General features: G+C 66.9%; 53 protein-coding genes and 3 pseudogenes (1 of these 56 cut by a window edge). 25 read left to right on the top strand and 31 right to left on the bottom strand.

Annotated features, from left to right (window positions below):
* Position 1: 1 nt before the first annotated feature.
* A complete protein-coding gene (locus BLV31_RS06830) occupies positions 2-1,531 on the bottom strand; it encodes a sugar transferase (protein WP_064060355.1) in 1,530 nt (509 codons plus the stop codon).
* 514 nt (positions 1,532-2,045) lie between these two features.
* Between BLV31_RS06830 and BLV31_RS06825 the strand changes: the two genes are divergently transcribed.
* The 3 genes from BLV31_RS06825 to BLV31_RS06815 all read left to right on the top strand — a co-directional run bounded on the left by BLV31_RS06825 (position 2,046) and on the right by BLV31_RS06815 (position 6,662).
* Complete coding sequence (locus BLV31_RS06825; protein ID WP_006553075.1) at positions 2,046-2,726, top strand: IclR family transcriptional regulator; 681 nt, start codon at positions 2,046-2,048, stop codon at positions 2,724-2,726.
* A 174-nt stretch (positions 2,727-2,900) separates the two neighbouring features.
* Positions 2,901-5,261: a cytochrome P450/oxidoreductase gene (locus BLV31_RS06820; RefSeq protein ID WP_064060375.1), complete on the top strand. Its 2,361-nt coding sequence runs from the start codon at positions 2,901-2,903 to the stop codon at positions 5,259-5,261.
* Between the two features lie 36 nt (positions 5,262-5,297).
* On the top strand, positions 5,298-6,662 hold the full coding sequence (locus BLV31_RS06815) for an MFS transporter (RefSeq protein ID WP_174556309.1): 1,365 nt from the start codon (positions 5,298-5,300) through the stop codon (positions 6,660-6,662).
* Between the two features lie 78 nt (positions 6,663-6,740).
* Here the strand turns inward: BLV31_RS06815 and BLV31_RS06810 are convergent, their stop codons facing one another.
* A complete protein-coding gene (locus BLV31_RS06810) occupies positions 6,741-7,283 on the bottom strand; it encodes a nuclear transport factor 2 family protein (protein ID WP_064060373.1) in 543 nt (180 codons plus the stop codon).
* A 347-nt stretch (positions 7,284-7,630) separates the two neighbouring features.
* Here BLV31_RS06810 and BLV31_RS06805 point away from each other — a divergent pair, with 347 nt between their 5' ends.
* The 4 genes from BLV31_RS06805 (at position 7,631) to BLV31_RS06790 (ending at position 11,419) form a co-directional block, all read left to right on the top strand.
* Positions 7,631-8,803 (top strand): acyl-CoA dehydrogenase family protein, encoded by a 1,173-nt coding sequence (locus BLV31_RS06805; protein WP_064060354.1) that lies wholly within the window; start codon positions 7,631-7,633, stop codon positions 8,801-8,803.
* 27 nt (positions 8,804-8,830) lie between these two features.
* On the top strand, positions 8,831-9,742 hold the full coding sequence (gene bphC, locus BLV31_RS06800) for a biphenyl-2,3-diol 1,2-dioxygenase (protein ID WP_064060353.1): 912 nt from the start codon (positions 8,831-8,833) through the stop codon (positions 9,740-9,742).
* Positions 9,743-9,900: 158 nt separating this feature from the next.
* Positions 9,901-10,566 (top strand): IclR family transcriptional regulator, encoded by a 666-nt coding sequence (locus BLV31_RS06795; protein ID WP_248846183.1) that lies wholly within the window; start codon positions 9,901-9,903, stop codon positions 10,564-10,566.
* A gap of 70 nt (positions 10,567-10,636) precedes the next feature.
* Positions 10,637-11,419 (top strand): IclR family transcriptional regulator, encoded by a 783-nt coding sequence (locus tag BLV31_RS06790; RefSeq protein ID WP_064060352.1) that lies wholly within the window; start codon positions 10,637-10,639, stop codon positions 11,417-11,419.
* On the opposite strand, the gene BLV31_RS06785 is transcribed toward BLV31_RS06790, so the two are convergent.
* Positions 11,401-12,153 (bottom strand): SDR family NAD(P)-dependent oxidoreductase, encoded by a 753-nt coding sequence (locus BLV31_RS06785; RefSeq protein ID WP_064060371.1) that lies wholly within the window; start codon positions 12,151-12,153, stop codon positions 11,401-11,403. The genes BLV31_RS06790 and BLV31_RS06785 overlap by 19 nt on opposite strands.
* Before the next feature lie 144 nt (positions 12,154-12,297).
* Between BLV31_RS06785 and BLV31_RS06780 the strand changes: the two genes are divergently transcribed.
* Positions 12,298-12,885 (top strand): TetR/AcrR family transcriptional regulator, encoded by a 588-nt coding sequence (locus tag BLV31_RS06780; protein ID WP_064060351.1) that lies wholly within the window; start codon positions 12,298-12,300, stop codon positions 12,883-12,885.
* Between the two features lie 36 nt (positions 12,886-12,921).
* On the opposite strand, the gene BLV31_RS06775 is transcribed toward BLV31_RS06780, so the two are convergent.
* From BLV31_RS06775 to BLV31_RS06760, 3 genes are all read right to left on the bottom strand, one after another.
* Entirely contained in the window at positions 12,922-14,058 is a 1,137-nt protein-coding gene (locus BLV31_RS06775) for a 3-ketosteroid-9-alpha-monooxygenase, oxygenase component (RefSeq protein WP_064060350.1), read from the bottom strand.
* Positions 14,059-14,563: 505 nt separating this feature from the next.
* Positions 14,564-15,970: a sensor histidine kinase gene (locus BLV31_RS06765; protein WP_064060349.1), complete on the bottom strand. Its 1,407-nt coding sequence runs from the start codon at positions 15,968-15,970 to the stop codon at positions 14,564-14,566.
* Positions 15,967-16,674: a response regulator transcription factor gene (locus tag BLV31_RS06760; RefSeq protein ID WP_024101966.1), complete on the bottom strand. Its 708-nt coding sequence runs from the start codon at positions 16,672-16,674 to the stop codon at positions 15,967-15,969. The genes BLV31_RS06765 and BLV31_RS06760 overlap by 4 nt, the downstream gene beginning before the upstream one ends.
* A gap of 133 nt (positions 16,675-16,807) precedes the next feature.
* On the opposite strand from BLV31_RS06760, the gene BLV31_RS06755 reads away from it, so the two are divergent.
* The 4 genes from BLV31_RS06755 to BLV31_RS06740 are packed head-to-tail and all read left to right on the top strand — an operon-like array spanning position 16,808 to position 20,664.
* The gene (locus BLV31_RS06755) at positions 16,808-17,650 is read left to right on the top strand and encodes a polyphosphate polymerase domain-containing protein (RefSeq protein WP_139192939.1); all 843 of its coding nucleotides are present in this window, start codon (positions 16,808-16,810) and stop codon (positions 17,648-17,650) included.
* 28 nt (positions 17,651-17,678) lie between these two features.
* Entirely contained in the window at positions 17,679-18,356 is a 678-nt protein-coding gene (locus BLV31_RS06750; RefSeq protein ID WP_006553093.1) for a DUF4956 domain-containing protein, read from the top strand.
* Positions 18,356-19,825 (top strand): CotH kinase family protein, encoded by a 1,470-nt coding sequence (locus tag BLV31_RS06745; RefSeq protein WP_081263370.1) that lies wholly within the window; start codon positions 18,356-18,358, stop codon positions 19,823-19,825. The genes BLV31_RS06750 and BLV31_RS06745 overlap by 1 nt, the downstream gene beginning before the upstream one ends.
* A gap of 41 nt (positions 19,826-19,866) precedes the next feature.
* Positions 19,867-20,664, top strand: a complete 798-nt coding sequence (locus BLV31_RS06740) for an enoyl-CoA hydratase (protein WP_064060347.1) — start codon at positions 19,867-19,869, stop codon at positions 20,662-20,664.
* Positions 20,665-21,114: 450 nt separating this feature from the next.
* Here the strand turns inward: BLV31_RS06740 and BLV31_RS24955 are convergent.
* Positions 21,115-21,276 (bottom strand): annotated as a pseudogene (locus BLV31_RS24955) (PaaI family thioesterase); the annotation flags it as partial.
* A 584-nt stretch (positions 21,277-21,860) separates the two neighbouring features.
* On the opposite strand from BLV31_RS24955, the gene BLV31_RS06725 reads away from it, so the two are divergent.
* Entirely contained in the window at positions 21,861-22,733 is an 873-nt protein-coding gene (locus BLV31_RS06725) for an alpha/beta fold hydrolase (RefSeq protein ID WP_064062126.1), read from the top strand.
* A gap of 218 nt (positions 22,734-22,951) precedes the next feature.
* Here the strand turns inward: BLV31_RS06725 and BLV31_RS06720 are convergent, their stop codons facing one another.
* Positions 22,952-23,431 (bottom strand): DUF6194 family protein, encoded by a 480-nt coding sequence (locus BLV31_RS06720; protein ID WP_064062125.1) that lies wholly within the window; start codon positions 23,429-23,431, stop codon positions 22,952-22,954.
* A 54-nt stretch (positions 23,432-23,485) separates the two neighbouring features.
* Here BLV31_RS06720 and BLV31_RS06715 point away from each other — a divergent pair, with 54 nt between their 5' ends.
* Entirely contained in the window at positions 23,486-24,271 is a 786-nt protein-coding gene (locus tag BLV31_RS06715) for a MerR family transcriptional regulator (protein WP_064062129.1), read from the top strand.
* Here BLV31_RS06715 and BLV31_RS06710 read toward each other — a convergent pair.
* Positions 24,192-26,138, bottom strand: coding sequence for an APC family permease (locus BLV31_RS06710; RefSeq protein ID WP_081263551.1), 1,947 nt, complete (start codon positions 26,136-26,138; stop codon positions 24,192-24,194). The two genes, BLV31_RS06715 and BLV31_RS06710, sit on opposite strands and share 80 nt — an antisense overlap.
* 384 nt (positions 26,139-26,522) lie before the next feature.
* A complete protein-coding gene (locus BLV31_RS25795; RefSeq protein ID WP_307718233.1) occupies positions 26,523-26,873 on the bottom strand; it encodes a hypothetical protein in 351 nt (116 codons plus the stop codon).
* Between the two features lie 70 nt (positions 26,874-26,943).
* Between BLV31_RS25795 and BLV31_RS25790 the strand changes: the two genes are divergently transcribed.
* Together BLV31_RS25790 and BLV31_RS06700 are read left to right on the top strand one after the other, a co-directional pair.
* Complete coding sequence (locus tag BLV31_RS25790) at positions 26,944-27,237, top strand: PaaI family thioesterase (RefSeq protein ID WP_307718232.1); 294 nt, start codon at positions 26,944-26,946, stop codon at positions 27,235-27,237.
* Between the two features lie 223 nt (positions 27,238-27,460).
* A complete protein-coding gene (locus tag BLV31_RS06700) occupies positions 27,461-27,850 on the top strand; it encodes a hypothetical protein (RefSeq protein ID WP_064062124.1) in 390 nt (129 codons plus the stop codon).
* Between the two features lie 427 nt (positions 27,851-28,277).
* Here the strand turns inward: BLV31_RS06700 and BLV31_RS24950 are convergent, their stop codons facing one another.
* Both BLV31_RS24950 and BLV31_RS06690 read right to left on the bottom strand, forming a co-directional pair.
* Positions 28,278-28,427 (bottom strand): hypothetical protein, encoded by a 150-nt coding sequence (locus BLV31_RS24950; protein WP_006553103.1) that lies wholly within the window; start codon positions 28,425-28,427, stop codon positions 28,278-28,280.
* Between the two features lie 105 nt (positions 28,428-28,532).
* The gene (locus BLV31_RS06690; RefSeq protein WP_039584965.1) at positions 28,533-30,068 is read right to left on the bottom strand and encodes an amino acid permease; all 1,536 of its coding nucleotides are present in this window, start codon (positions 30,066-30,068) and stop codon (positions 28,533-28,535) included.
* Positions 30,069-30,287: 219 nt separating this feature from the next.
* Between BLV31_RS06690 and BLV31_RS06685 the strand changes: the two genes are divergently transcribed.
* Complete coding sequence (locus BLV31_RS06685; protein WP_039584966.1) at positions 30,288-30,794, top strand: Lrp/AsnC family transcriptional regulator; 507 nt, start codon at positions 30,288-30,290, stop codon at positions 30,792-30,794.
* Between the two features lie 90 nt (positions 30,795-30,884).
* Here BLV31_RS06685 and BLV31_RS06680 read toward each other — a convergent pair whose 3' ends face one another.
* The 7 genes and pseudogenes from BLV31_RS06680 to BLV31_RS06650 form a co-directional block, all read right to left on the bottom strand.
* Entirely contained in the window at positions 30,885-31,970 is a 1,086-nt protein-coding gene (locus BLV31_RS06680) for a Glu/Leu/Phe/Val family dehydrogenase (RefSeq protein ID WP_039584967.1), read from the bottom strand.
* 35 nt (positions 31,971-32,005) lie between these two features.
* A complete protein-coding gene (locus BLV31_RS06675; protein ID WP_064062127.1) occupies positions 32,006-35,464 on the bottom strand; it encodes an indolepyruvate ferredoxin oxidoreductase family protein in 3,459 nt (1,152 codons plus the stop codon).
* 217 nt (positions 35,465-35,681) lie between these two features.
* Positions 35,682-35,852, bottom strand: a pseudogene (locus tag BLV31_RS25355) (ANTAR domain-containing protein); the annotation flags it as partial.
* 327 nt (positions 35,853-36,179) lie between these two features.
* Entirely contained in the window at positions 36,180-36,593 is a 414-nt protein-coding gene (locus tag BLV31_RS06665) for an SPW repeat protein (protein WP_024101985.1), read from the bottom strand.
* 172 nt (positions 36,594-36,765) lie between these two features.
* The gene (locus BLV31_RS06660; RefSeq protein WP_039584970.1) at positions 36,766-37,764 is read right to left on the bottom strand and encodes a zinc-binding alcohol dehydrogenase family protein; all 999 of its coding nucleotides are present in this window, start codon (positions 37,762-37,764) and stop codon (positions 36,766-36,768) included.
* Positions 37,765-37,768: 4 nt separating this feature from the next.
* Entirely contained in the window at positions 37,769-37,996 is a 228-nt protein-coding gene (locus BLV31_RS06655) for a hypothetical protein (protein WP_019290945.1), read from the bottom strand.
* A 50-nt stretch (positions 37,997-38,046) separates the two neighbouring features.
* Complete coding sequence (locus BLV31_RS06650) at positions 38,047-38,244, bottom strand: hypothetical protein (protein WP_006552608.1); 198 nt, start codon at positions 38,242-38,244, stop codon at positions 38,047-38,049.
* A 148-nt stretch (positions 38,245-38,392) separates the two neighbouring features.
* Here BLV31_RS06650 and BLV31_RS24945 point away from each other — a divergent pair, with 148 nt between their 5' ends.
* Both BLV31_RS24945 and BLV31_RS06645 read left to right on the top strand, forming a co-directional pair.
* Positions 38,393-38,545, top strand: a complete 153-nt coding sequence (locus BLV31_RS24945) for a hypothetical protein (RefSeq protein ID WP_019290944.1) — start codon at positions 38,393-38,395, stop codon at positions 38,543-38,545.
* Between the two features lie 19 nt (positions 38,546-38,564).
* Positions 38,565-38,957 carry a hemerythrin domain-containing protein gene (locus BLV31_RS06645; protein WP_139192938.1) on the top strand — a complete coding sequence of 131 codons (393 nt, stop codon included), beginning with the start codon at positions 38,565-38,567 and terminating at the stop codon, positions 38,955-38,957.
* 24 nt (positions 38,958-38,981) lie between these two features.
* Here the strand turns inward: BLV31_RS06645 and BLV31_RS06640 are convergent.
* From BLV31_RS06640 to BLV31_RS25350, 4 genes and pseudogenes are all read right to left on the bottom strand, one after another.
* Positions 38,982-39,167, bottom strand: a pseudogene (locus BLV31_RS06640) (YetF domain-containing protein); the annotation flags it as partial.
* Positions 39,149-39,505 (bottom strand): DUF6098 family protein, encoded by a 357-nt coding sequence (locus BLV31_RS06635; RefSeq protein ID WP_437438432.1) that lies wholly within the window; start codon positions 39,503-39,505, stop codon positions 39,149-39,151. The gene BLV31_RS06635 and the pseudogene BLV31_RS06640, both read right to left, overlap by 19 nt.
* A gap of 93 nt (positions 39,506-39,598) precedes the next feature.
* Positions 39,599-41,119: a sugar transferase gene (locus BLV31_RS06630; RefSeq protein ID WP_039584973.1), complete on the bottom strand. Its 1,521-nt coding sequence runs from the start codon at positions 41,117-41,119 to the stop codon at positions 39,599-39,601.
* Positions 41,120-41,476: 357 nt separating this feature from the next.
* A complete protein-coding gene (locus BLV31_RS25350) occupies positions 41,477-41,947 on the bottom strand; it encodes a glycosyltransferase (protein ID WP_248846320.1) in 471 nt (156 codons plus the stop codon).
* 823 nt (positions 41,948-42,770) lie between these two features.
* Between BLV31_RS25350 and BLV31_RS06620 the strand changes: the two genes are divergently transcribed.
* From BLV31_RS06620 to BLV31_RS06600, 5 genes are read left to right on the top strand one after another with little or no spacing between them, the layout of a single operon-like run.
* The gene (locus BLV31_RS06620) at positions 42,771-44,552 is read left to right on the top strand and encodes an alpha/beta fold hydrolase (protein WP_039584975.1); all 1,782 of its coding nucleotides are present in this window, start codon (positions 42,771-42,773) and stop codon (positions 44,550-44,552) included.
* The gene (locus tag BLV31_RS06615) at positions 44,549-45,946 is read left to right on the top strand and encodes an O-antigen ligase family protein (RefSeq protein ID WP_139192937.1); all 1,398 of its coding nucleotides are present in this window, start codon (positions 44,549-44,551) and stop codon (positions 45,944-45,946) included. The genes BLV31_RS06620 and BLV31_RS06615 overlap by 4 nt, the downstream gene beginning before the upstream one ends.
* Positions 45,829-46,911 (top strand): glycosyltransferase family 4 protein, encoded by a 1,083-nt coding sequence (locus tag BLV31_RS06610; RefSeq protein ID WP_064062011.1) that lies wholly within the window; start codon positions 45,829-45,831, stop codon positions 46,909-46,911. The genes BLV31_RS06615 and BLV31_RS06610 overlap by 118 nt, the downstream gene beginning before the upstream one ends.
* Before the next feature lie 12 nt (positions 46,912-46,923).
* Positions 46,924-48,471 carry a flippase gene (locus BLV31_RS06605; RefSeq protein ID WP_230826372.1) on the top strand — a complete coding sequence of 516 codons (1,548 nt, stop codon included), beginning with the start codon at positions 46,924-46,926 and terminating at the stop codon, positions 48,469-48,471.
* Positions 48,472-48,478: 7 nt separating this feature from the next.
* Positions 48,479-49,588 carry a GH39 family glycosyl hydrolase gene (locus BLV31_RS06600; protein WP_235367072.1) on the top strand — a complete coding sequence of 370 codons (1,110 nt, stop codon included), beginning with the start codon at positions 48,479-48,481 and terminating at the stop codon, positions 49,586-49,588.
* Here BLV31_RS06600 and BLV31_RS06595 read toward each other — a convergent pair whose 3' ends face one another.
* Complete coding sequence (locus BLV31_RS06595) at positions 49,589-50,671, bottom strand: GNAT family N-acetyltransferase (protein WP_039584978.1); 1,083 nt, start codon at positions 50,669-50,671, stop codon at positions 49,589-49,591.
* 165 nt (positions 50,672-50,836) lie between these two features.
* Here BLV31_RS06595 and BLV31_RS06590 point away from each other — a divergent pair, with 165 nt between their 5' ends.
* Positions 50,837-51,958, top strand: a complete 1,122-nt coding sequence (locus BLV31_RS06590) for a GH39 family glycosyl hydrolase (RefSeq protein WP_039584979.1) — start codon at positions 50,837-50,839, stop codon at positions 51,956-51,958.
* A gap of 16 nt (positions 51,959-51,974) precedes the next feature.
* Here BLV31_RS06590 and BLV31_RS06585 read toward each other — a convergent pair whose 3' ends face one another.
* The 7 genes from BLV31_RS06585 to BLV31_RS06560 form a co-directional block, all read right to left on the bottom strand.
* The gene (locus tag BLV31_RS06585) at positions 51,975-53,174 is read right to left on the bottom strand and encodes a MalY/PatB family protein (protein ID WP_039584981.1); all 1,200 of its coding nucleotides are present in this window, start codon (positions 53,172-53,174) and stop codon (positions 51,975-51,977) included.
* A 42-nt stretch (positions 53,175-53,216) separates the two neighbouring features.
* Positions 53,217-53,864 (bottom strand): phosphate signaling complex PhoU family protein, encoded by a 648-nt coding sequence (locus BLV31_RS06580; RefSeq protein WP_006552625.1) that lies wholly within the window; start codon positions 53,862-53,864, stop codon positions 53,217-53,219.
* Between the two features lie 73 nt (positions 53,865-53,937).
* On the bottom strand, positions 53,938-54,096 hold the full coding sequence (locus BLV31_RS24940) for a hypothetical protein (RefSeq protein ID WP_153811627.1): 159 nt from the start codon (positions 54,094-54,096) through the stop codon (positions 53,938-53,940).
* A gap of 118 nt (positions 54,097-54,214) precedes the next feature.
* Positions 54,215-55,723 (bottom strand): hypothetical protein, encoded by a 1,509-nt coding sequence (locus BLV31_RS06575; protein WP_052227256.1) that lies wholly within the window; start codon positions 55,721-55,723, stop codon positions 54,215-54,217.
* 92 nt (positions 55,724-55,815) lie between these two features.
* Positions 55,816-56,610 (bottom strand): hypothetical protein, encoded by a 795-nt coding sequence (locus BLV31_RS06570; protein WP_006552627.1) that lies wholly within the window; start codon positions 56,608-56,610, stop codon positions 55,816-55,818.
* A gap of 129 nt (positions 56,611-56,739) precedes the next feature.
* Positions 56,740-57,396, bottom strand: coding sequence for a hypothetical protein (locus BLV31_RS06565; protein WP_039584983.1), 657 nt, complete (start codon positions 57,394-57,396; stop codon positions 56,740-56,742).
* A 108-nt stretch (positions 57,397-57,504) separates the two neighbouring features.
* Positions 57,505-57,671, bottom strand: the 3' portion of a protein-coding gene (locus BLV31_RS06560) for an Rdx family protein (protein ID WP_039584985.1). 160 nt of this gene lie beyond the right edge of the window; only the last 167 of its 327 coding nucleotides appear in the window; the start codon falls outside the window, past its right edge — the gene reads right to left on this strand; it ends in the stop codon at positions 57,505-57,507.

The following is a 57,671-nucleotide window of genomic DNA, read 5'->3' as shown; positions in this document are numbered from 1 at the left end:
GTCAGTAGGCGCCGTCGCTGGCGAGCACGGCTTTGACGGTCTTGCCGATGATCAGCACATCGCTCACCATCGACCAGTTCTCCACATACGACAGGTCCAGGCGCACCGACTCGTCCCACGACAGATCCGAGCGGCCACTGACCTGCCACAGACCCGTCACGCCGGGGCGCACCAACAACCGGCGCTTGACCCGACCGTCGTAGGCCTCGACCTCACGCCGCAACGGCGGACGCGGACCCACCACACTCATCTCCCCACGAATCACATTGAGGAACTGCGGCAACTCGTCGATGCTGAACCGCCGCATCACCCTGCCCACCCGCGTAACCCGCGGATCGTCCTTCATCTTGAACAACGGGCCGGCACCCTCGTTCTGCGCGAGCAGCCGATCGACCATCTTGTCGGCATTGGTGACCATCGACCGGAACTTGACCATCCCGAACGGCTCACCGTCGAGACCGATCCGCTCGGCCTTGTAGAAGACCGGACCCCGGTCCTCGAGCTTGATGAGCAGCGCGACCACGGCGAACACCGGCGCCAAGGCCACCAGCGCCGCGCCGGCGAAGACCAGATCGAAGATCCGCTTCCCCGACCGCTTCGCCCCGTGATAGCTCGGCTTCTCGACGTGGATGAGCGGCAACCCGGCGACCGGGCGCATCTCGATCCGCGGACCCGCGACATCGACCACGCCGGTGGCGACCACCAGGTCGGTGTCGAGCGGCTCGAGCTCCCAGACCAGATCGTGCAAACCATCGCTGCCCAGGGTCTCGGTGGCAGTGACCACCACCGTGTCCGCCCCCGAGAGTTTGAGGGCCTCGACCACCGAGTGTTCGTCGCCGTAGACGGTGATCTCCCGGCCGTCGACGTCGATCACATCCCCGGCCGCACCCGAATAGCGGGGCACGCAGACACCGACGACGCGGTAACCCTCCCCGTCCTTCCGGGAGAAGGTGCGGGTCATGTGCCGCACCGCCCGCGCACCACCAACCACGAGTACCGACGTCTGGAACTCACCCCGAGCACGCTTACGCGCGATCACCTTCCGCCACAACCACCGCGACAGCAGCAAGCCGGCAAGACCCACCGGCAACGCGATAGCAAGAAAGCCGCGCGCGATCTGCTGGTTGGTGATGAGCGCGATGATGGCGATGGTGCCGAACACGGCGAGCGTCGCCGAGATGACCCGCTGATACTCGTCGTAGCCGGCGCCGATCACGCGACGCGACCGCGTACGGAAGACGCTCAGCGCGCCCAGCCAGGCCACGATGAGGACGGCAGATACCACCGTGTAATCGAGCTGACCGCCACCTCCGGCGCGGAGTAGGTCCTCGTAGCCGAAGCGGACGGTCTGCGCCAGGATCACGGAGAGGACCACGGTGATCGCGTCCGTGAGGCACAGCCTCTTCACGTACACGTTCTGCCACTTCCACCGGTTGACACCGGTGCCGGGCGACGCGTCCGCGGGCGCACGGTCAGGTGCGCGCCGCGGAGCGTCGGACGGGTCGAGCCCTCGATCATCGACCGTCGTCATCCCGCAGTCCTCCCCATGAATGTGTCTCCTCCCCGAGACAAAACTATTTCCCGACGAATCCGGCCCCGGCGCTGGAACCGGACTCGAGCGAGCGTTACCCGAACTATCCCTGAGAAATAACTGAGCGTTACGTGTGAATCGAAGTCTTGTCGCAGATCAGCCGGGAAATCCAGACCCTGTTCGGTAGCCGGTCATGGGATCGTGTCGTGTGTTCGGTTGAATCCCTTGGTCTTCGAGTGCATCTACCTGGTCGTAGTCCGAACGATGGGAATACGAGACGTGATGATAATCACGTTTATGTGACGTTCTTTCCAACCCGGGGCCCGATCGATTTCCCGAGATCGACGAGAGCCGGGCGCCGAATAGTGTTACTTCGAGTTTCCGAAACATCAAGCGCCCCCTGCCAGGTGGTGAGGACACCACGCGGCCCGCGCAACCCGACCGCCATGCCGATAGCCGGAGATGTGGCCGGGATAGGCTTCGGTATCGCTAGCGAGAGCCCCGAGGAGAACTGTTGAGCACCCTCCAGACCCTTGATCGCGGTCTACGCGCGCTGGACATCGTGTCGCAGCGACCAGGGGGAATCTCGATCGCGGAACTCTCGGCCGAGCTGGAGGTCGCTCGGGCCATCGGCTATCGAATCGTCGCGACTCTCGAAGCACACTCGCTCGTAGCCCGAATGCACGACGGCCGGATCAGATTGGCAGTGGGAGCCGCACTACTCGGTTCGCGCTTCCGTCCCCGCTTGCGCGAGGTGACGCAACCGCTCCTGCGAGACCTGGCTCAGCAGACATCGGCCACCGCTTTCCTGTCGACCCTCGAGGGCGACGAGTGCGTAGTGATCGCGGTGGCCGAACCCGATTCGGGCATCCTCCGAGTGGGCTACCGAGTCGGCACCAGACATCCCGTGTCCAAGGGCGCGGCTGGTATCGCCATCCTTGCCGGTCGCCCCGCATCGGAGTCCGACACCGACGCGATCCGACGCGCACGCGAGGACGGCTTCAGCATCACCGCCGGCGAACTCGAACACGGCGCTGTCGGCGTGGCAGCCGGCGTGCGCTCTCCCGTCGACCATGAGGGCATGGGATTCGAGGCGAGCGTCGGCGTCGTCGCGATCGAAGGTCTCGATACCGACACTGCGGCAACCGCCGTTGTGGCGACCGCCGCACGGATCAACAGCCTGCTCGATACCTGACCAGTACAGCCGCGCTCGAGGACGCCCGCTGAGGGCGTCCTTTTCTTGCCCTCAGCGCAGAGATCCAACCCCGGCATTGACGCCGAGTGTGACCACCGTTACCGTCTGAATGTGCGTTCAACGAACACATATGTTCGATAAAAGTAAATTCGCAGTTCGCAGATGGAGAGCATCATGACGAGTCAGTCGATCGGCACCGTCCTCGACACCCCGCAACCCGCCGCGGAGAGCCGCTGCCCCATCGACCACACCGCCTTCACCTCCCCTACCGGCTGCCCCGTCTCCCCGCGCGCCGCATCGTTCGATCCCTTCACCGGGCCGTACCAGGTGGACCCCGCCGCATCTCTGCGTTGGTCGCGTGACGAAGAGCCAGTCTTCTACAGCCCCGAACTCGGGTACTGGGTGGTCACGCGCTACGAAGACGTCAAAGCCGTCTTCCGCGACAACGAACTCTTCTCGCCTTCGATCGCTCTCGAGAAGATCACCCCGACCTCCGACGAGGCGAACGCTGTTCTGGCCCGATACGGCTATGCCATGAACCGCACTCTCGTCAACGAGGACGAACCGGCACACATGCCGCGACGGCGAGCGCTGATGGAGCCCTTCACTCCCGCCGCGCTCGCCCACCACGAGCCGATGGTGCGCCGGCTGACCCGCGAATACGTCGATCGTTTCATCGATGCCGGTCACGTCGACCTCGTCGACGAGATGCTCTGGGAGGTTCCGCTCACCGTCGCCCTGCACTTCCTCGGTGTGCCCGAGGAGGACATGGACACCCTGCGCGAGTACTCGATCGCACACACCGTCAACACGTGGGGACGTCCGGCTCCCGAGCAGCAGGTCGCCGTCGCCGATGCCGTCGGGAAGTTCTGGCAGTTCGCGGGCACCGTTCTCGACAAGATGCGGAAGGATCCCAGCGGGCACGGCTGGATGCCTTTCGGCATCCGCGTTCAGCAGGAACAGCCGGACGTCGTCACCGACTCCTACCTGCACTCGATGATGATGGCCGGCATCGTCGCCGCGCACGAGACGACCGCCAACGCCTCTGCGAATGCCTTGCGGCTGTTGCTCGAACATCGCGACGTGTGGGAAGAGATCTGCGCCGACCCGAGCCTGATCCCCAACGCGGTCGAAGAATGCCTGCGTCATTCCGGATCGGTAGCGGCGTGGCGGCGTCTCGTCACCGCGGACACCACGATCAACGGTGTCGCCATTCCTGCCGGGGCGAAGCTACTGATCGTCAACTCGTCCGCGAACCACGACGAACGCCACTTCGACCAGGCCGACGACTTCGACATCCGGCGCGACAACGCCAGCGACCATCTCACCTTCGGGTACGGCAGCCACCAGTGCATGGGAAAGAACCTCGCGCGCATGGAGATTCAGATCTTTCTGGAAGAACTGACCCGTCGCCTGCCCCACATGGAACTGGTCCCGGATCAGGAATTCACCTATCTGCCCAACACCTCGTTCCGCGGACCCGATCATGTGTGGGTTCGCTGGGATCCGTCACGCAACCCCGAAAGGGCCGATCCGACGGTGCTGTCCCGTCAGCAACCGGTCAAGATCGGCGAACCGTCGAAGAACACCATCGCTCGCACGATGGCCGTCACCGACCTCGAACCCGTCGCCGACGACACACTGCTGATCACCCTGCGCGACACGAGCGAGCGGCCGCTTCCGAAATGGTCCGCCGGATCGCACATCGACCTCGACTGCGGCACGGTCTCACGCCAATATTCGCTGTGCGGTGACCCGAACAATCGCACCACCTTCCAGATCGCGGTCCTGCACGACCACGAGAGCCGGGGCGGATCCCGGTGGATCCACACCGAACTCACTGTCGGCGACACCCTGCGCGTGCGCGGTCCCCGCAACCACTTCAAGCTCGACCCCGACGCGAAATGGTATGTCTTCGTCGCCGGCGGCATCGGCATCACCCCGGTGATCGCGATGGCCGACCAGGTCAAGGCCGCCGGCGGCGACTACGAGATCCACTACGCCGGGCGCTCGCGTACCTCGATGGCGTTTCTCGACCGTCTCGCACGCGACCACGGCGATCGGGTCCGGCTCTATCCCGGCGACGAAGGCACCCGCATGGACCTTCCCGCTCTCTTCGCCGAACCGGAAGAGGGCACGCAGGTGTACTCGTGCGGTCCCGAGCGTCTGCTCTCCGCACTCGGCGAGGCCACCGCACATTGGCCCGACGACACCCTGCACGTCGAACACTTCTCCTCCACGCTCGAAGAACTCGATCCCTCCAAGGAGCACGGCTTCGAGGTGGTGCTGAAGGATTCCGGCATCACCGTCCCGGTCGCTGCCGATCAGACAGTGCTCCAGGCACTTCGAGCCGCCAACATCGACGCGCAGAGCGATTGTGAGGAAGGCATCTGCGGCGCATGCGAGGTACCTGTCCTCGACGGCGAGGTCGACCACCGCGACCTGGTCCTCACCAAGGCCGAGCGCGCAGCCGGAAAAACCATGATGACCTGCTGCTCCCGCGCATGCGGCGACAAGCTGACCCTCCAGCTGTGACACAGCAACCCTCGAAACTGATCCGAAAGGCACGACATGACCACCATCGAGCAGTCGGGTACGCCGTCCGTCCCACCGGACTCCGGCACACCGACCACCAGAACGCCGTTCAAACGGGTTCTGGCCGGCAGCATGGCCGGCGCCGTCCTCGAGTGGTACGACTTCGCGATCTACGGCATCCTCGCCGCGACCGTCCTCGGCCCTCTGTTCTTCCCCAGCGGCAACCCGGTCGCCTCCTTGTTGATGGCACTTGCGACACAAGGACTTGGGTTCGTCGCCCGTCCTCTCGGCGGCATCGTCTTCGGTCATCTCGGTGACAAGTTCGGACGCAAACCCATTCTGGTTGCAACGTTCCTCATGCTGGGAGGCGCGACCGCCGCGATCGGACTGCTCCCCACCTACGGCCAGATCGGGATCTGGGCCACCGTCGCCCTGGTCGTCCTGCGCATGATCCAGGGCTTCGCCCTCGGTGGCGAGTTCGGCGCCGCAGTGATCCTGGTCAGCGAATACGGCGAACCCAAGCGCCGGGGATTCTGGGCGGCATGGCCGCAGTCCGGAGCTCCGGCCGGTACCGTCCTGGCCACCGTCACGGTGGGCATACTCGCGGTCGTCTTCCCCGGGGACGCATTCGACGACTGGGGTTGGCGCGTCGCCTTCCTCCTCGCCGTGCCGTTGCTCGTCATCGGCTTCCTGATCCGTCGGGGTGTCGAGGAATCGCCGGTCTACCGGGCCGCGCAGGAGAAGGCCGAGTCCGCCGAGGACAAGGCTGCCCGCAAGGAATCGTCCAGCATCATCGAGGCTCTGCGTAAGCCGCGCCCGCTGCTCCACGGTCTCGGCATGCGCCTGGGCGAGAACATTGCGTTCTACGTCTACACGATCTTCGTCATCGCGTACGCCACGACCTATTTCGACTACACCCGCGGCGCGATCGTCACCACTGTCGCCTTCGCATCGGTCTGCCAGTTCCTCGGAATGATCGGCGGCGGATGGTGGTCCGACCGGGTGGGACGCAAGATCGCCATGCTCGTCCCGGCCGTGTCGCTCGTCATCTGGGCGCCGATCTTCTTCTCCCTGGTGCACACCGAGAACATGACCGCGCTCGGTGTGGGTGTGTGCGTCGGCGCGCTGCTGCACGGCATGCTCGCCGGCCCGGAAGCCGCATGGATCACGGAACTCTTCCCCACCAAGTACCGCTTCGCCGGTTCGTCGCTGGTGTTCCAGGGCTCGTCGATCATCGCCGGGGCTCCTGCCCCGTTCATCGCGGTGTGGCTGGTCGACCGCTTCAGTGCCACCGCAGTCATCGTCTATCTGGTGATCACCATGTCGATCACCGTGATCGCCGTGGCCACCAGTCGCGAGACGAAGGGTGTCGATCTCGACAAGCTCGACGATCTCTACTGAGCACGCCTCATCGAGAATTGGCACGCTGAAACGAGGCTCGCGTCGGCAACACGCCCGCGCGAGCCTCGTTTCGGCGCGTCAGCTCGGGTCGGGTGTTCGTTTCAGGAAACTGAAGAAGCCAGGCGTGTGCACCTCACGAAGGCGCGTGAGCTTGCGGTAGGAGATCAGCCAGACACCGTCGACCTTGCGGTACTCCTCGTGATAGTGCCCCCAGCCGTGCAGCGACTCCTCGACGCCGTCGTTGTCCCACCACAACTCGTCCTCCATCGCCCAGACGCCGCGCGCGCTCGTGGCTGATTCGAGGACGATCTCGGGGCAGTGGCCGTGGTGTGCCGAGGTGATCGACACGGGTCCGTCGAGGAAGTTGCTGATAGCGCGTGTGAGTGCCTCGCGTCCGACTACACGGCCGGGCTGTTCGCCGGTGCGGGGCTGCTTGTCGCTGGGCAGTCCGCCCCACGTCTCGCTCACCACGTCCTCGGTGTGCAGGGTGGGGTACTGCTCCCACTGCTTGGTGTCCATCACCCGCAGCCGGGCCGAGAAGACCTGCTGGATCTCGTGGATGGCGAGAAGCTGTTCGGCCGCAGACAGGTCGCTGATCGGGCGGTCCGTGGTCTCGGTCATGGCGATCTTTCCGGAGCGAGCGGTCACCTCCCCTGCCTACCGGTCCTCGGACGGGAACTCCTGCGACGTCCCGTTGATCGGAACAACCGGCATCCTCGCGCGGTGAAACGGGTCCGGCGCGGCGTGTTGCAGGGGCAAGCCTCGTTTCACGGCGTCAACATGAGCGCGGGACCCCCTCCGAGTTGCCCAGGATGTTCCGTTCAACGGAAACACCGGTGCGCGCTCACATCACAGCTGGGACTGTTCGACACGCCACACCTGCACAGTGCAGGTCGCTCCGATTCGCGGAGCACCCCTCCACGTAGTCCCGGCTCGTCAGCAGCCGATTCCCAGGAAGAGTCACCGTCATGGGTCAGGTATTGGACAGGATCATGCAGCACGCGGACGAGATCCGCAGTGAAGGCCTCGTCGGCGACGAACAGATGCGGCTGTCGGACATCTCGGCGAAGCACCTGCGCGATTCCGGCATCATCCGCATGTTGCAGCCGAAGGAGTTCGGCGGCTCGGAAGCCCACCCCCGCGAGTTCGCCGAGACCGTCATGTCCATCGGTGCTCTCGACGGTGCGACCGGCTGGGTGGCCGGCATCGTCGGTGTGCACCCGTGGGAGCTCACCTTCTTCGACACGAAGGCCCAGGAAGAGATCTGGGGCGACGACAACGACATGTGGATGGCGTCGCCGTACGCACCGATGGGTGTCGCGGTGCCCGTCGACGGGGGTTACATCCTCAACGGCCGCTGGTCGTTCTCGTCGGGTACCGACCACTGTGGTTGGGTCATGATCGGCGCTGCAGTCGGCGACAAGGACGGCAACCGCACCGGGCAGGTCCTGCACGTGCTGCTCCCCCGCTCGGACTACGAGATCGACGCGGACAGCTGGAACGTCATCGGGTTGCGCGGCACCGGGTCGAAGGATCTGATCGTCAAGGACGCGTTCCTGCCCGAGTACCGCACGATCGACGCCGACATCGTCCTGAGCGGAAACGGCTGGCGGCACGCGGGTCGCGACGAGACGCTGTACAAGTTCCCCTTCTCGTACATCTTCCCGCTGGGCATCACCTCGTCGCTGATCGGCATGACCGAGGGTGCGCTGGCCTGCTACGTCGCCGCACAGAAGGAGCGCGTTCAGGTCACCGGTGTCCCCATCAAGGAGGACCCGTACGTCCTGTTCGCGATCAGCGAGGCAGCCGCCGAGATCTCCGCGTCGCGGCTCGCGCTCCTCGAGACCGTCGACCGGTTCTGGGACAAGACCGACCGCGGTGAGGAGATCAGCTTCGAGGAGCGCGCCATCGGCCGGCGCACCCAGATCTCGTCGGCGTGGCGTGCGGTGCGGGCGATGGACGAGATCTTCGCGCGTGCCGGTGGCGCGGCGGTGCACCTGAAGACGCCGATGCAGCGCTTCTGGCGCGACGCGCACGTCGGCCTGACCCACGCCATCCACGTGCCCGGCATGATCTACCACTCCGCAGCCCTCACTCAGCTCGGCGGCGACCCGCAGGGTCCCTACCGCGCAATGATCTGATCCCCTTCGACATTCGAGGACGACGACATGACTGAACTGAGAGGTCTCGGTTACCTCCGCATCCAGACCCAGGACGTGCCGCGCTGGCGCGCCCTGCTGCTCGACGGGCTCGGCATGGCCGAGGGGACGGGCCCCGAGGCCGACGGCTTCTACGCCCGCGTCGACGAGCGCCGCTCGCGCATCCAGGTGTTGCCCGGCCATTCCGACAAGGCACTGGCCGTGGGCTGGGAGGTGCGTGACGAGTTCGCGCTCCAGCGCGTGCGTGAGGCCGTAGAGAAGTCGGGACGCACCGTCGAGGTGCTCTCGCACAAGGAAGCAACCTACATCGACGCCGAGGGCGCCATCGCGTTCGAGGATCCGGCCGGAACCCGCCTCGAGGTGTTCTTCGGTCCGGTGCTCGACCACAGTCCGGTCGTGACGCGGTTCGGTGGACGCTGGGTGACCGACGGCCTCGGCCTGGGGCACGTCGTACTGCCGACGGCGAACTTCGCCGAGACGTACGAGTTCTACACGCAGGTGCTCGGTTTCCTGCCGCGCGGCTCGATCCGTCTCGACGAGGACGGTCTCGTGCGCGTCCGATTCCTCGGCATCAACGAGCGGCACCACAGCCTCGCGCTGTGCCCGGCTCCGCCGAACGAGGAGCCCGGACTGGTGCACCTGATGACCGAGGTCGACACGCTCGACGCGGTCGGTCAGGCGCTCGACCGGGTGAACAAGCTCGACTTCTCGATCTCGTCGACGCTCGGCCGGCACACCAACGACAAGATGATCTCGTTCTACGTTCGTGCACCCGGAGGCTGGGACCTGGAGTTCGGCACCGAGGGCATGCTCGTCGACGAGCGTCACTACACGTCCGAGGAGATCACCGCGGACGCGTACTGGGGCCACGACCAGTCGGGATCCGAGCCGCTGAAGGCGTTCCTGCCACCCACTGCCTGACACCCCTCGGTCCGTCCGACGAATGCACCGCGACTTCCGGTCGCGGTGCATTTTCGTTGTTCCTGAAATTCGTTCTTTCGGGAAGCTCCGAGTGGCGCTACAGTCGTAGCTACTCATTGATCGGTCGATCAATCAACGAACATGCCACGGAGAAGACCATGCCCGAAGTCCTCCCCACCCCCACATCCGTCATGGACCGCCTCGACCTGCTGCTCGAACCGTTCCGCGACACGGACGGCCTCACCCTCACCGAGCTGTGCCGACGGACAGGCTTCGCCCGTTCGTCCGCTCATCGGATGCTTCTCCAACTCGTGCGGGTCGGGTGGATGCGTCGCAGCGGCACCACCTATCACCTCGGCCCGAAGATCGTCGAGCTAGGCGCCCTCGCGCAGGCACACGACCGCATCCACAGCGCCGCTCTCCGCTCGATGTACGCGCTGCACCGCGAGACCGGACTGGCCGTCCACCTGACCGTCCTCGACAACGATCAGGTCGTCTACCTGGAGAAAGTGAGTGGCGCGCAGGTCACCGACAGCACGTGGGCGGGCCAGCGGCGCCCTGCCGAGGACACTGTCGCCGGCCTGGCACTGCTGGCCCGACGCGACGGATCCCACCCCGCCCTGACGGGCAGCAACGGGCACTCGATCGTCGGCGGTGTCGTACACGGGGGCGAGTGCTTCCGGCACGCCGTCGCCGCCTTCGCTGCGGGCGACGGCGAGATCGCCGCGCTGTCGCTGGCCGGCCCGGTCGAGGCGAGCAGGGAGGACGCGGTCCGGCGGTTGCGTCGGGCAGCCGACCATCTGGAGACGACTTTGACCGCGTGACGCCACACCCCGTCAACCGATCTGCTGATCAATCGATCAGTCGATGATCTCGATGCATTGCGAGGATCCTATGACACTCGACGACGAGTTCTCCAACGCCTTCATCGCCCGCGTGGCCGGACTGCTGGACGAGTTCCACACCGGCAATCGGCTCACCCTCTCCGAGCTCTCGACTCGCACGGGTCTGCCACGCTCGTCCACCCATCGCTTGCTCACCCAGCTCATCGAGCACGGCTGGGTGAGCAAGCGCGGTAAGACCTACGCTCTCGGACGCACACCCCTCGAATGGGGCGCGTTGGCGCGGAACCACGACCGCCTGCACCGAGCAGCCCATCCCGTCCTGCACGACCTGCATTCGGCGACGGGTCTCGTCGTGCATCTGGCCGTCCTCGACGGGGGCGACGTGCGCTACGTCGACAAGATCGGACGTGGACCCCTCGTGCTCCCTTCGCGCATCGGCGGACGGCAGCCGGCACATCGCACCGCACTCGGAAAAGCCCTTCTGGCCCACACCCGACTACACGCCTCTCCTCCTGCAACAGGATGCACGCACCCCGCTGCTCCGAGGGCCGAGAATCTGCTGCCCCGCAACGAGATCGCACGCATTCGCGAACGGCACGTCGCACACGAGCGCGAGGAATCGGCACCGGGTGTCGCGTGCGTGGCGGCGCCGATCGGAAACGGGCAGATATGCGTGGGAGCACTGTCCGTGACAGGTCACGTCGACACCGTCGACACCGTCGGCCTGGCCACCCCGGTCCGGCTCGCGGCGCGGGCGGTGTGGCGCGCCCTGTCCCCGAGCGATTCTCGGCCACATCTCGGTCGATCGGTGGGTCAGCGCACCAACGCCTGACCACCGTCCACCGGGAGTGAGTGGCCCGTGATGTAGCGGGCGGCCTCACTGCACAGGAAGACGACGGCGGGCCCGATGTCGGTTTCGGGATCGCCGAGTCGACCGAGCGGAATCGAACTCGCGTACGCGGCCGCTTCTTCCGGCTCGCGTTCCGCCCACTCCTGCATGGCTACCGAATCGGCGAGCGGCAGAATCGAATTGACGCGGATGCCGTCCGCCGCCCACTCACAGGCGGCGGTGCGGGTGAGAACCCGGATCGCTTCCTTCGCAGCGGCGTATCCGCCCGTACCGGAGGGGTTCCACCGGATGCCGGCCGCCGACCCGAGATTGACGATCGATCCACCGCCACGCAGGTACGGATGACAGGCCCGCATCATCCGCCAAGTGGCGGTCGGACCGGACTCCATACCGTCGCGGTACACGGCTTCGGCGAGTTCCAGCAGCGTTCCCGGAGCGGGTGTTTGCGCGTTGTTGACCAGGATTGTGAGTCCACCGAACTGTGCAACCACCTCGGCGACGGTCGCATCCACCGCTGCCGGGTCGGTTACGTCGCACACGTACGGCACCGCACGACCACCCCGAGCTTCGATCTCGACCACAGTGGCGCCGATCGTCGTTGCGGTACGACCCACCACGGCGACCGAGGCTCCGGCGGCGGCGAGCGCGAGCGCAATCCCCCTCCCGATACCCTGACCCGCGCCGGTCACGAGAGCTGTGGCACCTGCCAGCGGCATAGCGGGAACGATCGGGTCCATCCGGGACACGGCCATGCACACTCCTGAAGACATGAAAGACATCAACCCATTGATCGGTTGATCAATGGGTGTGGCAGAATACGGTCCGAACCAGGCCTGTACGGGCCTTACGAGAGGACAACGGTGGACCCGCAGGAGCGAAAGCGGCAGATACTCGACCGGTCGGCGGAGATCTTCGCCCGCAAGGGGGTCACCGCCACAACCATCCGCGAAATCGCCGACGCGGTCGGTGTCTACTCCGGAGCGCTCTACCACTACTTCCCATCCAAGGAAGCGATCGTCACCGAGCTCATTCGCGAATACATCACCGACCTCAACGAACGATGCCGCGAGGTGCTCGCTCGGTCGCTACCGCCGGTCGAGCGACTCGAGGCCTTCACACAGATCGCGCTGGAGACCTCCGAGGACTATCACGGCGCGACCTCCATCTGGCGACGCGAAGGCGAGTACATGCGCGAGCGCGTCGTCGAGGCCGACATGGTCTCCTCGGCCGACGCCATGCAGGTCGCGTGGCGAGAGGCCATCCGCGACGGCATCGCCGAAGGCGTCTTCCGTACCGACATCGATCCCGAGACGTTCCGGGAACTTATCTACGACGCGGTCTGGCACGCCTCCCGCTGGTACCGGCCCGGACCGGACCGCACCCTCGCCGATCTCTCGCGCACCATCGTGTCGTTGTTCGTCGACGGGTTCCGCCGACGCGACGAGTGATCCGTCCCGCCGGGTGCGGCGGGACGGATCATCGGATCACTCCGCCGAACCTGCGAGGTTCCCCTCGACCTCCTTGTGCCACGACTCGAGCGCACGGGAGGTGTCCACCTCGAACTCGAAACGCTGCGTCATGTCCGGCGTGACGTCCTCGAGGTCGACGTAGAACTGGTTGTACCAGCGACGCAGCTGGTAGACCGGACCGTCCTCCTCGGTGAGGAGCGGATTCTCGATGCGGGACTTGTGCTTCCAGATCTCGATGTCCTGGGCGAACTGCTCCTCGAGACCGTCGGTGAACATCGTCGCCATCTCGGCGGCCTGCTCCTCGGACATGCCCTCGATCTTCTTGACGATCGTGCCGAACTGCAGCACGAACGAGTTGTTCGTGACCGGGTAGTGGCAGTTGATCAGCTTCGACTCGATGGTCGTGCCTTCGGAGACCGTGTAGATCGTATCGAGCATGAAGGACGGACCGTAGTAGAAAGCATCCGAGATGGTCTGCGCCTCCGGCAGATCCATCTGCACACCGGTCTTGATGTCGTCGCGCCCGTAGGAGCGCATGTGCTGGCCGGCGATGTGCCCGTCGAAGACGTTCTTGAAGTACTCGGGCATCTGGAAGTGCACGTAGAAGAAGTGCGCCATGTCGACGACGTTGTCGACGATCTCCCGGCAGTGCGACCCCTCGACGTGGATGGTCGTCCACGTCCAGTCGCTCCACTGACCGTCCTCGTAGCCCTCGATCTCGGGGATCGCGAGTTCGGGAGTGGGCTCACTACCCTGCGGGCAGTGCCAGACGAACAGAACACCGTTGCGCTCCATCGTCGTCCATGCTTTGGTGCGGCCGAGCTTCGGGGTACGCCGCGCGTACGGCACGGCCTCACAACGGCCCTGTCCGTTCCAGCGCCAGTCGTGGAACGGACAGGCGATGGTGTCGCCCTTGATCTCGCCGCGCGCGAGGTTCCCACCCATGTGCCGGCAGAAGGCGTCGAGCACGTGCAGCTTTCCGGCCGTATCGGCGAAGACCACCAGATCGGTGCCGAACACCTTGACCTGGTGCGGCTTTCCGTCACGGAAATCCTTGGCGAGGCCGATGCAGTGCCATCCGCGCGCGAAGCGGGTGGGGTTGGTACCTGGATCGATGTTGCGGATCTCGATCCGCTCCTGGGGGACGGTCATGTTTTCTCCTGCGCTGACGAGGGGTGATGGGGCTGACGAGAGTCGAAGGCGAGCGACGATCACCGGGCTGGGGCGACCGTCTCCGTGGAAGCGAGAGGAGCGATCGTAGGATCGATCCGGTTCCCGGTCCGGATCACACCGTCGGCCACCGCCTCGTCCACGGTGCGATCGAGCGCTTCGCACCGCATCACGTAGGCACCCGGACCAGCGGTGGCGATCTCTCGGCACGACTCCCGGGCCTCGTCGGACCATTGGATGCTGGTATGAGCTGGGCTGTACTTCGCGACGAGCACACGAGCGCCGCAGGTATGACAGGCGAGCGACTGCATTGTTGCCGGTTCCCTTCCTCGGATGAGCCGAGACTAGGAACCGCGATGTGTGCGGCGACACAGCTTTTCAGCCCAGCGGGACAAACGGAGTTCTAGCGAACGCCCGGCGACTTCTCGTCGCGCGGTGAAACGGGGTTCACGCGGCGTGTTGCAGGGGCGAACCCCGTTTCAGCGCGTCAGCTGGGGAGTAGCCGTGGGATGCGGACACGGAAGGTCGAGCCGACTCCCTGTTCCGACTCCACCTCCACTTTCCCACCGTGCGCCGCGACCAGCGCGGCGACGATCGACAGACCCAGCCCGCTCCCACCCGATGCGCGGGTGCGGGAGGCATCGGCGCGGTAGAAGCGTTCGAAGACGCGCTCGCGGTCGTCGGGATCGAGACCGGGGCCGGTGTCGGCGACTTCCAGGATCGCATCGGAGTCCGAGGTACCCACCCGCACTGTGACATCGGCGTCTGGTGGGGTGTGGGTCAGGGCGTTTGTGACGAGATTGCTCAACACCTGACGCAGACGGGCGTCGTCGCCGAGAACCTCGGGAGTGCCTGGGCCGTCGATGATGTCGAGGGTAATGGTCCGTTCGGGTGCGACGGCGCGCGCGTTGTGCACCGCGTCGGCGGCGACCGCGAGCAGATCCACCGGGGAACGGTCGAGCGGACGTTGTTCGTCGAGTCGCGCAAGCATCAGCAGGTCTTCGACGAGCAGACCCATACGGCGGGCCTCGCGTTCGATGCGGTCCATGAGCATGACGGTGTCGGTACTCGCGCCCTGCCGGTACAACTCGGCGAAACCGCGGATGGTGGTGAGCGGAGTTCGGAGTTCGTGGCTGGCATCGGCGACGAAGCGACGCATCTTCTCCTCCGAGCGTCGCGCCGACTCCTCGGATGCTGCGGTTGCTGCGAAGGCTGATTCGATCCTGCCGAGCATGGCGTTGAAGGTCACCGACAACCGCCCGATCTCGGTTCGGGGATCGCCCTCGGGCACCCGCTCGCTGAGGTCGCCTTCAGCGATCGCGGCGGCGGTGCGCTCGACCTCGTCGAGGGGACGCAGGCTCATCCGCACGACGACACCGCCGCCCACCGCCAGTGCGACCAGCACGACCGCACCGATCACCGTCTGCAGCAGGACGAGGCTGTCCACCGTCTCGTCGGCCTCGGCCAGGCTCATCCCGACGGTGGTCACGACACCCGACGTGTTCTCGGTGCTCATCACCCGCCAGTGCGGACCGTCGTCGCCCACGGATCCGACGGTGACGGGCCTACCGGTCGGATCCTCAGGCACATCCGGTGCGGTCGACTCGTCGTTGACGACGAACAGCACTTGTCCGTCGGCGTCGACGACCTGCACGTAGAAGGGGCTCGGTGGTCGCCGGGAGGTGGGGGCGTCCAGCGGTGGCGTCGGTGGCGGCTTGTCGGGTCGCGCCCAGGTCCGTGCGGCCTCCTCGAGGTCCCGGTCGACGCGCGACAGCAGAGAGTTCTGCAGAGCCGAGGTGACGGCAACACCCGACGCGAGCAGACCGATGCCGGCCAGGAGCACCAGGGCGGCCACCAGCGTCCAACGGAGTGGCAGCGCCCGCAGCCGGTTCATGTGCGGGGTTCCCGCATCACGTAGCCCACCCCGCGAACGGTGTGGATGAGGGGGACGTCGCCGATGTCCACCTTGCGTCGCAGATACGACACGTACGACTCGACAACCCCGACCTCACCGCCGAAGTCGTAGTTCCACACGTGCTCGAGGATGCGGGGCTTACTCAGCACCGTCCCGGCGTTGAGCATGAAGTACCGCAGCAGCGTGAACTCGGTCGGCGACAGCGACACGGGCTTGCCGGCCTTGAACACCTCGTGGGTGTCTTCGTCGAGTTCGAGGTCGGCGAAGGTGATGCGGGAGCTGCGTTCGGTCTCGGACACCTTGCCGGCGCGGCGCAGGATCGTGCGCAGCCGGGCGATGACCTCTTCGAGGCTGAACGGTTTGGTGACGTAGTCGTCGGCGCCGAGCGTCAGGCCCGCGACCTTGTCCTCCACCGCGTCTTTCGCGGTCAGGAACAGCACGGGCGCGTCGATGCCGTCGGCGCGCAGGCGGCGCAGCAGGCCCATGCCGTCCATCCCGGGCATCATCACGTCGAGGATCACTGCGTCGGGCCGGAAGCGTCGCGCCTTGTCCAGTCCTTCGGCGCCGTTGCTCGCGGTCTCCACCTCGAAGCCCTGGAACTTCAGGCTCACGGACAGCAGTTCGACGATGCTCGGCTCGTCGTCGACGACGAGCACGCGCGCTTCGGGAATCCGGTCGGTCACGACTTCGATTGTCGCGGGTAGGGCTGGCACCGCGCTCGAGATTTCCTGGCAGGTTCCTGTGAGCTTTCCGATTGTCAGGAAGTTGCCAGGAGAACTCCACGGAACCTCGAGATCACGAGTGTGTGCTGTGGGGGTGAACAACGGCTATCAGCAGACCGCGAGCAGACTGCACGCGTTCAACCGGTACGAGATCAAGTATTTCGTCGACGAGATGAAGGTGCCCGAACTACGGCGCGAGCTCGCCGCCCGGATGGACACCGATCCGTACTCCCCACACGGGGGCTATCCGGTGACGTCGCTGTACTACGACACCCCGGATCTGCGGTTCTACTGGGAGAAGATCGAAGGCTTGAAGTTCCGCCGCAAGGTACGCATGCGGCTGTACGGCGACCCGGCCGCATGCACCGACGACACTCCCGTGCAGGTCGAGATCAAGCAGCGCGTCAACCGGGTGACGCAGAAGCGTCGCACTGCCCTCCCGTACGGTGTCGCCCTGCGGTGGCTGAACGGACGCGAGGACATCGAGTGCGACGACTCGCAGCGGCCGTTCGTCGACGAGGTCTCCGGTCTCGTGGGGAATCTGGATCTGCGACCGATCGTGACCACCGGCTATCTGCGCGAGGCGTTCGTCGGACGCGACGCCGACCTCGGTCTGCGTGTGACGATCGACCACAAGGTGCACGGCCGCGACCGCGACTTCCACTTCGCGTCCGGCGCAGAGAACCGCTTCATCATCCCGCCGAAGCTGGCCGTCGTAGAGCTCAAGGCCAACGAGCGGGTGCCCTACTGGGCGACCGATTTGACGGCCCGGCTGGACATGTCGGTGATCCGGGTGTCGAAGTACTGCCAGTCGGTCGAGGCGTTCGGGCTCGCACCCCGGTCCCGTTTCGGTGCACCGGAACTGGTGTCGCCGGACGGCTCCGACGCGCGGGTACCCGCCGATCTTCTGTCCACCGAACCGATCCCGGCTCGCTGATCTTCCCTTCTCCGAAACAAGGACGGATATGAATTTCGATTTCCAAGATCTCAGTGGCACGTTCACGACCTTCGACATCGTGGTGTCGCTGGCGTTGTCGTTCGTGCTGTCGAGCGTCATTGCGTGGGTCTACCGCTACACGCACAAGAACGTCTCCTACAGCCAGTCCTACGTGCAGACGCTGGTGCTGGTCGGCATGGTCATCGCGCTCATCATGCTGGTGGTCGGATCGAACATCGCCCGGGCGTTCGCTCTCGTCGGCGCGCTCTCGGTGGTGCGATTCCGCAACGCCATCAAAGAAACTCGCGATGTCGGGTTCATCTTCCTGGTGATGGCCATCGGCATGACCACCGGTACCCGCTTCTACGTGCTCGCCATCGCAGCGACCGTCGCGATCTGCCTCGTACTGCTGATCATGAACAAGTTCAACTGGTTCACGCTCGACGTGCAGCGTCAGGTGGTCAAGGTGCAGGTGCCGCCGGAGCCGGCCTACACCAGCACCGTCGAGGACATTCTCATCAAGCACTGCAGTGAATACGAGTTGGTGTCCACCGAATCCGTCCGCGCCGGCGCTCTGGTGGAGCTGTACTACACGGCGCAGCTGAAGAAGGGCACGAGCTCGAACGACCTGATCGCGGCACTGAGCGCCGTCAATGCCGGCCAGCGGGTGAGCGTCCTGACCGGATACGACCAGACCGACCTGTGATGACTGCACCCACCCCGCGGCGCCGTCTGCGGCACCGGATACCGACCTCGCTGCGGCGGCACTGGAAACTGCCGGTGGCGTTCATCGCGTTCGTCGCGATCGTGGCCACGGCCTTCGGAGCGACACGCGTGCGGCCCTACATCACAGGCGACCCGACGATCATCTCCTCGGAGATCACCGAGAACGTCGCCGGCACAGTCGATCTGTTCGACACCTCCGTCACACACGAGTTGTCGCTCGAGATCGGCGACGCCGAGTACGACGACATGATCTCCTCATACGAGAAGGACGGCGACAAGGAGTGGGTGGTCGCCGATGTGGTCATCGACGGCACCCGCATCGACGACGTGGGTGTGCGCCTGAAGGGCAACTCGACGCTGCGCGGCCTGCAGGGCGAGGGTTTCGATCAGGCGCAAGGCCCGCCCGGGATGGAGGGCACGATTCAGGTGGATCCGGAGGATCCGACCTCGTTGCCCTTGCTGATCCGTTTCGACGAGTACGTCGACGGTCGCGCGTATCAGGGCATGACAGAACTGTCGGTGCGGCCCGGCTCGCCGGTGATCAACGAGGCGATGGCGTTGTCGCTCACCGCCGAGACCGATCAACCGACCCAGCGGTACGCGTACACGGTGTACTCGGTCAACGACAGCGCCACCGCGACACGACTGGTGCTCGAGCATCCCGATGAGCAGTACGCCAACTCGCTGTTCGACTCCCCCGGCTATCTCTACAAGGCCGATGCGTCGTCGCGGTTCGAGTACGTCGGCGACGACCAGTCGGACTACGCCGACCAGTTCGAGGAGATCAATGCCGCCGACTCCGGGACGCTGCAACCCATCATCAGCTTCCTGAAGTGGATGGACTCGGCCGACGACGCAGAGTTCGACGCGCACCTCGCCGACTGGGTCGACGTCGAGTCCTTCGCTCGGTACGTCGCCACACAGAACCTGCTCGTCAACTTCGACGACATGGCCGGACCCGGTCAGAACTACTACCTCTGGTACGACCTCGACACGAAGAAGCTCTCGGTGGTCTCGTGGGATCTGAACATGGCCATGCAGGGTGATACTTCCGCCGGCCCGGACGACTCCATCTCCATGATGGGCGGCATGGGACCGGGCGGTCGCCCGCAGGGCATGGTGGGCGCCGCGCCACCGGAGGGGATGCCTCAGGCCATGCCACCTGGAATGCCTGGAGGCGAGAGTCGCGGACCAGGCGGCGGCAATACCTTGAAGACCCGTTTCCTCGACTCCGACGCCTTCACGGAGATCTACCACCGGGTGTATCAGGAGCTGTCCGAACAGATCTACGGCAACGGTCTGGCACTCGAGGTGCTCGACGCGGTGGCGGCGTCGGTGCCGACCTCCGACGGCCTCACTGCCGAGGCGCTGCAGGAGAGCGTCGACTCGATGCGCTCCTGGATCGGGGAACGTACGCAGGCACAAGTTCAGTGGATTCAGCCCCGCTGAGCGAGGTCGGATCCACCGAAGTTACGGATACTGTCGGGCCCATGACTTCCGAAGAAATCCTGCTCGTCGAGCAGCGCGATTCCGTCCGCATTCTCACCTTGAACCGCCCGGAGGCGCGGAATGCGCTGAGCTCGGCGCTCATCGATGCCCTGCGCACCGAGATCGCTGCAGCGGAGGCGGACGACGAGACGAACGTCGTGGTCCTTACCGGCACCGACCCGGCCTTCTGCGCCGGACTCGACCTGCAGGAACTCGGGGAAGGTGGAGGCAACCTGTCGCTGGTGTCCGGCGCCGACCTCCCCGTCGGTCATCCGTGGAAGCCCATCTCCAAGCCGATCATCGGCGCGGTGAACGGCGCCGCCATCACCGGTGGTCTCGAAATGGCACTCGCGTGCGACTTCCTCATCGCGTCCGAGCGCGCCCGCTTCGCCGACACCCACGCGCGAGTCGGCGTCCTGCCGGGTTGGGGACTCACCCAGCGCCTGCCCGCGGCGGTGGGTCCGGGCTTCGCGCGTCGCATGAGCCTGTCCGGCAACTTCGTGGGTCCCGAGGAGGCGCTGCGTGCGGGTCTGGTGACGCAGGTCGTCGCGCATGACGAACTGCTCGGCACGGCCGTGGAGGTCGCGCGGACGATCGCCGGCAACGACCAATCCGGTATGCGGGCGTTGCTCGCGTCGTACCGCCGGGCCGAGGAGCATGTCGTCGAACCGGCCCTACGGGTGGAGCAGCAGACCTCGGAAGAGTGGATGCGGGAGTTCTCGCCGTCGCGGGTCGCCGAGCGACGGGCTGCGGTGATCGAACGCGGAAAGTCCCAGAACGCCGTGAATCCCAAGTCCTGAAACGCCCATGATCAAAGGGCATTTCGGTCTAATCGGACACTTTTATCACAGAAATATAACAACTAGTGACGGCAGGTAACAGGCTTTGAGGCCTTCGCGAAGTATGGGACGGAAGTGAATTGATCTTGCGGATCCATTCACTTCCCGCGCCCGTTCGCGGGCGTGCCCATCCACAACAACATGGAGGTATTCCTATGCTGCTCGGATCTCTCGCACTGACCCTCGGTGGACTGCTCGCCGCTCTCGGCATCATTCTCTGACAGCCGGACCGATCGACTCCGCGCCCGCACCACCCCCTGCGTGCGGGCGCGGTTCGGTCCATTCGGACGGATCCACTTCCGGAGTCCGGAAAACTGTTTCCTCGTCACACTTTTCGGACATCTTCTTCTCGAGTTCGTCCCTTCTCGCGCTGCGCCATCTCCGGTTCCCGACACCGATGCGCGTAAACAACTACTCCGGCAACGGAACGTTCTGCAGTCGCAGCTGACCGCGAGCGAGGACCTTGCCGGTCGTGGTGTCGGTGATGATCACCAGCCACAGTTGCTGAGTCCTCCCCTGCTGCAACGGTTCTGCCGTGACCGACGCACGGCATCCCGTCGTCGACCGCAGGAAGTGGCTTCCTCGACGACGAAGCCGCTCGCCTCGACGAATCGGCTCGGCGACTTCTGCCCGTAGTCCTCGATCGTCGGACGAGCCTCGGTAGTTCCGGTCATCGCCCTGCTCCAGTGGGGGGGACAAATACTGTGCAGATCCCGACGGCCCGTCACTGCTCATCGAACACCGCGACTGTGGCGCTTCGGTCGAAGCGGTCGTGCAATGCGCCCACGGCCACGGTCCGCTGCGGCCGAGCGAGTCGCAGACCCGGCCGGGTCCGACCGCGCGAAAACCCCCCGAGGGCACGAAAACATAACGAAGTGAATTTTCGGTCCGCGGCAGTGTTTCGCACCGAGGCGGCGGGTACTCCTCGGTCAGCGTCCCGGTGCGGACGCAGTCCGGATAACCGAACGACAGGAGGAACATATATGCACTTCGGATCTCTTGCGCTCCTCGGCGGACTGCCTGCGAAACCGGGCATCGCCCACTGAGCCAGCGCACACCGCGTCCGCATCCGTCATGGGTGCGGACGCGGTCGTATGTGCGATGAATTTCTCGGGCGGCGCGGGTCGGTATGGTCACCGACCCCAGAAGGAGCCGACATGCCCGAATTCGTCACCCACTCGATCGACGTCCCTGGCGCGACTCTCGTCTACGACGTCCGCACCGTCCCCGGCGACGCCACCTCGCTGCTGCTCGCCGGATCCCCGATGGACGCGAGCGGCTTCACGAGCCTCGCCTCCTACCTCGACGACCGGACGGTGATCACCTACGACCCGCGCGGCACGGGTCGTGGCACGCGCACCGACACGTCGATGCAGTCCACTCCCGCTCTGCACGCCGACGACCTGCACCGGATCCTCGTCGAACTCGATCTCGGTCCCGTCGACGTCTTCGCCAGCAGCGGCGGCGCGGTCAACGCGCTCGAACTCGTCTCGCGCCATCCCGAGCAGGTGCGCACGCTGGTCGCGCACGAACCGCCGATCGTCGAGCTGCTGCCCGATCGCATCGGGGCCGAGGCGGTGCGCGACGACATCCGCGACACCTATCAGCGCAGCGGCCTCGGACCGGCCATGGCGAAGTTCATCGCCCTGGTCGGCTACGAAGGTGAACTGACCTCCGACTATCTCGACCGGCCCGCTCCGAGCCCGTCCGACTTCGGACTGCCCAGCGAGGACGACGGGACCCGCGACGACGTGCTGCTGGGCCAGAACTGGATGTCGTGCACGGGCTACCACCCCGATCTCGACGCTCTCGCGAACGCGTCCACGCGCATCGTCGTCGCAGGTGGTCGCGAGTCGGTACGCCAGCTGTGCGGCCGCGCCTCGGCAGCGCTCGCCGACCGGCTCGGCACAACTCCGACGCTGTTCCCCGGCGATCACGGTGGCTTCATGGGTGCCTCAGAGGGTATGCCCGGCGATCCTGAAGCTTTCGCCGCCGTGCTCCGCGACGTGCTCCAACCGAGCCGCGTGTAATCCGTCCGATCGTCGAGTTCATGGGCTACACCCAGCCCTGGTATTCGGTGCGCGACCTAGACGAACCCGTGGTCGGAGCGATGGTGATGCGCGCCGTGGCCGCGTCTTCGTCTACATCCCGAAGAGCGGGTACGTCGGCATCGGAGTCGTCACCGTGATGTCGTTCTTCGAGAGTGCTCACAACAGGGATGGGTGACAGCAGAAGCTTTTTCGCACGATCACTCCGTGTCGCGCAGCGCGCTCCTGCATTCGAGTCGGCGCCGATCGGCCAGGTGGGCGTCGCGCAGCACTTCGAGCAGACGCGGCGTGGTCCGCTCGCCGGGTTCGACGACCGCGACCCATCCCAGTGAGCCGTAGAGCGGATGAGGGATGAAGACGTCGGCCTCGGCGAAGTCGATCGTCGAGGGGTCGACGGACCGGGGTGGGTAGCCGAGCAACTCGGTGAACAGCTGCGTCCCCGCATGCACGTTCATGCGCGATCGGCCCGGCTCGTCGAGGCGTGAATCCCCATCGTTCGGATAGTTCTTCGTCACGATCGTCGCGTAGGGCTGCCGCTTGTGCGGGATCTCGCCGTCCGGGGCGTAGTAGAAGAAATGGTCGCCCCACGAAATCTCGGGGAGCCCACTCCCATCCTGTGGTGCGAGCTCGAGGACACCGCTGAAGCTTCTGATCTGCGCGAGGATCTGTTCCATGGTCATACTTCGAGTGTCACCTTGAAGTGCTTATGGAGGGTTCGAGCAGTGGAGCACACGATGACGACGGGGCGCCTGGCCGCAGCCACCGGATACTCCGTGCAGCAGGTGCGCGATCTCGAACGCCTCGGAGTGATTCCTTCCGCCGTACGAATGCCCAACAGCTATCGCAGATTCGGTCCCGAACACGTCACGGCCCTGCGCGCGTACCGCGCACTGGCTGTCGCGGTGGGTCCCGTCGAGGCGCGCAGGGTCATGCACGATGTGCAGGTCCTCCCCTACGACGAGGCACTCGCCCGTGTCGTCGAACTCCACAGTGGGCTCGCGCGGGCACGCGCCGAGAGTCTCACCGCGCTCCGCGCACTCGACACCATCGTCGACGAGGCCGCCCACGACGCGCCTCCACTACCCGGCGACGCCATGAGCATCACCGAGCTGGCGAACGCCATCGGAGTGCGATCGTCCACCCTGAGGTTCTGGGAGAAGGAGGGATTGGTCGCGCCCGAACGGATCGACCGTAACGCTGCGCGGAGCTACTCCCCCGCCGCGGCGCGGGATGCGCGGATCGTTGCCGCACTACGCGCGGGTGGCTACCGCATCCCGGCGGTCCGGGCGGTGATGGCAGCGATCGGAACCGACAATGACACCGATACTGCTAGGGACGCACTCCACGAGCGCCTGCACACCATCGCAGTGCAGTCCGAAATGTTGCTGCGAGCCGGTGCAGACATCGCGAACCTGATCGAGAACCGGACTCCGCGCTCGTCTAACTCGAATCCGAAGAGTGCAACCGCCACGGCACACTCGTCACCATCACCCCGGGCTGGAACAGCAGACGACTCTTGAGTCGCAGCGCGCTCTGATTGTGGAGCAGATTCTCCCACCAGTGCCCCACGACGTATTCGGGGATGAAGACGGTGACCACGTCGCGCGGCGAGTTGCCGCGCACCCGCCTGACGTAGTCGAGTACCGGTCGCGTGATCTCCCGGTACGGCGACTCCAGCACCTTCAACGGAATCGTGATGTCGCTGGCTTCCCATTCGCGCACGAGAGCGCGGGTGTCCTCCTCGTCGACGTCGACGGTGATCGCTTCGAGGGTGTCGGGGTGGGTGGCCGAGGCGTACGCGAGCGCGCGACGTGTCGGGTGGTGCAGCTTGGCCACGAGCACGATCGAATACGTGCGGCTGGGCAGCAGACCGTCCCATTTGCCGGCGTCGAGTTCGGCCGCCACACGTCGGTAGTGGTGGTTGACGGCCCGCATCGTCACGAAGACGATCACCATGGCGAGGATCGCGATCCACGCGCCGGCGAGGAATTTCGTGATGAGCACGATGATCAGGACGGTCCCCGTCATCGCCAGACCCACACCGTTGACGACGCGCGAACGCTGCATTCTCCGGCGGTGACGCGAGTCGGTTTCGGTGGCCAACAGCCGCGTCCAGTGACGAACCATTCCGGTCTGGCTCAACGTGAAGGAGACGAACACTCCGACGATGTAGAGCTGGATGAGATGGGTGACCTCGGCGTCGAACACCCATACCAGCACGATCGCTCCGAGAGCCAGGAAGACGATGCCGTTGCTGAACGCGAGCCGATCGCCCCGGGTGCGCAGCTGGGTCGGCAGGTGTTTGTCCTGCGCGAGTACCGACGCGAGAACCGGGAACCCGTTGAATGCCGTATTCGCGGCGAGGACGAGGATCAACGCGGTCACGGCGGTGACGAGGTAGAAACCGAGCGGGAAACCGGTGAAGACCGTCTCGGCGACCTGCGCGATCAGTGTCTTCTGGTGATAGTCGGCCGGTGCCCCGCTCAATTGTGTCGCGGGATCTGCGGCGACGACGACCCCCAGTCGCTCGGCGAGGACGATGATGCCCATCAGCAGCGTGATCGCGATGGCGCCCAGCAGGAGCAGGGTGGTGGCAGCGTTGTGCGATTTCGGTTTCCGGAAGGCCGGCACCCCGTTGCTGATGGCCTCCACTCCCGTCAGGGCCGCACATCCCGACGAGAACGCGCGGGCGAGGAGGAAGGCGAAGGCCAGCCCGGCCAGGTGGGATTGTTCGGCGGCGAGTTCGTAGTGCGACGACTCGGCGCGCAGAGGGACGTCGGACACGACGAGACGCACGAAGCCCCAGACGAGCATCACCCCGACACAGAACATGAAGGCGTAGGTGGGCACGGCGAAAGCTGTTCCGGCTTCGCGGAGTCCGCGCAGATTGACCGCGGTGAGGAGTGTGATCGCGGTGATGGCGAACAGCACTTTGTGGTGTTCGACGAAGGGGACGGCCGACCCGATGTTCTGGGCGGCCGACGAGATCGACACGGCGACCGTCAGCACGTAGTCGACGATCAGCGCGCTGCCCACCGTCAGGCCGGCGATCGCACCGAGGTTCTTCGTCGCCACCTCGTAGTCGCCGCCCCCCGACGGATAGGCATGCACGTTCTGCCGGTAGCTCGCGACCACTACGACGAGGACGACGGCGACCGCGAGACCGATCCACCCGGAGAATGCGTAGGCGGACAGGCCCGCCACCGACAACACGAGGAAGATCTCCTCCGGCGCATAGGCGACGGACGACAGAGCGTCGGACGCGAAGACCGGCAGGGCTATCCGTTTCGGCAACAGCGTGTGGCCGAGTGTGTCGCTTCGCAGCGGCCTTCCCAGCAGCACTCGCTTGGTGATGCTGTCACGGCCCTTGCGGATGGTTACGGCCACGACCACCGACTCCTGTCCGGCGCATACCCGCGCACGCAGAAGCGAACGGTACGCTCGTATTACGCCGCTCGCCAGAGGTGCAGACCGGGCGAATTTCACCCCGCCGATCACCCATCGGTGAGGTTGGCAGGTGACACAATCGTCGATAGCGTAGAGACGTTGTTGCTCCTCGCAACAAACCGTGCCGCGTCTCCTCCCCTTTTCGACTCGGCACGGACGGACCCCGTCGGCCCCTCCCCTCGTTGAGCCGACGGGGTTCTCTCACTGATTCCCCCCCATGCGGTGGCTCACACATTTTCGTACAGAGCGGTCCATCTGGCGGATCTTGCGGCGATCCCGTACAGCGGCAGCAGAACTTGACTCGTCCACAGTGCGCGCGGTCGACTACTTTCTTTCACCACGCTCACGATCCGGAGAACCCTGATGACCGATTCCATCCTCGAGCTCTACGTCAACGACGGATTGTCCGACGAGGAAATCGATCAGCAGAGGGCCACCTACGGTCCGCTCACCGGAGACGTGCGCGAGCTGATCCAACTCGCACTGCAGACGCGTGTGGATGCCGACGACGTCGCGCGGGCGCGGGAACATCTCGCAGCCGCGCGCGAGATCCTCGAACGCGACCGGGAGGACGGCCCGTACGGCACCCGGTTCAACGATTCGGGCCGATTCCGTAACTGGGGAAACGCCGCAATAGGCTTGCGCAACGCGATCGCCCCGATCGGCGGCATCCACGAGGACGACGACGGACGCGTGTGGACGGACATCCACCTCGGTCCCGTCTACGAGGGGGCCGGCCGGGCACGTGCACGGCGGGGTCTCCGCACTGTTGCTCGACCAGATCCTCGGCGACGCCGCGCGCATCTCGGGATATCCAGGGATGACGGGCACGCTCGCCATCCGCTACCGCAAGCGCATTCCCCTCGGCGCTCTGCGCGTGGAGGCGAAACTCGACCGCGTCGAGGGACGTAAGGCGTTCGTCGTGGGGCACATCGCCGACTCGGAGGGGATCTGCGTGGAAGCGGAAGGCATCTTCATCGCTCCGGTGTGGATGGTTCAGCAGCGTGACTCGTTCGCGGAGATACCGAGACCCGAATAGGCTCACAACGCCCATGGTCGACCATCAGGGTTGTGAGCCTCACCTGTGTGTTGTGAACCTCCGGACGCCGGAGCCGACGATCAGGTGCTTGCTCTGACGACCGCCACCCTGCAACGCCTGAGCTGATGCTCCTGTTGCGAGGGTCACGACTTGCGACTCGGTAGGTCCGGCTCCTCCGCCAGTACAGTTGATCGATATCCGGCAGGAGCGAGAGGAGTCGACCGTGCAGAACGCCGTGTTCTACTCGCTCGTCGCGATGTGTTCGTTGTTCGCCGCGTCGACGTGGTGCCTCTCGCGCCCCCACCTGCTGTCGAGCTCGGCCGCGTTCGTGGCCTCCGGGCTCTGGGTACTGATGAACGGACCTCTCGAGGGTCGTGTGCTGTACTCGGTGACGCCGAATCACGGACTGACCGAGGCCGACCTGCTCTCGGGAGTGGGCGTGTGCATCGCAACCTGGGGTTTCTGGACGACGCGGAACCGTCGGCGGCGGCGGCGTTCGCAGCGACCGGCGTCGTACCGCAGGCATCCCGACCTGTCCAGAGCCATGCCGACCCCCGTCTTTCCGGCGGAAAGCGACGTCGAAACGGGCCCCATCCGCCGCAAAGCAGGATGAACGTCTCGGTTCGACCCCGAGAAAATTCTCAGGTCTCGTTTCAGTATCGACTCTGGACGAGTGCCCAGCTGTCACCTAAGCTCCAAAGCGGCCACGGCGTAGGTGGCCGTGTCTCCCTAGAGTCCTCCCCGACACAGGAGATACAGCGCGAGGCCCCCGCCGGCTCCTCCCCTCGAATCGCTGGCGGGGGCCCTTCCCTGTCGGCCTCCCCGACGACAGGGGCAGATCGATGGTAATCAGGTCCCGATGTCCGATTCGTCCTCCGTTCGGACGAAACGCCGGGTAACCCTTGTGACCTTCGTCTCTGCGGCGCTGTTCACAGCATAGAGCAATCTGCTCACTCGCGTGCATAGGTCTTTCTCCAGTTCACCGAAAGATCAACTCGCAGAGTCCGTTCTGCCGCTTTCGCGCGCTTCGCACTCTTCCGTCAGGCACGATCCGCCAGCTCGGCGTGCCCGGCCTGACGAGCACAATGCGCGCAGCAGAAGACGGCATCCGCCGACTCCACGCCGTGCCCGAGGATGCGGCAGTGACAGTGGGCGCACTGCGGCGCCATCTCCTCCTCTTCCGGCGTCACGATCGGACGGTGTCCGCTTTCCTTCCGGTCGGGTACCCGGAACCGCCGGAACACACGAGCCCCGCCCACACCGATTCGGTGCGGGCGGGCTCGTGGACGACGGATCTATACCGGTTCAGGTTCCCTCGCTTCGTGCTTCGCGGCTTCCTGCTGCGCGGCCTCGAGCTTCAGGCGTTGTCCGAGCACCGACTTGCGGCGACCGTAGACGAAGTAGATCGCCACTCCCAGGACCATCCAGACGGTGAAGCGGATCCACGTCTCGACCGAGAGGTTGAGCATGAGCCAGCCGCAGGCGAGGACCGCGAGGATCGGGACCAGCGGCACGAGCGGCACCCGGAATCCACGGGGCAGGTCGGGGCGGGTACGGCGGAGCACCATCACGCCGACGCAGACCAGGACGAAGGCGAACAGCGTGCCGATGTTGACCATCTCCTCGAGCACACCCATCGGGAACACCGCGGCGAGGACGGCCACGACACCACCGACCATCAGGGTGATGCGCACGGGCACACCCTTGTGGTTCGTGACGGCGAGCTTGCGGGTGACGAGTCCGTCGCGGGACATCGCGAACAGCACGCGGGTCTGGCCGAGCATCATCACCATCACGACGGTGGTGAGGCCGGCGAGGCCACCGATATTGATGGCCATCTGCGCCCAGGTGATGCCGTGTGCCTCGAAGGCCGTGGCCAGCGTGGCACTGCCGTCACCGACCAGCTCGCTGCCGGTGCGCAGGTCGGTGTACTTCACCATGCCGGTGAGCACGAGCGTGACGCCGACGTAGAGGACGGTGACGATCGCCAGCGAACCGAAGATGCCGCGGGGCAGGGCCTTCTGGGGGTTCTTGGTCTCCTCGGCGGTGGTGGCGACGACGTCGAAGCCGATGAAGGCGAAGAAGACCAGGCTCGCTGCGGCGAGGAGGCCGTACCAGCCGTAGGTGCTGCCGCCCGCGCCGGTGAGCGCCGAGAACAGCGACTGATGCAGACCGGATGCGGCGCTCTCCGCCTCTTCGGCCTGCGGGACGTACGGCGAGTAGTTGGACTTGTCGATGTAGAAGATGCCGACGACGATGACGAGCAGGACCACCGCGACCTTGATGGCGGTGACGACGGCGGAGACCCGCGACGAGACCTTGGTGCCGATCGCGAGGATGATCGTGATGGCGCCGACGATGAGCAGCGACCCCCAGTCGACCGTGATCGGTCCGAGGTCGATCGACGCGTTCCCGCCGAACATGCCCCCGAGATACATCGACCATCCCTTGGCGACGACCGCGGAGGCGAGGGCGAACTCGAGGATCAGGTCCCATCCGATGATCCAGGCGACGAACTCACCGAAGGTGGCGTAGGAGAAGGTGTAGGCGCTGCCGGCGACCGGTACCGCAGAGGCGAACTCCGCGTAACACAGTGCGGCGAGACCGCACGCGATCGCGGCGAGGACGAACGCCAGCGAGATGGACGGTCCGGCGAGATTGCCGGCGGTGCGGGCGGTGAGGGTGAAGATTCCGGCTCCGACCACGACGGCGACGCCGAACACGGTCAGATCCTTGGCGGTCAGTTCTCGTCGTAGCCGCGAACCGGGTTCATCGGTATCCGCGATCGACTGTTCGACGGATTTGGTCCGCCAGATGCCGACTCCGGGCATTGTGTGCTCCTCGGGGTGATTGCGGCGCCCGCCACGCCCGGTCCGGGCGAGGGGTAGGCATGTCGCTCACTTCGCGCGCATTACGTTGCAGCAAGCAGTGTTTGCGTGAGCATTTGATGTAGCAATCATGGCACTGGCTCGTGAAGTGTCAATATCTTTCTGTTCGGCTGAGCATTATGCTCGAGTGGTGACGCGCATCACAACGGAAAGGGTGTCATCGTGTTCAGTCTCGACCGGCTCGACGCAGCTCTCCTCGGAGAGCTCACGCACAACCCCCGGGCAGGAATCGTCGACCTGTCGGCGAAGCTCGGCATCGCCCGCAACACCGTGCAGTCGCGCCTCAGAAAACTCGAGGAGTCCGGTGCCGTCACCGGATACCGACCGGTCGTCGACCTGCCGAAGCTGGGTGTGCCGCTGCAGGCGTTCATCGGCGCCGAGCTCGTCCAGGCACAGATGGGGCATGTGATCGCCCAATTAGGCCGATTCCCAGAGGTATTGGAAGTCCACGCGACAACGGGCCGGGAGGATCTCCTGATCCGGATGGCGGCGCAGTCCCAGGAGGACCTCCTGTTGGTCCTCGAACGGCTCCACGCCATCGAGGGCGTCGCGCACACCACCACGACGCTCGCGCTCACCACGCCGATCGAGTACCGGACGCAGCCACTCGTCGAGCACATCACCCGCAATGCGGGGCACGGGCGTTCCTCGTCGGCCGGAAACTCCTGAAGACACGAGAAGGGGAGGCACCTCGCGGCGCCTCCCCTTGTTCCCCTGTGCGGATCAGTTCCCCTGTGCGGATCAGTTCCCCTGTGCGGATCAGGCAGTATCGATGCGGCGCTCGGCGATCCGGTTGGCCGCTGCGCCCGGCGTGACGCCGAGAGTGCTGGAGACGTCGAAGATCTCGGCGGTGCGCTCGAAGATCGACTCCACTCGTGTGCGGACGACGTCGGCGGCGGATCCGTCGACCTCGCCGGCGACCTGGATCAGTCCGCCCGCGTTCGCGACATAGTCGGGTACCCAGACGATTCCGCGCTTGCCCAGCAGGCCCTCCACCTCGGGCTGCGCGAGCTGGTTGTTGGCCGCACCGCACACGAGACGTGCGTCGAGGTGGGCAGCGGTGGTCGAGGTCAGCGTGCCGCCGAGAGCGCACGGGGCGTAGACGTCGGCGGACGAGGCGACGACGTTGTCGGTGACCTGCGCCGGGAACTCGTCGACCACGCGGGCGACCGCGGCGGGGTTCACGTCGGAGACGATCACCTCGGCACCGTCGGCGACGAGCAGCTTCACGAGTTCGTAGCCGACCTTGCCGAGACCCTCGACACCGACCCTGCGACCCGCGAGAGTCGTTTCGCCCCAGACCGTCCGAGCGCCGGCACGCATGGCCTGGAAGACACCGAGCGCGGTCAGCGGCGAGCTGTCGCCGGATCCGCCGGCGGCGACGGTGCGCCCCACGGCGTGGGCGGTGTGCCGGCCCACCACGTCGAGGTCCTCCGCGCGGGTTCCCACGTCGGCGGCGGTGATGTAGCGACCACCGAGTGACTCGACGAATCGTCCGTAGGCGGCGAGCAGTTCGTCGTTCTTGTCCATCTTCGGATCACCGATGATGACGGCCTTGCCGCCACCGAGGTTCACACCGGACACCGCGGCCTTGTAGGTCATGCCCCACGACAGTCGCAGCACGTCCTCGAGTGCCGACATCTCGTCCGCGTAGGGGTAGAAGCGGGTGCCGCCGAGGGCGGGTCCGAGTGCGGTGGAGTGGATCGCGACGATGGCGCGCAAGCCGGTGGCCGCGTCGTGATGGAAGACGACCTGCTCGTGCGGACGGTCGGTCAGGCGGGCCGAGCGGCCGAACACGCCGTCGGACGTGGTGAACTCGGGGAGGTCGAGGGCAGAGGTGGTCATCGGTGGGTTCCTTTGCAGCAGAGGGTGTTCGTGCTTCAGAAGTCGGTGTCGATGCCGAGCTCGGCGAGGCGGGCCCGGTACTGCTCGACGGAGCGGAGCTTGACGTCCTCGTAGCCGCGCACCATGTCGGGCAGGGCCGCGATCTCGGCGGCGCGGTCGTAGGAGTCGACGTCCAGATCGGCGGCGAGCCGCTGGATCGTGGCGGTGTAGTGGGCGAGCAGAGCACGCTCGACGCGGCGGACGTGGGCGTAGCCGAAGGGATCGAGCTTCGTGCCGCGCAGACGCTTCGCCTTGGCCAGAGCCTTCAGCGCGACATGCGATTTCGGTCCGAAGCCGACCTTCTTCTCACGGCCGAGTGCGCGCAGCGCCGGCGGGTGCAGGCGGTAGGTGAGCTTGCGCCCACCGGGGACCTGGCCCTGCACCTCGTCGAGGAAGGCCGGGTCGACGAGCATGCGGGCGACCTCGTACTCGTCCTTGTAGGCGGTGAACTTGAACAGTCCGCGGGCGACGGCCTCGCTGAAGTCCGTGCGGTTCGTGACGCGGCGCTCGGCCTCCCAGGCTGCCTGCACCTGCGCGATGTAGCGGGCGGCGAGGGCTTCGCTCTGGAAGTCGATCAGCGACGCGGCGCGGATCCGCACGAGCCGCTCGACCTCACCCGTGAAGGTGGTGCCGGCGAACAGACGCTCCGGCGCGACGGTGGCAACGCGCTCCGGGCGGGCCGGTTCGGTCGCGGCGGCGAAGGCCGCGGGATCCGCGACGGCCACCCGGCCCCAGCGGAAGGCGGCGATGTTGGTCGCGACGGCCACACCGTTGATCTCGATGGCCTCCTCGATGGCGTCGGCGGGGATCTCGAGTCCGCCGAGCTGATGGGCGGCGCCCACGACGAGGAAGTTCGCGGCCGAGGTCTCACCGAACAGCGCCTGGGCTGCGGCGAGGGCGTCGAACGAGACGGTCGTGCGGGTCGCGGTGTCGAGGCGGGCGAGCAGGTCGTGCTCGTCGGGGTGCCGGACAGAGCGGTCGTAGACCATGTCGCCGGTGGGGACGCGGCTCGTCGACGCGACTGCCACGGTCTCCTCACGGTTCGCGTAGGCGAGGTTCTTCGGCTCGGTCGCGGTGAGCAGGTCGAGCGCGAGCAGAGCGGTCGCACCGCCCGGGCCGACGCGGTTGCCGGGCTCGAGTCCGTCGGCGGCGAAGCGCAGGTGGGAGACCACCGGGCCGGCTTTCTGGCTCATGCCGATCTGGTCGAGCGACTCGACCTCGAATCCGGCGCGTAGCGCGGCCGTGGCGAGCACCTGGTTGACGGTGACGATGCCGGTGCCGCCGATGCCCGCGAGGAAGACGTTGCGGGTGCCCTTCGAGGTGACGATGGCGGCGTCCGGGATGCGCGGCGGGGTCGGAGCCTTGCGGCGCTTGGGCTTCTCCGGCGACGTCTCGACGGTCACGAAGGACGGGCAGTCGCCGTCGAGGCACGAGTAGTCGGTGTTGCAGGAGGTCTGATCGATGCGGGTCTTCGAACCGAATTCGGTGTCGACCGGCTGCACCGACAGGCAGTTGCTCTTGACGCCGCAGTCGCCGCAGCCCTCGCACACCGCTTCGTTGATGACGACGCGGGTCGTGCGGGCGGGCAGGGTGCCACGCTTGCGCTGACGGCGCGCGTCGGCGGCGCAGTGCTGGTCGTAGATGAGCACGGTGACGCCCTCGATCTCGCGCAGCAGCTTCTGCGCCTCGTCGAGCCGGTCGCGATGCCAGACCTCGGTGCCGCGGGCAAGGGTGCGCTTGCGGAGGCGCTTCGGTTCGTCGGAGCAGACGATGATCTTGCGGACACCCTCGGTGGTGAGCTTGTGGGTCAGCGCCGGGATCTTCAGGGCGCCTTCGGCGTCCTGCGCGCCGGTCATCGCCACGACGTCGTTGTAGAGCAGCTTGAAGGTGATGTTCACGCCGGCGGCGACGCACGCCTGGACGGCGAGCTGACCGGAGTGGAAGTAGGTTCCGTCGCCGAGGTTCTGGAACATGTGGCCGATGTCGGTGAACGGCGCCTGGCCGATCCACTGCGCACCTTCGCCACCCATCTGGGTCAGGCCGGTGACGGCGCTGTCCTTGCGGCCGGACAGGGTGACGAGGGTGTGACAGCCGATGCCGCCGCCGCCGATCGAACCCTCCGGCAGTGCGGTGGATCGGTTGTGCGGGCAGCCGCTGCAGAAGTAGGGGGTGCGCTGGGTCGACAGCACCTCGAGCGACAACTGCGGCAGCGGTGCGGGGCCGAGTTCGACGTGGCCGCGGAGCACGCGACGCAGCGGGCCGCGCAGGCGACCGGCGGTGAGCTCACCGTCAACCGGCACGAGCGGGCGGCCGTCGGCGTCCTTCTTGCCGACGATCTGCGGGGCGTTCGCGGTGCCGTAGAGGATCTCGCGGATCTGGGTCTCGACGAAGGCGGTCTTGTCCTCGACCACGATCAGTTCGTCGAGGCCGCGGGCGAATTCGCGGACGATCTCGGTACCGATGGGGTACGGCATGCCGATGCGCAGCAGGCGGATGCCGGCGCGGTGCAGCGCGGCGTCGTCGACACCGAGGTCGAGCAGGGTCTGGCGCAGGGCGTCGAAGGTGGTGCCGGTGGCGGCGAGGCCGACGCGGGCCTGCGGCGGGTCGACCTCGATCACGTCGAGGCCGTTGAGGCGGCCGTATTCCTGGACGATCTTCCAGCGCGGGCCGTAGAGGTCGGCCTCGGCGATGACGCTGTCGCCGGGCGCGGCCATGGGGCGCTGCTTGTAGACGAACGGCCGTCCTTCCCATTCGATCTCGGGGACCGCGATGGGCAGGTCGGAGATGGAGCCGTCGACGGACCAGGCGCCGTCGGCGACGTCCGCGACGATCTTGAGGGCGACGAGGCAGCCCGAGGCACGCGACAGCGCGACGCCGTGCAGGCCCATCGTGACGATCTCGGCGGCGTTGCGCGGGAACAGGACCGGGATGCCGAGGGCGGCGAGGGATCGCTCGCTGACGGCGGGCACGGTCGACGACTTCGACGCGGGGTCGTCACCCACCATGAGCAGCACGCCGCCGTTCGGGTTCACGCCGTACATGTTGGCGTGACGCAGCGCGTCGGTGGCGCGGTCGAGGCCGGGGCCCTTGCCGTACCAGACACCGACGACGCCGTCGTGAGTCGGTGTGCCGGCGCCGAGCTGTCCCTGGCTGCCCCACACCGCGGTGGCGGCGAGTTCCTCGTTGAATCCGGGCACGAAGGTGATGTCGTGCTCGGCGAGGACCTTCGGCATGCCGTGGAGCATCTTGTCGAGACCACCGAGGGGGCTGCCCTGATATCCGGAGACGAAAGTCGCCACCCGGCGACCGTCCCGCATGGCCCGTACCTGCTGTTCGACGAACAGCCGGGCGATGGCCTGCACGCCGGTGAGCAGCACGGTGCCGGAGCCCGAGCGATATCGGTCGTCGAGGTCGTAGGGAAGTCGTTCGCTCTCCCGGATTACGGTCTCGGTCATTGCGTACCACCCGTCCTTCGTCGCGGCGTCCGATTGTGTCTGCGCCACTTCGATCGCGTCATTTGGTACAGCAATAGTTGATTGAGCTAGGCGAACTCGTCAACATAAGATTTTCCAGCGCATCATTTTGATCAGATGTGATGCACGACACACTGAATGGATGCGCACGGTGCTCAGTTCCGGGCGATCCGGCGCATCCGCCTGGGGAGGATTCGCTCTACCGTTCACGCGGAGGTCGGGCGGTCTCGACCACCTCGACGGCAAGGTCGCGCACGAGTTGGTTGCGCTCCTGGGACAACCTGCGCAGCATTTCGAATGCGCTCTCCGCGTCGAGGCCGAAGCGTTCCATGAGAACGCCCTTCGCCTGCCCGATGACATCCCTCGAAGCACCCAGACGGGCCGCTCGGGAAGCGAACGCGGGCCATCGGTCGTCGTGCATCTCACGAGCGAGTTCCTCGATGGATTCTCGCAATTGTCGTTCGAACCTCACCGAGTTCGCACTACGAGCGCCGCGGCCTTCACCGGTGTGCATACTGCATCGTGGCAGCGAAACGGCGACAGGGTTGCAGCGTTCGACCGAGGGGTATTGCCCTCGGTAGCCGGAATCGGTGTCCGGACGCCGCACCCGGTGAGGTGCTGCCGGTTCAGACATGCAGCCGGCAGCACCGTCCGGGTCCCGTATACCCGGGTTACTGCATCCCGGGCTACTGCACCGTCAACGCGAACGGTCCATCAGGCCGGTTCCCATCGCAGCCGCGGCCACGCCCAGGACGAACACGATCGCACCCACGATGACGTGGGACCAGATCATGGACGTACTGGTATCTACTCCGCTGACCAGCCACGGCGAGACGAACAACCACAGACCGAGCAGCGGCGCGACGAACGCCAGGCCGTGGGTGCGGCCGTAGGCCGAACCGAGCGCCATGGCGAGCAGTGCGACCGCGAGGCCGCAGATCAGATTGGTGGTGGCGAGTGCCGTCTGATCGGCGAAGCCGATGATCCAGGCGGATGCCGCCGCGTACAGACCGGCAACCATCATCAATCCGTCGGTGACCTGGACTGTGGGCTGTTCGCCCATCCGGTCGTAGCGTTCGCGCATCTCGACGATGTCGGGATGGGTGTGCATTGCAGAATGAGCCGATGATGTCGACATTGTCCTCATCTCCTCGTGGGTGAGAAGTCCGAGGGGCCCTCCTGGGTCCGACACTATTATCGTCGTCCCGGGCGGGATGTTCCCGTAGGGTAGAAAGTCCCGACTTGGTGATCTCGGGCGGAGCGCACCGTATCGATCCGGACCATCAGGGGACGAGGACGGCAGCGCCGCGCACGCGGTCGCCGGCGAGATCCGCCAGCGCGCGATCGGCGTCGTCCAGCCCGTATCGCATCGTCGCGACCCTGATGCGGTGCTGCCCGGCGAACGCGAGGAACTCCCGGGAATCCTTACGGGTATTGGCGGTCACCGACCGGATCTCGCGCTCGTAGAACAGGTGCCGCTGGTAGTTCAGCTGCGGAACGTCGGTCAGGTGGATGCCGGCGATCGAGAGGATGCCGCCGCGGTCGAGTGCTTCGAGTGCAGGCGGCACGAGGTCGCCGACGGGTGCGAAGAGGATGGCGGCGTCAAGGGGCACCGGTGGTGCGTCCGCGGCGCCCTGCACCGACGCGGCCCCGAGTTCGCGAGCGAGATTCCGCGCATCCTCGCTCCTCGTCATGACGTGCACCTCGGCACCTCGCGCCAGGGCGACCTGCGCCGCGATGTGGGCGCTGCCGCCGAAGCCGTAGATGCCGAGCCTCCCGCCGTCGGGAACCGAGGCGCGCTTCAGCGCGCGGTAGCCGATGATGCCGGCACAGAGGAGCGGAGCGAGTTCGACGTCCTCGTATCCGTCGGGCAGCGGGAGGGCGTACGCCGCCGGTACGGCGACGAACTCGGCGTACCCGCCGTCCTCGTCCCAACCGGTGTATCTCGAATCCGGACACAGGTTCTCGTCGCCACGACGACAGTAGCGGCACTGCCCACAGGTCGAACGCAGCCAGGCCACGCCGACGCGGTCGCCGTCGGCGAACCCTTCGACCGCCTCCCCCACTCGATGGACCACCCCGACCACCTCGTGCCCCGGGACGACACCCGCCCGGTGGACGGGGAGATCGCCCTCGGCGACGTGCAGGTCGGTGCGGCACACACCGCACGCCAGCACGCGCACCAGAAGATCGTTCGGTCCGGTCTCGGGAAGCGGGACGGATTCGAACCGCAAAGGGTGACCGGCGACGGGGCCGGGCTCCACCACGCGCCACGCTCGCATCGACTCAGGCAGAGCCCGCCGGACCCCCGCCCTCCGGACCCCCGCCCTCCGAAGCTCCGCCGCCCGGACCTTCGGTGTGCCAGGGCCGCACATCCGGATCGTCGTCGGCCGGCGGCTCCGGATCGCGTGCCTCGTCGGCGCGGGTCGGACGGTTGGCGCGGATCATTCCTTCGGTTTCCTCTGCGAGCGCGTCGTCCTTCTTCGGACCGTGCTTGTCGCTCCCTCGTTCCATCTCTCTGCTCCTTCCGATGGTTCGCCGAGAATCCGTCTGTAACGCAGCGGCTACTCGGTTGCGGGTGGGACGTGGTCGGGGTCGTAGTCCTCGACGCCGGCGGCAATGCGTTCCTGCTCCGTGCGGTACTCGAGATAGTCGTCGTCGACGCGGTCCGGCGACTTGCCGTGCTCGCGCCGATCCTTGGGCGCGGACTCGGTCGGGTCGATCACGTCGTCGAGATCGGGAGTGTCGTGCGGTCCGGTCATGATCTTCCTCCGAACATTTCTCGGTGAAAGGCGGTCTCCCTAGGACTACCCCCGCCCGGCTCCCCGAACCACCTACCCCGGCAGGATGCGAATCCCCGTCGGTCGCCGGAGTGTTTGCCCTCGCCGGTAGTGGTGAACCCCTTGGTACATGAGCAGCACAGACGGTTCTGCCGATCCGTACGACGCAGCCGAAGATCCCGACGCCGATCCCGACAACCTCCTCTCCAAGGCTCCGCAGCAGCCCGACCAGGCGGAGGGCGAGGACGAACCGGACGAGACCGGCGATACCGGACGATCCTGACCGTTCGAAGAAGACATCGATGACCGAAACCGCCCACGAGGGACCGAATTCCGGCGGCACGGAAGCCGTTGAACTCGACAAGGAGGAGCACGACGAGATCGTGCAGGTGATGAAGCAACTCGAGGGCGCGGGAGCATCGAGTGCGGAGTTCACGACGTTGGTGAAGAAGTTGCAGGATCTTCTGCGCCACCACGCGAACGACGAAGAATCCGACCAGTTCCCGGCGTTGAGGACGCATCTCGGGCAGGACACCCTCGTGGAGGTCGGCACCAAGGTACAGGCCGCCAAGAAGCTGGCCCCGACCCGGCCGCATTCGTCCGTGCCGCATTCCGAACTGTTCCACAAGACCGTCGGACCGGGGGTCGGCATGGTGGACCGACTGCGCGACGCACTGACCGGACGCAATAACTGAGCGTCAGGACGGCGCGGCACCCCGTCACGCCGGGTCGGGTTCCTCCGGCGCGCCGTCCTGAGCGCTCGTCCGGGAGAAGAAGGAGATCCTCCCTTTCGTCTCGAGCACCGCGAGGTCGATGTCGGCGAACCGCCGGATGCCCTGTTGACGCGCGGCGGCCATGAGGTCGTCGAGGGACAGACGTCCCCGTTTCAGGTTCTGCAGGTCGGGAGCAACGGTTCGTGGCCGGGACCGCGCCCGACCATCCTGCCCGTGAGGATCCAGACGAACCGACCGTCCTCGTCGCCGAACCCGGTGCACGTGCAGACACGGCGGGCGACCCAGTCCTTGACGGGCCGGCGCCACCACGGCTCCGGAGCGAGGGTGGTGGCGACGAGCCCGGGCAGGGTCACGTTCGCCTCGCGATCGCGGCTCGGCCCGTCCTCGGCATCCGCCGCCGGACCCTTCGAATACCGCAGGTAGAGCAGCGGATCCGTCGCGAGGTCGGCGAGCTGGTCGAGCGAGGTGATCAGCGGGATGTCGTCGGGATCGGGTTGGAAACCCCGCACGGACGTGTTCACCTTCGACTCCTCCTGCAGATCCCAGGGCGAAGTCGAAGGGTTCCCTGCCCACCGGCTACGAAACCCCGCACTGCGGTCGGGTCAGTAGGCGCCGTCGCTCGCGAGCACCGCGCGCACCGTCTTCACGACGATGAGCAGATCCTGCACCATCGACCAGTTCGCCACATAGAACAGATCGAGGCGGATGCGGTCGGCCTCGGACAGATCGGATCGCCCGGAGACCTGCCACAATCCCGTCATGCCGGGTCGCACCAGGATGCGGCGCGGAACGAAGCCCGGGATCTTCTCGCCCTCACCCACCGCGAGGGGACGCGGCCCCACGAGACTCATGTCGCGGGCGAGGACGTTGAACAGCTGTGGCAGTTCGTCGATGCTGGTGCGGCGGATGAACCGTCCCACCGGCGTGATCCGCGGGTCGCGGGCCGACTTGTAGAAGGTCGCGTCCTCCTGACCGGTCTGCGCGCGGACCGTATCGACCATCCGGTCGGCATCGACGACCATCGATCGGAACTTCCACATCCGGAAGACGGTGCCGCCCAGGCCGACGCGTTCCTGCCGATAGAAGACCGGACCGCCGTCCTGGAGTTTGATCAGCGCGGCGACCACAAGCATGACCGGCGCCGCGATCGTGAGGGCGAGGACCGCGCACACGAGGTCGAAGGTCGTCTTGGCGATCCGATGCGACCCGCGGTACTGCGGCTCCTCGACGTGCACGAACGGCAACCCACCCACGGGATGCATCGACAGTCGCGGCAGGGCGATGTCGGTGACGCCGGGAGCCACCACGAGATCGACGCGATACGGCTCGAGTTCCCATGCGAGCTCGCCGATATCACCGTTCCCCCAGTGCGTTCCGGCAGCGATCGCGACGGTGTCGGCGCCGGAGAGCTTGACGGCGTTGATCACGTCGGTTTCCGCACCGAGTACCGGGATCTCCTGTCCGGCGACGGTGATGGTGCGCCCGCTCTCCCCCGTGTACCCGGTGGTGCACACACCGACGACGCGGTATCCGGCCGAGGTGTCGCGGACGAACGATCCGACCATCGCATCCACCGCGCGTTCGGAGCCGACGACGAGCACCGAGGTCCGGAACTCGCCCCGCACACGCCGGCGTTCGATCGAACGACGGCACCATCGACGTCCGAGCGGCAGAACGACCAGGCCGACCGGCATGGCCAGCAACACGTAGACCCGGATCGTGTCGAGGTCGGTGGCGAACGAGTCGACGAGGAACGAGGCGATCGCGAGCAGACCGAAGGTCTGCAGGGTCGCCCTCGTGACGAGCCGGTACTCCTCCTCGCCGCTGCCCACGATCGGCTTCTTGCGAGTTCCGTTGAGTGCCAGAATCGCAAGCCACAGGCCGGCCACCACGATCGCCGAGGCGAGTCCCCGGGTCACCGAGGACCCCGGGTCGACCGGTCCACCGATCATCGTCCCGGCCCCCTGCGCCAGGACGACTGTCGTGACGACGATCGTCGTGTCGGTGATCGCCAGCGACCGGAGATAGGTGCGCTGCCATTGTCTGCGCGGGACACTTCCGTGACCGTCGCTCATGTCGTGGGTCGGCGCGTTGCGGCGCGCCAACTCGGGTCCGATCCCCATACTTCTCCTGCTTGCCTACTCCACGCGAAGTGGCCCCGACAGCCAGATGAACGATTCGGTGATTATGTCCGTTTTCTCGAAGGAACGCGAATCCTGTTTCAGTGCAACGGATCACAGTGACGCGGGTGATTCCACCCTGAAGCGAAGAAGCTACGCGTAACTCGAATTACTTGTGCGCGTAGTTACTTCAGCAAAGAACACATTCATGAAGCGGCGACGAACGCAGCTCGGCCGGCGGCAGTGAGCCATGACGATCCCCCATCGAACCCCATCAGCAGGCCCCCGACCCGGGAGAAAGGTACAACAGAGACGAACCGGCGACAAGAGTTCGTCTACTCGTCGGTAGTATGATGTGAGTCACGCCGTTCCGATCCCCTCCCCGACCCAGTCGCGGATGTGCTGCTGGAAGTTCTCCGAGGACAGCGCGGCGACGGCCTCGTTACGGCCCTTCGGCACACCGTCGATCGCGGCGATGCACTCGGCGACCGCCTCCACCCTGTCCTCGCGGAAACACAACCCGTCGACCCCCTCGGCAACCGTCTCACCAGCACCTCCGAGCGCGTTGACGACCACACGCGCCCCTGCCGCACGTGCCTCGACGGGCATGATCCCGAAGTCCTCCACCGCAGGAAAGACGTAGACGTGGGCCTGCTGGTAGAGCGCGTAGAGCAGGGCGTCCGACGGTCGAGCGAGCACGTGGACCGGCACCGTCGCCTCGTCGGCGAGCTGCCGCAGCCGGCCCTCCTCCGGCCCCGATCCCGCGATCACCGCCGGCACCCCGGCGAGGTCGGCTGCCCGGATCACCCAATCCAGTCGCTTGTACGGCACGAACCTCGACCCCCCCCAGCACGAAGGTCTCCGGAAGCCCCTCCAGCAGGGCGGATTCGGCGGCGGACAGTTCGTCACGCCAGTCGGGCACCGACGAGATGCGGGCCGTCTCGACGGGAGGGAAGATCACACGCGCCTCGACACCCCAGGCCCGCTCGATGCGACGACGCACGAAATCGCTGTTCGCGGCGAAGTGTGCACCCTCCCGCGCGCGACGCCGATCGAGGGCACGCAACGGAGGTGCCGCGCACCGCACCGCGGCCGAGGCACCCCGATCGTCGAGTTCCGGATTCCACAGGTAGCGCGCCGGAGTGTGTACGTAGACGAACTTCTCGAACCCGCTCGGTGCGCCCCGGAAGGTCACGTGGTGGGCGAAACAATGCGAGCTGACCAGGGCGAAGTCGTACGAACCGGGTCGGCGACGCCAGACGTACGGCATGGCCGACAACGCCAGCGCCTTGCTCCTACGCAGAGGTGTGCGTGCCAGACCGCTCTCGTGCACCGTCCGCCCCGGATACCGGTCGGCGTCGTCCCACAGGCACAGGACGTCGGCGTCGGGAAAGGTGCGGACGAACTCGTCGAGAACCTTCTCCGAACCTCCGTCGCGTGCGATCCATTCGTGCACCAAGATTCCAGGCACAGCCATCCCTCCGAAGACCCCGAGCCGATCGGGAGGGTACTTTATGACCCTGCCGACGCCGAGAGGTAACGGGTCGGCACAATCCCTCGATACGAATGCGTCCGAACGGCAAGAAGATTCAGGGTCCGAGACGGGGCGGGAAATCACCCCCTCTTTCACCCCCTCGACAGTGGAGGTCACGGAGTGGATGTGCGACACGCGTCGTGGTTCGGCGACCCTGCGTCCCCGATCCTCGGGCACGTCCACCTTCCCGCCGACCGCCGCGCGCGCGGCGCGGTGGTGCTGTGCCCACCCCTCGGCAAGGAACACCTCGACACCTATCGAGGCGTCAAGGCTCTCGCCGAGCAACTCGCCGAGCGGGGACTGGCGGCAGTGCGCTTCGACTACACGGGCACCGGAGACTCGGCCGGCGATCAGGATTCGCCCGACGCGGTCGCGGCATGGCAGCGCAGCGTCGTCACCGCAGTGGAGACGGCCCGCGCGAGCGGCGCCGAGCACATCACCGTCGTCGGACTGCGCACCGGCGCACTGATCGCGGCGACGGCACTGCCCGAGTGCGGACCGGCCGACGCCGTCGTGCTGTGGGATCCGATCGTCTCGGGCCGAGCGATGTTGCGCGAACAACGCGCCCTCTACCGTCTCGCCCTCGGCGCCGACGATCCCGAAGACCCCCGGGTTTCGATCGTCGGCGGGGTTCTCGCCCCCGAAGCTGCCGACGCGCTCGGCGCCCTGAAGATCGATCCGAGGTCGCTGAACGGCACACGAACCCTGCTCGCGACCCGACCCACAGCCCGCGAGACCGCCGCGGTGTCGGCGCTCGCCACCGCACTCGGCGGTGACGAGCTCTCCCTCGACGCCCACGAATCCTTCGTCACCCCCAGCACACTCCACTCCGCGATCCCGACCGAGCAGCTCACCCGGATCGCCGATTGGGTAGTTGCGGACGCGCCGGCCGCCACCCGCGAGGTCCACTTCCCCGAGTGCGGCCGCGCGGTCGTCGCGACCACCGACTCCGGGCTCCCGATCCACGAGAGCGTCGAATATCTCGGCCCGAACGAGATGTTCGCGCTGCGCACGCACGGGGTCGCCCCCGAATGGTTCGACACCGAGGGGTTCGGCACCGAGGGGTTCGGCACCGACAGGTTCGGCGCCCCGCGCCGGTCCATCCCGACGGTGTTGTTCTTCGGCACCGCCTACGAGCACCGACTCGGCCCGAGTCGTCTCTGGGTCGAGCTCGCACGCGAGTTCGCCGCGCACGGCATCTCCACTATCCGGTTCGACCGGACCGGGGTCGGCGATACCGGCACGGCACACGGGGCGACGCCCACGCCGCTGTACTCCGACGACTCCGACCGCGACGCCCTCGATGCTGTCGCCGCCCTCGGCATCGATCCGCAGGACCTCGTGGTGATCGGCCTGTGTTCGGGTGCGTGGTACTCGTCGTGGGTCACCCTCCGGGGTGCAGCACACTCCGCCGTGCTCGTGAACGTGATCCTGTGGTGCACCCACCGCCGGAAGTCGTTGCGCGCAGATCTCGGTCCGAACGCACCCGATGTTCCGGCGATCGCAACCCCGGCGGAACCGCAGACGATCTCCCTGCGAGCCCGCATCAAACCGTGGGCGCAGAAGTACCTGCCCTATCCATTGTGGCTGCTGCTGGGCCGAATCGGCGTGACCCAGGTTCCCGAGGTCGGGTTGGAGGCACTGCGTCGCGCGGGTGTGTCGACCACGGTCGTGCTGTCCGCCGAGGACCACCGGTGGTTCCTGACCCAGCGCGGAGAAGAAGGACTTCGCCGCCTGCGCCGACGGGGCTTCACCGGGGACATCCTCACCAGCGAGGTCGGTGAGCACAGCGGTCGGCAGCGGGACGGGCGCGAGTTCCTCCGCACGGCGGTCACCTCGACCGTGCTCTCCCGTTTCGGGTCCCGCACCGCGGATCCCGCTGCAGACGAGTACGTCTCATGACTCCTGTGCTGATACTCGCCGTTCCGGTCGTGCTCGTGCTGGGAGTGTTGCTCTGGCGACGACCCCAACGCGGGTTGCTGGCGATCGCCGCGCTCACGCCGTTCCACGGCCTGCTCGCGATCGTCCCCGGCGGTGAATCACTGTCGCCGTGGAAGGAGGGGCTGCTGCTCCTCACCCTCGCCGCGACCTTCGTCAGCCCCCACCGACGGCGGCTGCCGGCACCGTCCTATCCGTGGTGGCCGGCCGTGGTCGCATGGGTGGCAATCGGAGTCCTGTCGGCGTTGCTCGTCTCGGGGCTCGCCGGCATCATCGCCATCAAGATTACCTACTTCTACCTCGTCATCCCGGTGATCCTGTGGCGTGCACCGTTCGACGCCCGCGACCGCGACCACCTGGTGACGATCCTCATGGGCACGACGGCCGTCACCGCCGTCGTCGGACTCGCACAACAGGTGATCGGCGGTGAGCGACTCGCCGAACTCGGCTACCGCTGGGACGAGCATCTGCGCATCAGCGGCGGAATCCTGCGCAGTTTCAGCACGTTCACGACACCCTTCGCCTTCGGCCTGTTCGTGATGATCGGACTGATCGTGGGGTGCTCGGTCTCCTTCGCCGATCCGCACCGGCTCCGCAACAGACTGTTCCTGTGCGCGACACCGATCATGGTGCTGGGCATGGGTGTGACGATCGTGCGCGCCAGCTACATCGGTCTCGCCGTCGCATTGTTGTGGCTGGCGGTCCACCGCTACCGCACCCTGCTCCTCGGTTTCGGCGCCACCGCGGCGCTCGCACCGCTCGTCCTCTTCGCCGTGCCGAGTTCGATTCTCGCTCCACTGTTCTCCTCGTCGAGCCTCGGTGAGCGCGGGGACGGCTGGTCGCAGACCCTGTCGTCGCTGTGGGTGCACCCCTTCGGGCAGGGTCTCGGCGCGACCGGCTCGGCTGCCGCCGACACGGTGGCCCAGAGCAACCCGATGCTGTCGGAACTGTCGTACACGGCGGCCGTGCAGTTCGGGTTCATGCCCTATCAGCCCGACAACTACTACATGAAGCTCGCCGTGGAACTCGGCCCGATCGGCGTGTGGCTGTTCGTCCTCGTACTCGTGTGCGCCGCGGTCTCGACGCTGCGTGCATCCCGGGTGCTGAGCGGGCAGGACGCCGCACTCGCACTCGGGGTGAGCGGCACGATCGTCGCGGCGGCGGTCGCCTCCACCGTGGCGACCTATCTCGAGATCTTCCCTCTCGACGTCTATTTCTGGCTACTGTTAGGAACTGTCGGATGCGCACTGACGCAACACTGGTCACCTCACCGAAGCTCGCTCACCGCATCGGATTCGGCGCCCTCGCACTCCGTCCGTCCGGCAGTGGAGTCCAGACCTACGTCCGCGAGCTGCTGACCGCGCTCGACCCGTTGTTCCCCTCGGCTGCGCTGCGCGCGACGGTGCAGTGCGATGCCGTGGGTGAACTGCCCCCTCGCGTGACCCCGTCGGTACGACCGGTCGCCGACGGGGTGCGGCGGATGCTGTACGCCAAGATGCCCGTCCGCGGGGTCGACCTGTTCCACAGCCTCGACGTCGACCTGCCCGTCCTGTGTTCCGGTGTCACCGTCTCGACGTTCCACGATCTCGCCGTCTTCGACACCCCGTGGGCGTTCAGCAAGTACCGCGCCGCCGGTGAGCGCGCACTGCTGCGCGATGCCATGCGACGGGCCGACGTGCTCGTCGCGGTCTCGAACTTCACCGCCGAACGTCTCCACGCGCTGTGCGGCCGCGACGCGGCGGTCACCCCGCTCGCCCCCGCGGCGTGGGCGAAACCTCCCACTCCCGAGGAGATGCGGGACATCCACCGGGTCTACCGGCTGCCCGAACGGTTCGTCCTGCAGGTCGGCACCGTCGAACCCCGCAAGGACGTCGCGCTCGTCGCCGACGCGTGCCGTATCCTCGACGTCCCGCTGGTGCTCGCCGGAGCCGGATCCACCGGACCCCACGCACCGGCCGGTTCGATCGGTCTCGGTTACGTTCCCACCGCACACCTTCCCGCGCTGTACGCCGCAGCGACCGCCGTCGCATACGCCTCACGCTACGAGGGTTTCGGGTTACCGCCGCTCGAGGCGATGGCGTGTGGTGGGGCGGTGGTGACGAGCGCTGTCGGTGCACTGCCCGACGTCGTCGACGACGGAGCGCTGCTCGTCACCGAACACACCGTGACCTCGTGGACCGCGGCCCTGCGCGTCGTCGTCCACGACCGTGATACCGCGGATACGCTGCGTACCCGTGGACGCGAGGTCGCCGCGACCTCGACATGGACGCGCACCGCCGAGCTCACGCGCGATGCCTACCGCTCCGCGGGCCTGAGAATCTGACGAGGCCGTCGCGTGGGTAGACATTCGCTGGCCGACCGGATGGCCGAAACCGTCGTGATGGAGCGGATCGTCGCGGCGCACGACCCCGGCGGTACTCTCCACGAACCGCAAACCCCGGAGCTCGACGGGCGGGCCGCGCGACGCAACACCGTCGTGATGCTCGGCAGCCGGTTGGCCGTCGCCTCGATGGGCTGGGCCGGTTCGATGATCGTCGCCCGCGCGTTGGCACCGGACGACTTCGGCAAGTTCTCCTTCGTCTTCGGCCTGCTCGGGTTGCTGTCCGTCGTCACCGATCTCGGCGTGGGCCGAGTGGTGCTCGCCAAGCTCGTCGAGTGCAATCCGTGGGAGGTCTCCTACGTCACCACCGCGTTCATCGCGTTGCGCGGTGTGCTCGGTCTGCTCGGGTACGCGCTGGCCATCGGGTACGTGCTGCTGCTCGGATACTCGTCCGATGTCGTCTGGGCGACGGTGATCGCCGGTCTCGTCGTGGTGATCGCGACGCCCAACAACGCCCTGTCGGTGATGTACCAGAGTCGACTACGCATGGCATCGGTCGCGGTCGCCGAGACCTTCGGCCAGCTCGCGCAGCTGATCGCCACCATCGCCGCGGTGCTGTGGAATCCGGTGCTGCTCGTGCTCGTCGTGCCGGCCGTGATCAACGAGGTCGTCGGCGCAGGCATCCTCGTGCGCGGCGTGCGAGCGGGCAAGGCCGGTCCCCTGCCCGCCGCACGTGCCCAGTTGTGGCGGTGGCGCGAGATGCTCGTCGAGGCCATCCCCCTCAGCATCGGTTTCGCTCTGCTCACCCTGCTGTCGAAGATCGACGTGCTGATGCTCGGGCGGATGGACACTTTCGACTCGGTAGGTCTCTACACCGTCGGATACAAGTTCGCCGACCTCCTGTCGATGGTGTCGTCGACCGTCGTGGGTCCGGTGACCACGCTGCTGGTCGCCACCTGGCCGGCGCAGAGCGAGATGTTCCGGCAGCGCACGCGGGAAGCGGCGATGCTCCTCGCGGTACTGGGCGCGACCGCTACCGCGGCCTTCTGGTCGTCGGCTGACGGCGTGCTGTCCCTCCTCTACGGCGAGCGGTTCGCCGAGGCGGCCGGCGCCTCGCGCATGCTGGTGCTCGGCAGCGCTCTGTCGATGCTCACCGAACTCGGTCTCATGGTGCTCATCGCGACCGGACGCCACCGCGTCTACCCGTGGGTGGCACTGGCCGCGCTCGCCGGGAACATCGGTGCGAACCTCGTCCTCATCCCCCGCATGTCGTTCGACGGGGCGGCGCTGGCGACGGTGCTCACCGAGGCTGCGATGCTCGTCGCGATCTGGATCGTGGTGGTCCGGAGCGTCCGGATCAGGGGTCTGTTCCCCTTCACCCAGACCATGGCGATCGCGATGCTGGGTGTTTCGGTGGCCGTGTGGATGTCGCTCTTCGCGGAACGCTACGATCTTCCCTGGCCCGTCACCGCTGTCCTCTCGGCTGTCTGTGTTCTGGCCGGAACCCATGTCCTTCCCATCACCGGCGGGCTCGGCCTCGCCGGTCTCGTCAAGTCCCGTTGAGGTTGCAGTGTCCCTTTCGCGGTCGATGCCGCGTCGCGTGTCGCGGTCCATGCCGCTCCGCGCCGTTCTCACCCTTGTCGGTGTGTTCGCTCTGTCGTGTACCCAGAGCACCGAGGCACGCGACTGCCGAACAGATCTGACCGCCGACAGTCTCGGGGTCGCGACGGGAGCCGGTCTCGACTCCCTCGACGCCGACGACCTCGACGCGTACATGTCGAAGGTCGCCGACAGCGGCGCCGGCTGGATCCGGTTCGACATGGACTGGTCGATCATCGAACCCGCGCGCGGACGCTTCGACTGGAGGGGCACCGACCGGGTCGTCGCCGCGGCCGACGCGCACGACCTGCAGGTGCTGGGCCTGCTCACCCACACTCCGCACTGGGCGCGGACGTCGGAGGCCGACCCCGGCGATCCGCACGGGATGCCTGCCGACCCCGGCGAATTCGGGCGCTTCGCAGGCGACGTCGCCGATCGCTACTCGGACAGAGTCACGCACTGGGAGATCTGGAACGAGCCGAACCTGACGGCCTTCTTCACCCCGCAACCCGACGTCGGCGCGTACGCCGACCTGCTCGTGGCGGCGTCGGAGGCGATCCGCAACGTCGACCCCGGGGCGGTGGTGATCACCGGCGGCCTGTCCCCCGGCACCGACAACGGCTCCGACATCGCCCCGACGACCTTCCTCACCGAGTTGTACGACCAGGGCGTGTCGCCGGCCTTCGACGTGGTGGGCATGCATCCCTACAGCTATCCCGCTCTCCCGTCCGACGCCTCGACCTCCGACTGGAACTCCTTCTACCGCATGCGCGAGATGCGCACCGTCATGGTCGAGCACGGGGATTCCGACAAGCCCATCTGGGCAACGGAGTTCGGGGCACCGACGGGCACGGACACCGACGCGGTCGGGCCCACGGAGCAGGCCGACATCCTGCGCGACGGGATCACCGAGCAACGCGCGTTGGGCTTCGTCGACAAGCTGTTCGTCTACAGCCTCCTCGACCGGGGCACCGAGGTGGCCGATCGCGAACAGAACTTCGGGGTCCTCACACACGACGGGTCGCCCAAGCCGGCCTGGGACGTGCTGCGCACGGCCGCGGTCATTCCCGGTTGCCTCTGATCAGCAGCGGTTCGACGTGAGAGCATCGCGCGCCGCCAGGCGCAGGGGACGGACGAGGTCGGCTCCGAGATCCGCGGCGCGGAGGGTCCATCGGTGGTGCGGTCGCGAGGTGGGGACGGCGACGATCCGCCCCACCCGGTAGTCACCGTTCGACCACTGCTCCTTGAATTCCGATGTGCCGAGCAGATAGTCGAAGCGGTCGATGCCCAGCTCGTCGTGGCGGTCGGCGAGGTGGCGCTGCAGCAACTGGCCGGGCTGGTAGCGGCGTACCTCGGGATGGAAGCGGCTCAACCACATCTCGGCCGTGGTCCCGGTGCGGAACATGATCTCATGTGCCGTCCATCGGTCGCCGACGAGCAGGCCCACGATGAGCAGCCGGCCGGCGCGGGCCTCGGCGTCGAGCAGCGGCCGGGTGAACGCGGTGAACGGCGGCGCACAGAAGTTGTCGCGCCCGCTGTGTGCGTCGGCGGCCGCGGCGACCGCGGTGATATCGCGCCACCTCTGCGCGAGATGGTCCGGATCGCGCACCACTTCGACGGAGACCGGGGTGCCTTCGCGTTCCAGCGAGCGTTCGAGCCGAGACAGTGTTCTCAGTGTGCGCCGACTACGCAGCGATTCGGCGCCGGCACCGGTGGCGACATCGACGGTCAGGCACCGCTCGGTTCCGGCGATGTCGATGCTCCAGCGAGGCGAAGCATGCAGCATCTCGACGAGAGGGTCGGTGAGATCGACGTGGTCGAGTTGCAGTGCCATGTTCCGATCGGCGATGCCGTCGAGCAGGTCGGCGAGCGCGGCCTCGTCGGTCGCGAGGAAGGTTCCTATCGTGGCGAGGCCGTGAGCCGGGAGTCGTAGAGCGGTGACCCCGAGACGGGTGCGGGCGTGCAGGGGCGCGAGTCCGACGAGGCGCCCGTCGCGCCGGACGGTGCACACGGCCGATCGGCCGCGCCCCATCCGATTCCAGGCCAGTACGTAGGAGGGGCGGGTCGCGACGCGCCGACCCACCTCCTGGGCGAGATCGTCCCATTCCGCGGAGAGCCGGACTGCGGATGTTTCGTCGTGGATCTCGAAATTCACGGTGCGCATGCACCGGAACCTTCGGTCCACGAATCCCGCATCTTCCGGCCTCCTGCTCGTTACAGTGAATTCGCGGCGTCGGTCTGCCGCTCGCTCCACCGCAAGAATCGCAGGTCGGCGGCGCGACGTTACGACCGATGCCTGAATTGTCCGAATGATACATCAGGAGAGTCGATGGGTCGTCTCGCACACGTTGCACTGGCCACAGCCCTCTCGTGCACCCTCGCCGCACTCGCAGCGTGCGCTCCACCGCCCCAACCCCCTCCGCCGACCACCTGCGCGACCGACGACATCGGCATCGCCGCCGGCGCACCGCTGATGTATCTGCCGGACTCCGAACTCGACCGCGAACTCGACACGATCCGGGCGGTCGGCGCCCGGTGGCTGCGCGTGGACATCGACTGGTCGGTGATCGAACCGAACCGCGGACAACAGAACTGGTCGGTGCCCGACCGTGTGGTGGATCGTGCTCGGGCCCGCGGACTCGAGGTGGTCGGCATCGTCGCGTACACCCCGGCCTGGGCGCGCGTCGCGGGCGGCGGCGACACTCACGGATACCCCGCCGACCCGGCAGCCTTCGCCGGTTTCGCCCGGCAGGCGGCACAGCGCTATTCGACCCGCGTGACGCACTGGGAGATCTGGAACGAACCGAACCTGACGAACTTCTTCCGTCCCCGTCCCGACGTCGGCAAGTACGTCGAGTTGCTCGCCGCGGCCGCTCCGGCCGTCAAGTCCGTGCAACCGAATGCCCGGATCCTCAACGGCGGACTCGCACCGGCGGTGGACAACGGTTCCGACATCTCCCCCGTCACCTACGTGCAGCAGCTCTACGCGCGCGGGGCGCACCAGTACTTCGACATCCTCTCCGTCCACCCCTACAGTTATCCGGCACTGCCGTCCGATGTGAGCACGCAGAGCTGGAACACCTTCTACCGCATGCGTCTGATGCGCGACACCATGGTGCAGTACGGCGACGCCGCGACACCGGTGTGGGCCACCGAGTTCGGCGCCCCGACCGGCACCGCCTCGAACGCGGTGAGCACGCAACGGCAGGCCGACATCATCGCCGACGGTATCGCAGAGGCCCGCCGGCTCGGCTGGGTACAGAAGGTTTTCGTCTACTCGATGCGCGACCGCGGGACGAACAAGGCCGACGTCGAGCAGAACTTCGGGCTGCTCTACCAGAACTTCTCGGCCAAACCCTCACGCGCCGTGGTCGCTTCGGCGACCTCCGGATGCGCGGCCGCGAACGACACACTCGAGTCCACGAACACCCCGGCCGACGCGGTGTGGTGACGGGGTGTGCTGACGATCAGGCACCGAGCGCGTCGGTGATCCCGTCGAGGATGCGATCGAGGATCGGCCCCGACGTCGCGAAGTTGATGCGCAGGAAGTTGCGTGCGCCCGACCCGAACCGCACCCCACCGTCGGCGAGGACACGTCCCCGATCGCGGACGGTCGACACCGGATCGTCGATGCCGAGCGGCCCGGTGTTCAACCACGTCAGGTAGGTACCCTGCGGCAGGTGGTGCCGCAGATCCGGAATCCGTTCGCGCAGAACCTCGTCCACCCGTCGACGGTTCCGGTCGAGGACCTGCAGCAGGTCGCGCTGCCATGCACCGCCCTCGCGCCACGCGGCGAGCGTCGCGACCACGCCCGGCACCGAGACCGTCCCGTACAGGTCGAACGGCTCCGCGTCCCGGCGCTTCAACAGGGCCTCGGAGCCGTAGTGCACCACCGCGCACCGCATCCCCGCGAGATTGAACGCCTTGCTGGCGGAGGTGAGAGTCACCGTGCGGGCAGCGGTCTCCGGCCCGAGCGAGGCGAACGGGATATGCCGGTGCGGTTCGTAGATCAGTTCGGCATGGATCTCGTCGCTGACGACGAGCATGTCGAACCGTTCGGCGAGATCGGCGATCCGCTCGAGTTCCTCACGCGTGAGCACCCGTCCGGTGGGGTTGTGCGGGTTGACGAGCACCAGCACCCGCGGACGACGACGCGCCGCCAACGGCTCGAACACATCGAAGTCGAGCACCCACCCGTCGCCCCGGTCGACGAACGGAAAGTCGATCTGCTGCAGACCCATCCGTCGCACTGACGCGAGGAACGGCGGGTAGTTCGGTGTCTGGATCGCCACCGCATCGCCGCGCGTGGCGCTCAGGTGCAACACGAGCTGCAACGCCTGGATGAGATCCGTCTGCTCGCGCACGGCTCCGGGATCGGGTTCCCATCCGTAGCGCGTTCGCATGCGCTGTGCGAACTCCTCGCGCAGCGGCGTCCCGTGGGACCAGTCGGGATAGCCGAGATCGCTACGGTCGACCAGCTCGTGCAGCGCACGCGCGATCGGCGGTGCGACCGGGAAATCCATGTCGGCGACCCAGGCGGGGGCCAGTCCGTCGGCGGCCGCCCGTGCCCACTTGGCACCGGACCGCACCGACAGAGCATCGAAGTCGAGGTCGTCGAACCCGGGCACCCCAGGACCGCCGACCGAGAGGCGCTCGTCGCGGGTCATGGTGAGAGAATCGCACGGTTCGCGGCAGTACGCGCGGCGAAGTCAGGCAGCTGGTCGTTGGCCCGTGACGAAGAAGATCAACCGATCGGCGACGTCGACGGCCTGGTCGCCGAACCGCCCGTAGAAACGCGCGAGGAGTGCGGTGTCGACCGCGGTCCGGATGTCGCCGTCCCATTCGGGGCTCTCGAGCAGGGCGAGCAGTCGCGAGTGCACCGCATCGAGTTCGGTCTCGATGGCGTGTGTGCCCTTGATCGTCTCGAGGTCGAAGTCGGTGAACGCGTCGCGCAGGATCGCGACGATCTGCGCGGCGAGTTCGGCCATCCGGCGAAGATCGTCGCGCAGGAGGTCGTACACCAGCGACTCGGGATGGCGACGCCGTACGACCCGCGCGATGTGCAGGCTCAGTTCGCCCATCCTGGTGAGATCGCCCGTGATACGAACCGCGGAGAAGACCAACCGCAGGTCGGCGGCCACGGGACCCTGCAGGGCGAGGATCCGCACCGCTCGCTCGGCACAGTCGGTGTCGAGTTCGGCGATCCGTGCATCGAGATCGAGGGCGGCCTGGGCTGCGTCGAGATCGGTGTCGAACAGGGCGCGAGTGGCCAGGTCGAGCCCTTCGGCTGCGACCGCGGCGAGCTCACCGAGACGTTCGACCAGGTCGTCGAGCTGTCCTCGGAACAACTCCCTCATGTCTCGCTCCCTCCGTCGCCCGGTTCACGGCACGTGTACCCGGCTGGTCCTCTGTGCAGTCCTGGAGATGAGCCTAACGGCGCGCGTCGACGACACTCTCGGTGGCGACGTCCTCGGAGGGCGATGCGGAGCCCGCACCGTCGTCCATGCGGGCGAGATGAGCCTTGATCCATTCGGTGCTTCCCGGCGTCGCGGTGCTGTGCTGCGGTGTGCCGGCAATGCAGATAGACAAATCATTTTCCTCGTCGTGACGCCGATGTGCTCGGCTGCGCAGGCCAAACCCATCCCCTGGAGTGACCGCCATCACTATAGCCTGTCGGCGCGAAGCTTCAACTCGGGCGGGAACACGGTCAGTAGCGCGACGTCTCCCGAGATTCGCCGTAACCGTTCTGCTCGGGATGAGCGTGCCCGTCCCGGTAGCTCTGTTGGTCGGCGTATCCGTAGTCGTGCCCTTCGTCGTAGCGGTACTGCCGGTAGGCCGAATCCTGGGGCGGGACGAACAGCGACTCGGGTTGCGACGGCACCGGCTGCGGAGCCCGGTGACGGTCGTCGGGCACTGGTCGCGGTGCAGGCGCCGCAGGTGCAGGTGCAGGTGCGGGCTGAGGTGCGGCGGCCGGGACGGGAGCCGGGGGCTCGGGAGCCGCCTCCACGGCCGTTTCGCGGCGCCGGGCCGGAAGCACGGGCACCAACTCGCGTCCTGCACCGAGCAGGACGAGACGCGTGGGCACCTCGATCTCGGCCAGGGCACGCAGTGTGTCCTCCGCCTGCGCTCGCTCCTCGGCCCCGGCCTGCAGCACGATCACGGCGAGCGCGAGCCCCTCGGTCTTCGCGCGGGTCCACCACTGTTCCCCGACTCCGCAGCACACGATCCGGTCGCGGGCATCGCCGAAGGCGTCGGTCTCGACGGTCACGCCCTCGCCGGTGAGGAGGAGGATGTGGTCGCCGAGCGAAGCGCGCTGTCCGAGCATGACGATCGTGTCGAGAGGAAGCGTCTCCCGATCGTCGCGCTCGATCTGCACAGCTGTCCGGTGGCGACGCGCGACCCGCCGGGCCCAGGCCGGGCTGTTCGACGCTCCGAAGCGTCCGTTCAGCGCGACCAGCAACTCGGCGACGAGGACGAACACGGCGAGAAAGGCGACCGCGGCCTCGGCGCGCGGCATCGGGGACACCTTCGTCCCGGTACCGGCGGGCATCGACAGCACCTGGAGGTATTCGAGGCTCGCGCCCGAGCGTGCCTGCCGGAGCTGCTCGAGCCGCGCATCGAGTTCGGCCTGCACCACCGGATCGGCTACGCCCTCCTCGTCGGTGGCGATACTCGCGGCGAGGTCGGCACGCAGACCGGCGACGACCGCGTCCAGCTCGGCGATGCGCGCGTCGAGGGCGACGCGATTGCGTTCGGTCTGCGCGCGGTCGAGCTGCGTGACGACCGTCTGCGCGAGCCGGTCGGCGTCGGCCTGCGAGTCGTCGCGGGCGGTCACGGTGAGCAGGGTGGGCGACGAGCCGTAGCCGACGTCGATCCTCGACGGCAGCTTCGCGGGGTCCTCGTTCGTCTCGGCTGCGATCGCGGCCACGACCGCCGAGTCCTGCGACAGCGCGACATAGGGAGCGATGAGCTGCCCGAGGGTCGCGTCGTTGCCGGACACGGATGCCGACGAGCGGATCTCCGCGACGAGCGACGACTCGTACACCCCGGGGCCGCTGTCACGGACGAAGAAGACCGCGACCGCGGCGAGCGCGGCGACGAGTGCGGCGGGCACGGCCACGCGAGCGAGATCGCGGGCATGCCCCACAAGATCGACGGTGGGAGGAACACCGAGCTCACGACGCAGTTCGGCGTCGCGGATGCTTCGTTCGGACACGATGCACAGGCCTTTCGCTGTCGCCCCGGGGAGTGGGCACGTCGCCAGTGTGTCGCGACGAATCGGGCAAATGTTACCGACCCGAACGTCCGTCAGCTGCCGAGCAGCCAGCGCGGACGGGACCACATCTGCCAGGTCTCGGCGACGCGCGCTCCGGCCGCGAGATAGAGCGGGGTGACACGCGGCCTGGTGAGTCCGCACATCGCGACCGGGCCGCGCTGCGTGTGGGTGTGGGCGGCGCCGGCCCGGATCAGCCGGTTCGCGTATCCGCGACGTTGCCGGCCGGTGCGGGTGCCGAGCGACCACACCGTCCGGATCGGTCCGCTGTCGACGAGCAGGGTGCAGGACTGCAGAGCTGCAGCCCCGTCGTCCGCATCCGCGTCGTCGAAGATCCCGATCACCTCGACGCCGGTGGTGCGGGCGACGACGTCGGCGTAGGCGACCGCGGCGGTCCCCGGGGCGATCCCGAAGGTCGCGGCGGCGAGTTCGCGGGCATGCACCATGTCGTCCTCGCCGAGAACCCGGAGGCCCGGATCGATCGGAGCGTCGTGGGCGACGAGGTAGGTCAGGTCCAGCGAACCTGCACACACCCAGCCGTGGTCGGCGAGAACCTGGGCGGCGCCGAGGCCGTCTCCGGCGAGCAGGACGATCGACGGGTGACCGGCCTCCGTCAGCGTCTCGTAGACATGCTGGGCGTGAGCGGTCACGTCGCCGCCGTGGACGAGCGCGAGGTTGTAGTCGGGGTCGGGGGCTGCGGTGATGCCGATCCACCAGCCGTCACCCTCGGACCAGTGGCCCCCGGACGTCAGCGGCCGCATGCTCGCGCCGTACGCACGTCGCAGTTGCAGCGACGATGCGAGAACCGTCGCGATCGAGGCGGCGTCCACCCCTTCTCCTTCCACTGCCACAGAAATCGACCCCGGATCACATCTACAGGGTCGGCACGAAAACGGCATCGGCGGCACCCGATGGGTGCCGCCGATGCCGTCACGTGTGGATCGGAGTGTGGACTCCGATCAGAGGTAGGCGCCAATCAAGTCGCGCAGGAACTTGATCGCGAACTGGAGCGGGTCGACCGGCTCCGGCTGCGACTGGGGGGCCGGCGGAACATTGTCGGCCTGGGGCGCGGCCTCGCCCTGCGGTGCGGGCGCGGACTCGGCCTGCGGCGCGGACTGTGCCTGCGGAGCCGACTCGCCCTGCGGTGCGGACTCGCCGCCGCCGACCGTGACGGAGATGCCACCGGTGAAGGGGCGACCGGACGCGTCGAAGATGTTCTCGTACTGCGCACCCGAGGCGTCCTGGCAGCCCCAGAAGACGTTGTAGGTGCCGTCGGTGATCGACTCCGGGCCGGCCTGCGAGGGTGCGCCGTCCTTGATGTACAGCGCGCTCGAGGTGCTCGTGTTGGTCACCGAGAAGCTCGTGCCGGCGGGCTGCGCGTCGATGCGGCCCGACGGATCGGCCGTGTCGACGGTGCCCGGCTTCAGGACGTAGGTGACGCAGGTGACGCCGCGGTCGACGTCGGCGCGCGTCAGATCGAAGTCGACGACGATGGCGCCGTTCTCCGCCTTCGCCGAGACGCTCGGACCCGCAGCGGACGAGACGCCCGGAACGACCAGTGCCAGCAGTGCGGCACCGGAGGCCGCGACTGCAGCCTTCTTCGCAACAGAATTCATCGATTTTCCTCCCCGTATTTCGATGTCGGCGACCACTTTCGTGAGCGGCACGCCGTCGACCGTGCCCGACGCGCGTAGAACGCGGGCACATATACGAGAACGTTACCGCTAGATGTCGTTGCTGTCGCGACGAGGTGGGGCATCGGCCCGGGCGGCCCTATCCACATGCCCGAGATCACGATCCGGCTCCACGAGATCACGCACTCGCTGCTCGAGCACGACGATCTCGGGAAAGCCCTTGTCCTCCTTGCGGTCCCACACGACCGTGTCGTCGA

Origin of the sequence: Rhodococcus pyridinivorans, assembly GCF_900105195.1 — a bacterium.
In the GTDB taxonomy this organism is placed as follows: Bacteria; Actinomycetota; Actinomycetes; order Mycobacteriales; family Mycobacteriaceae; genus Rhodococcus; species Rhodococcus pyridinivorans.
Note: the sequence above shows the minus strand (reverse complement) of the source record. Positions and strands in the feature narration are given on the sequence as shown.

Excerpts from the sequence above, each read along its gene's own strand:
- BLV31_RS06830 (WP_064060355.1), bottom strand. The coding sequence starts at position 1,531 with ATGACGACGGTCGATGATCGAGGGCTCGACCCGTCCGACGCTCCGCGG.
- BLV31_RS06820 (WP_064060375.1), top strand. The coding sequence starts at position 2,901 with ATGACGAGTCAGTCGATCGGCACCGTCCTCGACACCCCGCAACCCGCC.
- BLV31_RS06815 (WP_174556309.1), top strand. The coding sequence starts at position 5,298 with ATGACCACCATCGAGCAGTCGGGTACGCCGTCCGTCCCACCGGACTCC.
- BLV31_RS06810 (WP_064060373.1), bottom strand. The coding sequence starts at position 7,283 with ATGACCGAGACCACGGACCGCCCGATCAGCGACCTGTCTGCGGCCGAA.
- BLV31_RS06805 (WP_064060354.1), top strand. The coding sequence starts at position 7,631 with ATGGGTCAGGTATTGGACAGGATCATGCAGCACGCGGACGAGATCCGC.
- bphC (WP_064060353.1), top strand. The coding sequence starts at position 8,831 with ATGACTGAACTGAGAGGTCTCGGTTACCTCCGCATCCAGACCCAGGAC.
- BLV31_RS06795 (WP_248846183.1), top strand. The coding sequence starts at position 9,901 with ATGCCCGAAGTCCTCCCCACCCCCACATCCGTCATGGACCGCCTCGAC.
- BLV31_RS06790 (WP_064060352.1), top strand. The coding sequence starts at position 10,637 with ATGACACTCGACGACGAGTTCTCCAACGCCTTCATCGCCCGCGTGGCC.
- BLV31_RS06785 (WP_064060371.1), bottom strand. The coding sequence starts at position 12,153 with ATGCCGCTGGCAGGTGCCACAGCTCTCGTGACCGGCGCGGGTCAGGGT.
- BLV31_RS06775 (WP_064060350.1), bottom strand. The coding sequence starts at position 14,058 with ATGACCGTCCCCCAGGAGCGGATCGAGATCCGCAACATCGATCCAGGT.
- BLV31_RS06765 (WP_064060349.1), bottom strand. The coding sequence starts at position 15,970 with ATGAACCGGCTGCGGGCGCTGCCACTCCGTTGGACGCTGGTGGCCGCC.
- BLV31_RS06750 (WP_006553093.1), top strand. The coding sequence starts at position 17,679 with ATGAATTTCGATTTCCAAGATCTCAGTGGCACGTTCACGACCTTCGAC.
- BLV31_RS06745 (WP_081263370.1), top strand. The coding sequence starts at position 18,356 with ATGACTGCACCCACCCCGCGGCGCCGTCTGCGGCACCGGATACCGACC.
- BLV31_RS06740 (WP_064060347.1), top strand. The coding sequence starts at position 19,867 with ATGACTTCCGAAGAAATCCTGCTCGTCGAGCAGCGCGATTCCGTCCGC.
- BLV31_RS06725 (WP_064062126.1), top strand. The coding sequence starts at position 21,861 with ATGCCCGAATTCGTCACCCACTCGATCGACGTCCCTGGCGCGACTCTC.
- BLV31_RS06720 (WP_064062125.1), bottom strand. The coding sequence starts at position 23,431 with ATGACCATGGAACAGATCCTCGCGCAGATCAGAAGCTTCAGCGGTGTC.
- BLV31_RS06715 (WP_064062129.1), top strand. The coding sequence starts at position 23,486 with ATGACGACGGGGCGCCTGGCCGCAGCCACCGGATACTCCGTGCAGCAG.
- BLV31_RS06690 (WP_039584965.1), bottom strand. The coding sequence starts at position 30,068 with ATGCCCGGAGTCGGCATCTGGCGGACCAAATCCGTCGAACAGTCGATC.
- BLV31_RS06680 (WP_039584967.1), bottom strand. The coding sequence starts at position 31,970 with ATGACCACCTCTGCCCTCGACCTCCCCGAGTTCACCACGTCCGACGGC.
- BLV31_RS06675 (WP_064062127.1), bottom strand. The coding sequence starts at position 35,464 with ATGACCGAGACCGTAATCCGGGAGAGCGAACGACTTCCCTACGACCTC.
- BLV31_RS06665 (WP_024101985.1), bottom strand. The coding sequence starts at position 36,593 with ATGCACACCCATCCCGACATCGTCGAGATGCGCGAACGCTACGACCGG.
- BLV31_RS06660 (WP_039584970.1), bottom strand. The coding sequence starts at position 37,764 with ATGCGAGCGTGGCGCGTGGTGGAGCCCGGCCCCGTCGCCGGTCACCCT.
- BLV31_RS06655 (WP_019290945.1), bottom strand. The coding sequence starts at position 37,996 with ATGGAACGAGGGAGCGACAAGCACGGTCCGAAGAAGGACGACGCGCTC.
- BLV31_RS06650 (WP_006552608.1), bottom strand. The coding sequence starts at position 38,244 with ATGACCGGACCGCACGACACTCCCGATCTCGACGACGTGATCGACCCG.
- BLV31_RS24945 (WP_019290944.1), top strand. The coding sequence starts at position 38,393 with ATGAGCAGCACAGACGGTTCTGCCGATCCGTACGACGCAGCCGAAGAT.
- BLV31_RS06645 (WP_139192938.1), top strand. The coding sequence starts at position 38,565 with ATGACCGAAACCGCCCACGAGGGACCGAATTCCGGCGGCACGGAAGCC.
- BLV31_RS06630 (WP_039584973.1), bottom strand. The coding sequence starts at position 41,119 with ATGGGGATCGGACCCGAGTTGGCGCGCCGCAACGCGCCGACCCACGAC.
- BLV31_RS06615 (WP_139192937.1), top strand. The coding sequence starts at position 44,549 with ATGACTCCTGTGCTGATACTCGCCGTTCCGGTCGTGCTCGTGCTGGGA.
- BLV31_RS06610 (WP_064062011.1), top strand. The coding sequence starts at position 45,829 with ATGCGCACTGACGCAACACTGGTCACCTCACCGAAGCTCGCTCACCGC.
- BLV31_RS06595 (WP_039584978.1), bottom strand. The coding sequence starts at position 50,671 with ATGCGCACCGTGAATTTCGAGATCCACGACGAAACATCCGCAGTCCGG.
- BLV31_RS06590 (WP_039584979.1), top strand. The coding sequence starts at position 50,837 with ATGGGTCGTCTCGCACACGTTGCACTGGCCACAGCCCTCTCGTGCACC.
- BLV31_RS06585 (WP_039584981.1), bottom strand. The coding sequence starts at position 53,174 with ATGACCCGCGACGAGCGCCTCTCGGTCGGCGGTCCTGGGGTGCCCGGG.
- BLV31_RS06580 (WP_006552625.1), bottom strand. The coding sequence starts at position 53,864 with ATGAGGGAGTTGTTCCGAGGACAGCTCGACGACCTGGTCGAACGTCTC.
- BLV31_RS06565 (WP_039584983.1), bottom strand. The coding sequence starts at position 57,396 with ATGAATTCTGTTGCGAAGAAGGCTGCAGTCGCGGCCTCCGGTGCCGCA.